The sequence below is a fragment of the Pseudomonas sp. P1.8 genome, from assembly GCF_001269805.1.
Lineage (GTDB): Bacteria > Pseudomonadota > Gammaproteobacteria > Pseudomonadales > Pseudomonadaceae > Aquipseudomonas.
On sequence record NZ_LHVM01000013.1, the window covers coordinates 806,319 to 863,989 of the forward strand.

General features: G+C 62.5%; 48 protein-coding genes (1 of these 48 only partly in view). 9 read left to right on the forward strand and 39 right to left on the reverse strand.

Going from position 1 to position 57,671, the window contains the following annotated elements:
- Positions 1-49: 49 nt before the first annotated feature.
- The 13 genes from AD668_RS14270 to AD668_RS14335 form a co-directional block, all read right to left on the reverse strand.
- Positions 50-1,258, reverse strand: a complete 1,209-nt coding sequence (locus AD668_RS14270; RefSeq protein ID WP_053159742.1) for an acetyl-CoA C-acyltransferase — start codon at positions 1,256-1,258, stop codon at positions 50-52.
- A gap of 7 nt (positions 1,259-1,265) precedes the next feature.
- Positions 1,266-1,736, reverse strand: a complete 471-nt coding sequence (locus AD668_RS14275; RefSeq protein ID WP_053159744.1) for a MaoC family dehydratase — start codon at positions 1,734-1,736, stop codon at positions 1,266-1,268.
- A gap of 10 nt (positions 1,737-1,746) precedes the next feature.
- The gene (locus AD668_RS14280) at positions 1,747-2,532 is read right to left on the reverse strand and encodes an SDR family oxidoreductase (protein WP_156322336.1); all 786 of its coding nucleotides are present in this window, start codon (positions 2,530-2,532) and stop codon (positions 1,747-1,749) included.
- 438 nt (positions 2,533-2,970) lie between these two features.
- Positions 2,971-3,849: an SDR family oxidoreductase gene (locus tag AD668_RS14290; protein ID WP_053159750.1), complete on the reverse strand. Its 879-nt coding sequence runs from the start codon at positions 3,847-3,849 to the stop codon at positions 2,971-2,973.
- Between the two features lie 60 nt (positions 3,850-3,909).
- Positions 3,910-5,061, reverse strand: a complete 1,152-nt coding sequence (locus AD668_RS14295; RefSeq protein WP_053159752.1) for an acetyl-CoA C-acetyltransferase — start codon at positions 5,059-5,061, stop codon at positions 3,910-3,912.
- Between the two features lie 3 nt (positions 5,062-5,064).
- Positions 5,065-6,123, reverse strand: coding sequence for an acyl-CoA dehydrogenase family protein (locus AD668_RS14300; RefSeq protein ID WP_053159754.1), 1,059 nt, complete (start codon positions 6,121-6,123; stop codon positions 5,065-5,067).
- Between the two features lie 10 nt (positions 6,124-6,133).
- Positions 6,134-7,297 (reverse strand): acyl-CoA dehydrogenase family protein, encoded by a 1,164-nt coding sequence (locus AD668_RS14305; protein ID WP_053159756.1) that lies wholly within the window; start codon positions 7,295-7,297, stop codon positions 6,134-6,136.
- A gap of 9 nt (positions 7,298-7,306) precedes the next feature.
- Complete coding sequence (locus AD668_RS14310; RefSeq protein ID WP_053159758.1) at positions 7,307-8,059, reverse strand: enoyl-CoA hydratase family protein; 753 nt, start codon at positions 8,057-8,059, stop codon at positions 7,307-7,309.
- A complete protein-coding gene (locus tag AD668_RS14315) occupies positions 8,056-9,168 on the reverse strand; it encodes a nitronate monooxygenase family protein (RefSeq protein WP_053159760.1) in 1,113 nt (370 codons plus the stop codon). The genes AD668_RS14310 and AD668_RS14315 overlap by 4 nt, the downstream gene beginning before the upstream one ends.
- Complete coding sequence (locus AD668_RS14320) at positions 9,165-10,073, reverse strand: enoyl-CoA hydratase (RefSeq protein WP_053159762.1); 909 nt, start codon at positions 10,071-10,073, stop codon at positions 9,165-9,167. Before AD668_RS14320 ends, AD668_RS14315 begins: the two co-directional genes overlap by 4 nt.
- 15 nt (positions 10,074-10,088) lie before the next feature.
- Positions 10,089-10,886 carry a CoA-transferase subunit beta gene (locus AD668_RS14325; RefSeq protein ID WP_053159764.1) on the reverse strand — a complete coding sequence of 266 codons (798 nt, stop codon included), beginning with the start codon at positions 10,884-10,886 and terminating at the stop codon, positions 10,089-10,091.
- A 12-nt stretch (positions 10,887-10,898) separates the two neighbouring features.
- Positions 10,899-11,774, reverse strand: a complete 876-nt coding sequence (locus tag AD668_RS14330; protein ID WP_053159766.1) for a CoA transferase subunit A — start codon at positions 11,772-11,774, stop codon at positions 10,899-10,901.
- 12 nt (positions 11,775-11,786) lie between these two features.
- The gene (locus tag AD668_RS14335) at positions 11,787-12,677 is read right to left on the reverse strand and encodes a VOC family protein (RefSeq protein WP_053159768.1); all 891 of its coding nucleotides are present in this window, start codon (positions 12,675-12,677) and stop codon (positions 11,787-11,789) included.
- A gap of 263 nt (positions 12,678-12,940) precedes the next feature.
- Between AD668_RS14335 and AD668_RS14340 the strand changes: the two genes are divergently transcribed.
- Both AD668_RS14340 and AD668_RS14345 read left to right on the forward strand, forming a co-directional pair.
- On the forward strand, positions 12,941-14,113 hold the full coding sequence (locus tag AD668_RS14340) for an acyl-CoA dehydrogenase family protein (protein WP_053159770.1): 1,173 nt from the start codon (positions 12,941-12,943) through the stop codon (positions 14,111-14,113).
- Entirely contained in the window at positions 14,110-15,303 is a 1,194-nt protein-coding gene (locus tag AD668_RS14345; RefSeq protein WP_053159771.1) for an acyl-CoA dehydrogenase family protein, read from the forward strand. Before AD668_RS14340 ends, AD668_RS14345 begins: the two co-directional genes overlap by 4 nt.
- Before the next feature lie 592 nt (positions 15,304-15,895).
- Here the strand turns inward: AD668_RS14345 and AD668_RS14350 are convergent.
- The 3 genes from AD668_RS14350 to AD668_RS14360 are packed head-to-tail and all read right to left on the reverse strand — an operon-like array spanning position 15,896 to position 18,053.
- A complete protein-coding gene (locus AD668_RS14350; protein WP_053159881.1) occupies positions 15,896-16,525 on the reverse strand; it encodes a nuclear transport factor 2 family protein in 630 nt (209 codons plus the stop codon).
- 5 nt (positions 16,526-16,530) lie between these two features.
- Positions 16,531-17,304: an SDR family NAD(P)-dependent oxidoreductase gene (locus tag AD668_RS14355; protein ID WP_053159773.1), complete on the reverse strand. Its 774-nt coding sequence runs from the start codon at positions 17,302-17,304 to the stop codon at positions 16,531-16,533.
- A 14-nt stretch (positions 17,305-17,318) separates the two neighbouring features.
- Complete coding sequence (locus tag AD668_RS14360; RefSeq protein ID WP_053159775.1) at positions 17,319-18,053, reverse strand: SDR family NAD(P)-dependent oxidoreductase; 735 nt, start codon at positions 18,051-18,053, stop codon at positions 17,319-17,321.
- 259 nt (positions 18,054-18,312) lie between these two features.
- Between AD668_RS14360 and AD668_RS14365 the strand changes: the two genes are divergently transcribed.
- Positions 18,313-19,146 (forward strand): alpha/beta fold hydrolase, encoded by an 834-nt coding sequence (locus AD668_RS14365; RefSeq protein WP_053159778.1) that lies wholly within the window; start codon positions 18,313-18,315, stop codon positions 19,144-19,146.
- Between the two features lie 121 nt (positions 19,147-19,267).
- Here the strand turns inward: AD668_RS14365 and AD668_RS14370 are convergent, their stop codons facing one another.
- The 5 genes from AD668_RS14370 to AD668_RS14390 form a co-directional block, all read right to left on the reverse strand.
- Entirely contained in the window at positions 19,268-20,500 is a 1,233-nt protein-coding gene (locus tag AD668_RS14370; RefSeq protein ID WP_053159780.1) for an NADH:flavin oxidoreductase, read from the reverse strand.
- A gap of 73 nt (positions 20,501-20,573) precedes the next feature.
- Positions 20,574-22,220, reverse strand: coding sequence for a DUF1302 domain-containing protein (locus AD668_RS14375; protein WP_156322338.1), 1,647 nt, complete (start codon positions 22,218-22,220; stop codon positions 20,574-20,576).
- A 93-nt stretch (positions 22,221-22,313) separates the two neighbouring features.
- Positions 22,314-23,930 (reverse strand): FadD3 family acyl-CoA ligase, encoded by a 1,617-nt coding sequence (locus AD668_RS14380; RefSeq protein ID WP_053159782.1) that lies wholly within the window; start codon positions 23,928-23,930, stop codon positions 22,314-22,316.
- 16 nt (positions 23,931-23,946) lie between these two features.
- Entirely contained in the window at positions 23,947-24,969 is a 1,023-nt protein-coding gene (locus AD668_RS14385) for a ferredoxin--NADP reductase (RefSeq protein WP_053159784.1), read from the reverse strand.
- Between the two features lie 79 nt (positions 24,970-25,048).
- Entirely contained in the window at positions 25,049-26,236 is a 1,188-nt protein-coding gene (locus AD668_RS14390) for an acyl-CoA dehydrogenase family protein (RefSeq protein WP_053159786.1), read from the reverse strand.
- Between the two features lie 318 nt (positions 26,237-26,554).
- On the opposite strand from AD668_RS14390, the gene AD668_RS14400 reads away from it, so the two are divergent.
- From AD668_RS14400 to dmpG, 4 genes are all read left to right on the forward strand, one after another.
- Entirely contained in the window at positions 26,555-27,328 is a 774-nt protein-coding gene (locus tag AD668_RS14400) for a glucose 1-dehydrogenase (protein ID WP_053159790.1), read from the forward strand.
- A 73-nt stretch (positions 27,329-27,401) separates the two neighbouring features.
- Complete coding sequence (locus tag AD668_RS14405; protein WP_053159791.1) at positions 27,402-28,193, forward strand: fumarylacetoacetate hydrolase family protein; 792 nt, start codon at positions 27,402-27,404, stop codon at positions 28,191-28,193.
- A 32-nt stretch (positions 28,194-28,225) separates the two neighbouring features.
- Positions 28,226-29,152 (forward strand): acetaldehyde dehydrogenase (acetylating), encoded by a 927-nt coding sequence (locus tag AD668_RS14410; protein WP_053159794.1) that lies wholly within the window; start codon positions 28,226-28,228, stop codon positions 29,150-29,152.
- 10 nt (positions 29,153-29,162) lie between these two features.
- Positions 29,163-30,191, forward strand: coding sequence for a 4-hydroxy-2-oxovalerate aldolase (gene dmpG, locus AD668_RS14415; protein ID WP_053159796.1), 1,029 nt, complete (start codon positions 29,163-29,165; stop codon positions 30,189-30,191).
- A gap of 304 nt (positions 30,192-30,495) precedes the next feature.
- Here the strand turns inward: dmpG and AD668_RS14420 are convergent, their stop codons facing one another.
- The 15 genes from AD668_RS14420 to AD668_RS14490 all read right to left on the reverse strand — a co-directional run bounded on the left by AD668_RS14420 (position 30,496) and on the right by AD668_RS14490 (position 51,746).
- Positions 30,496-32,685 (reverse strand): lipase family protein, encoded by a 2,190-nt coding sequence (locus tag AD668_RS14420; RefSeq protein WP_053159797.1) that lies wholly within the window; start codon positions 32,683-32,685, stop codon positions 30,496-30,498.
- 12 nt (positions 32,686-32,697) lie between these two features.
- The gene (locus tag AD668_RS14425) at positions 32,698-33,471 is read right to left on the reverse strand and encodes a hypothetical protein (RefSeq protein ID WP_053159799.1); all 774 of its coding nucleotides are present in this window, start codon (positions 33,469-33,471) and stop codon (positions 32,698-32,700) included.
- A complete protein-coding gene (locus AD668_RS14430; RefSeq protein ID WP_053159801.1) occupies positions 33,468-34,322 on the reverse strand; it encodes a DUF4123 domain-containing protein in 855 nt (284 codons plus the stop codon). Before AD668_RS14430 ends, AD668_RS14425 begins: the two co-directional genes overlap by 4 nt.
- On the reverse strand, positions 34,319-36,388 hold the full coding sequence (gene tssI, locus AD668_RS14435) for a type VI secretion system tip protein VgrG (protein ID WP_053159803.1): 2,070 nt from the start codon (positions 36,386-36,388) through the stop codon (positions 34,319-34,321). The genes AD668_RS14430 and tssI overlap by 4 nt, the downstream gene beginning before the upstream one ends.
- A 440-nt stretch (positions 36,389-36,828) precedes the next feature.
- On the reverse strand, positions 36,829-37,662 hold the full coding sequence (locus AD668_RS14440) for an SDR family NAD(P)-dependent oxidoreductase (protein ID WP_053159804.1): 834 nt from the start codon (positions 37,660-37,662) through the stop codon (positions 36,829-36,831).
- An 11-nt stretch (positions 37,663-37,673) separates the two neighbouring features.
- Positions 37,674-38,441, reverse strand: a complete 768-nt coding sequence (locus AD668_RS14445) for an SDR family oxidoreductase (protein ID WP_053159806.1) — start codon at positions 38,439-38,441, stop codon at positions 37,674-37,676.
- A gap of 135 nt (positions 38,442-38,576) precedes the next feature.
- On the reverse strand, positions 38,577-39,812 hold the full coding sequence (locus tag AD668_RS14450) for a helix-turn-helix transcriptional regulator (RefSeq protein WP_053159808.1): 1,236 nt from the start codon (positions 39,810-39,812) through the stop codon (positions 38,577-38,579).
- Between the two features lie 149 nt (positions 39,813-39,961).
- Positions 39,962-42,394: an RND family transporter gene (locus AD668_RS14455; protein WP_053159810.1), complete on the reverse strand. Its 2,433-nt coding sequence runs from the start codon at positions 42,392-42,394 to the stop codon at positions 39,962-39,964.
- 14 nt (positions 42,395-42,408) lie between these two features.
- On the reverse strand, positions 42,409-43,395 hold the full coding sequence (locus AD668_RS14460; RefSeq protein ID WP_053159811.1) for a YCF48-related protein: 987 nt from the start codon (positions 43,393-43,395) through the stop codon (positions 42,409-42,411).
- 345 nt (positions 43,396-43,740) lie between these two features.
- Positions 43,741-44,688, reverse strand: a complete 948-nt coding sequence (locus AD668_RS14465; RefSeq protein WP_053159813.1) for an OB-fold domain-containing protein — start codon at positions 44,686-44,688, stop codon at positions 43,741-43,743.
- Positions 44,689-44,692: 4 nt separating this feature from the next.
- On the reverse strand, positions 44,693-45,904 hold the full coding sequence (locus tag AD668_RS14470) for a thiolase family protein (RefSeq protein ID WP_053159816.1): 1,212 nt from the start codon (positions 45,902-45,904) through the stop codon (positions 44,693-44,695).
- 93 nt (positions 45,905-45,997) lie between these two features.
- Positions 45,998-47,665, reverse strand: coding sequence for a DUF1302 domain-containing protein (locus AD668_RS14475; protein ID WP_053159818.1), 1,668 nt, complete (start codon positions 47,663-47,665; stop codon positions 45,998-46,000).
- Between the two features lie 67 nt (positions 47,666-47,732).
- Positions 47,733-48,818: an MBL fold metallo-hydrolase gene (locus tag AD668_RS14480; protein ID WP_053159820.1), complete on the reverse strand. Its 1,086-nt coding sequence runs from the start codon at positions 48,816-48,818 to the stop codon at positions 47,733-47,735.
- Complete coding sequence (locus AD668_RS14485; RefSeq protein ID WP_053159822.1) at positions 48,811-50,664, reverse strand: long-chain-acyl-CoA synthetase; 1,854 nt, start codon at positions 50,662-50,664, stop codon at positions 48,811-48,813. The genes AD668_RS14480 and AD668_RS14485 overlap by 8 nt, the downstream gene beginning before the upstream one ends.
- Entirely contained in the window at positions 50,661-51,746 is a 1,086-nt protein-coding gene (locus tag AD668_RS14490; RefSeq protein ID WP_053159824.1) for an alkene reductase, read from the reverse strand. The genes AD668_RS14485 and AD668_RS14490 overlap by 4 nt, the downstream gene beginning before the upstream one ends.
- Before the next feature lie 254 nt (positions 51,747-52,000).
- Between AD668_RS14490 and AD668_RS14495 the strand changes: the two genes are divergently transcribed.
- Together AD668_RS14495 and AD668_RS14500 are read left to right on the forward strand one after the other, a co-directional pair.
- Positions 52,001-53,329 carry an MFS transporter gene (locus AD668_RS14495; RefSeq protein WP_053159825.1) on the forward strand — a complete coding sequence of 443 codons (1,329 nt, stop codon included), beginning with the start codon at positions 52,001-52,003 and terminating at the stop codon, positions 53,327-53,329.
- A 70-nt stretch (positions 53,330-53,399) separates the two neighbouring features.
- A complete protein-coding gene (locus AD668_RS14500) occupies positions 53,400-53,843 on the forward strand; it encodes a nuclear transport factor 2 family protein (RefSeq protein ID WP_053159827.1) in 444 nt (147 codons plus the stop codon).
- A 90-nt stretch (positions 53,844-53,933) separates the two neighbouring features.
- On the opposite strand, the gene AD668_RS14505 is transcribed toward AD668_RS14500, so the two are convergent.
- From AD668_RS14505 to AD668_RS14515, 3 genes are all read right to left on the reverse strand, one after another.
- A complete protein-coding gene (locus AD668_RS14505) occupies positions 53,934-55,796 on the reverse strand; it encodes a long-chain-acyl-CoA synthetase (protein ID WP_053159829.1) in 1,863 nt (620 codons plus the stop codon).
- A 188-nt stretch (positions 55,797-55,984) separates the two neighbouring features.
- The gene (locus AD668_RS14510; protein ID WP_256220655.1) at positions 55,985-57,070 is read right to left on the reverse strand and encodes a DUF6708 domain-containing protein; all 1,086 of its coding nucleotides are present in this window, start codon (positions 57,068-57,070) and stop codon (positions 55,985-55,987) included.
- 198 nt (positions 57,071-57,268) lie between these two features.
- Positions 57,269-57,671, reverse strand: the 3' end of a protein-coding gene (locus AD668_RS14515; RefSeq protein ID WP_256220656.1) for a DUF6708 domain-containing protein. Its footprint extends 668 nt past the window's final position; only the last 403 of its 1,071 coding nucleotides appear in the window; the start codon falls outside the window, past its right edge — the gene reads right to left on this strand; its stop codon occupies positions 57,269-57,271.

A 57,671-nucleotide genomic window follows, 5' to 3' on the forward strand; every position in this document is an offset into this window, starting at 1 on the left:
CAGCGGGCCCCCATGGATTGAATCGCGACGGCGCGGCGCTCCGCTCGCCTCACGGCAGTTCGAACAGTCCTGCGGCGCCCATGCCGCCACCGATGCACATGGCAATCACCACATAGCGCACACCGCGACGTCGACCTTCCAGCAAGGCGTGGCCGACCATCCGCGCACCGGACATGCCGAAGGGGTGCCCGATGGCAATCGCTCCGCCATTGACGTTCAGGCGATCCGCCGGGATCTGCAGTGCATCGCGGCAATGCAACACCTGGCTGGCGAAGGCCTCGTTGATCTCCCACAGACCGATGTCCGCTACCCCAAGGCCAAAGCGCTTGAGCAGCTTGGGAATCGCAATCACCGGGCCGATACCCATTTCCTCTGGCGCGCAGCCGCCCACGGCAATGCCGCGGTAGATGCCCAGCGGTGTCAATCCGCGGCGCTTGGCCTCGGCGCGGCTCATCAGAAGGCTGGCCGCGGCGCCGTCGGAGAATTGCGAGGCGTTGCCGGCGGTGACGAACTCGCCTTGCGCGACCCATTTGCCGTCCTTCCACACCGGTTTCAATCCGGCCAGGTCTTCCAGGCGCGTATTGGGCCGGTTGCACTCGTCACGCAGGACCTGCACGCGTTCATGGCCATTGGGCTGGCCATCGGCGGCAAACAGCAGCTTGTCGACGCTCAGGCCGACGATTTCGTCGTCGAACAGTCCGTCGCGCTGGGCGGCAGCGGTGCGCAGTTGGCTTTGCAGCGAATACTCATCCTGGGCGGCGCGGCTGATGCCATAGCGGCGCGAGACGATTTCGGCGGTTTCGATCATCGGGATATAGGCGCTGGGCATCACCTGCAGCACGGCTTCGGACTGCGCGCGGAAGCTGTTCTTGTGTTTGGTCTGGGTCAGCGACAGCGACTCCACGCCGCCGCCGATGGCGATGCTCATCTCGCCGGTCATGATGCCCTTGGCCGCCACGCCGATACTCATCAGGCCCGAGGCGCACATCCGGTCCAGGGCCATGCCCGCCACGCTGTCCGGCAAACCGCCGGTGTAGGCGCAGAGTCGACCGATGTTGTAGGCCTGGGTGCCCTGCTGCACCGCTGCGCCCATGATCACATCCTCGACGTCAGCCGGCTCGATGCCGGCGCGCTCGACCACCGCGCGCACCACATGGCCGCCCAGCACCGGGGCCTCGGTATCGTTGAACGATCCGCGAAACGACTTGGCCAGCGCGGTACGGGCGGTGGCGACGATGACAACTTCATTCAGGTCCATGGGGAACTCACTCGGAAATGGGGTTGAAGGTGTAGCGGCTGATGGTGTCGATCACGCAGCCCGGGCGCGCCTGGCCCTCGACTTCCATGGTCATGCGCACCACCAGTTGCACGGCGTCACCCAGTGTTTCGCAGCGGATGATCTGGCCGCTGCCGCGCACTCGCGAATCGACCTTGACCGGTGCCGGGAAGCGCACCCGGTCGCTGCCGTAGTTGACGCCCATGGCCATGTTTTCAATGGTCATCAGCTGCGGCATGAACAGATTGGCCAGGGACTGGGTCAGGTAACCGTGGGCAATGCAGGCGCCAAACGGACCGCTGGCGGCGCGCACCGGATCGACATGAATCCACTGGTGATCACTGGTGGCTTCGGCGAACAGATCGATGCGTTGCTGGTCGATGGTCACCCATTCGGTATGGCCCAGGTCCAGGCCCTCGGCCGCCAGCAAGGCCTGGGCACTGCTGAAAACGTGACTCATGAGCGAGCCCTCACGCTTGTTGGGAACTGACGGACAGCACTTCGCCGACCATGTAGGAGGCATAGTCACTGGCCAGGAACATCATCACGTTGGCCACTTCCCAGACTTCAGCGGCGCGACCGAACGCCTCGCGCCCGGCGAGGCTTTCGAGCAACTCTTCGCTGGAGGCTTTCTTGAGGAAATCGTGCAGCGCAATCGAGGGCGATACCGCGTTGATGCGCACGCCGAACTCGGCGGCTTCCAGTGCGCTGCAGCGGGTCAGCGCCATCACCCCGGCCTTGGCGGCGGCGTAATGGGCCTGTTCCTTCTGGGCCCGCCAACCGAGCACCGAGGCGTTGTTGACGATGGCCCCGGCGCCGCGACGCTGCATGTGCGGCAGCATCGCCCGGGTCATGCGGAAGGTGCCGGTCAAGGTCACATCCAGCACCCGCAGCCACTCTTCGTCGCTCATCTCAACCACGCGCTTTTGACCACCCAAGCCCGCGTTGTTGATCAGCACATCGACCCCGCCCAACGCCTCTTCGGCGGCAGCCACCAGGGCCTGGACTTCGTCTTCGACGGTGACATTACACAGCTGGCCATAAATCGCCTGCAAACCGGTCTCGGCCTTGAGGCGCTCCACCGCCTCTTCGAGGCGCCGCGCATGCACATCGGAAATCATCAGCGCCCGACAGCCTTCCTCGGCACTGCGGCGAGCCGCCGAATAACCGATACCGGCACCGGCAGCAGCGGTAATCAACACCGACTTGCCGGCCAGCAATTGATGGCCGGGAACATAAGGGGGGGCTTGTTTCACAGCGTCTACCTCCGAAGAAATCAATACGCTGTAGTTGTACGGAGAGAGCGATGCCGGCGCATCGTCAAAATGGGGTATGAAGGTGGAGAAGGATGACGTGGCGCAACAGCAAGATCTTTTGCTTTGGCTTTTGATCTTCCTGCCCCATCGAGAGGCTTCGATTCTGCGCAGTGGGTCTTGTAGGAGCGAGCTTGCTCGCGAAAAACCTGAGAGCACCGCGGGGTGTCAGGATTCCCGCGTTATCGTTGGCCTCCATCGCGAGCAAGCTCGCTCCTACAGGCTTTTCCAAGTGACCCGCTGTAAGAGCGGAACCGTAAGTGGCCGTTACCGCAGGAATGGATATTTACTCGGTCAAAATCCAGGTCGGCTGTCAGGCCGCCATCGCTGGCAAGCCAGCTCCTACAGTAGATCGAGTGAATCCGCGAGTGAGGCTGGGCGTCAACTCCCCCAGACTTTCTGCGCCTTGGGCGCCTCGGCGAGGATTGCGTCCACTGCCGCGCCGATTTCTTCAACCTGCCACATCGCGCCCTTGTCACGGGTGATGCCGGTGCGCCAGCCGTCGCCGAGGGAGATTCGCCCGCCCTGGCTTTCGAAGATCTGGCCGCTGACGTGGGCCGATGCCGGACTGCCCAACCACACCACCAACGGCGCAACGTTTTCGGCGGCCCAGGCGTCGAAGCTGCCGTCCTCGGGTTTTTTCACCATGTCGGGCATGGCGCTCTCGGTCATCGAGGTGCGTGCGGCCGGTGCCAGCGCGTTGGCGGTGACGCCGTAGCGGGCCAGTTCCGCCGCTTGCACCAGAGTCAGCGCAGCGATGCCGCCCTTGGCCGCCGAATAGTTCGACTGCCCCACCGAACCCTGCAGGCCGGCGCCGGAGCTGGTGTTGATGATCCGCGCGTCGACCGGCGTACCGGCCTTGGCCAGGTCGCGCCAGCGGCGGCCGAGGATGTTGGCCAGGCAGTAATGGCCCTTGAGGTGGACGCGCATGACCATGTCCCAGTCCTCTTCACTGAGGCTGATGAACATTCGGTCGCGCAAGACCCCGGCGTTGTTGATCAGCACATGCACTTCACCGAACGCCGCCAATGCCGCATCGACGATGTGCTGCGCGGTGGCCAGGGTGGTGATGTCGTCGCTGTTGGCAATCGCCTGGCCACCGTTGGCACGGATCTCCCCCGCCACGTCTTCTGCGGCCTCGGCGCGAATATCGTTGACCAGCACATTGGCCCCTTGCGCGGCGAACGCCAAGGCGTAGGCGCGCCCCAGGCCGCCGCCGGCCCCGGTGATGATCACGGTGCGGTCTGCACACATAGCCATGTTTGACTCCTTGAAAGATTGGCTGGCCGCACGCCCGAAGCGGCGGCCTCGCATAAAAAATTACAGACGTTCGATGATGGTCACGTTGGCCTGGCCGCCGCCTTCACACATGGTTTGCAGGCCGTAGCGACCACCGCTGCATTCGAGTTCGTTGAGCAGCGTGGTCATGAGCCGGGCGCCGGTTGCCCCCAACGGATGGCCGAGGGCAATCGCGCCGCCGTTGACGTTGGTGCGTGCCGGGTCGTAATCCAGTTCCTTGGCCCAGGCCATGACCACCGAGGCAAAAGCTTCGTTGATCTCCACGCGGTCGATGTCGGCCATGCTCAGGCCGCTCTTGGCCAAGGCTCGGCGGGTGGCGGCAATCGGAGCGGTGAGGTGCCAGATCGGATCGTCACCAAGCACCGTCAAGTGATGAATCCGCGCCCGTGGCGTCAGGTCGTAACGCTTGAGTGCCGCTTCGGACACCACCAGCAGCGCCGCCGAGGCGTCGCAGGTCTGGCTGGACACGGCAGCGGTGATCGACGGGAACTGCGGGTCCACCGGCTGCAATTCGGCCATCTTCGCCAGGCTGCTGTGACGCGGCGTTTCATCCACCGCCAGGCCCTGACAGCTGACGATTTCCCGGGCAAAGCGCCCACTGGCGATGGCCGCCAGGGCGCGTTCGTGGCTTTGCAAAGCAAAGGCTTCCATTTGCTCGCGGCTGATCTGCCAGTGATCGGCAATCCGTTGCGCGGCATAAAACTGGTTCACCGGCTGCTGGCCGAATCGTGCGCGCCAGCCAACGCTGCCCGAGAACGGATCGGCAAAGCCCAGAGGCTGGCCGGCGAGCATCGCCGAGGAGATGGGGATCTGGGTCATGGTCTGCACCCCGCCCACCGCCACCACATCCTGGGTGCCGCTCATCACCGCCTGCGCGGCAAAGTGCAGCGCCTGTTGCGACGAACCGCACTGGCGATCGACTGTGGTGCCAGGCACGGTCAGCGGCAAGCCGGCGGCCAGCCAACTGGTGCGGGCAATGTCGCCGGCCTGGGAGCCGATGGTGTCGACGCAACCGAATATCACGTCGTCGTAGTCTTCAGCCGGGATCACATTGCGCTCCACCAGCGCCTTGAGCACATGGGCGCCCAGGTCAATCGCGTGGATCTCGCTCAATGCGCCCTTGCGCTTGCCGGTGGGGCTGCGCAGTGCATCAACAATGTAGGCCTGTGCCATGACTCAATCCTCGAAAGTATGCCCCGGCGCAAGGCCGGTGGCGTCGGCGAACAGGTAGTCGCTGACACGGGTTTTGTGAAAGCCGCGGTCGCCCCAGGACGCATCGAGAGCCCAGGTGCGCTTCATGAACATCTGCAAATCGACTTCCCAGGTGTACCCCATCGCACCGTGCACCTGGATGCCTTTGCGCGCTGCGATCCAGCTCGCCTCATTGGCTGCCAGGCGCGCTTGCGAAACCCGCACGCCCGCGTTGACATCACCCCGGGCCAGCGCATGGGCGGCGCGGTACAGCACCGGTTTTGCCTGTTCGATGTAACGGGCCACATCGGCCAGGTGATGCTTGACCGCCTGGAAACTGCCGATCGGCTTGCCGAACTGTTTGCGCTGGGCCACGTAATCCACCGACAGGTCGAGCATGCGCTGCGCCAACCCCAGCAGTTGCCCGGCCACCGACAGCGCCCCCCGATCCAGCAGGCGTTCCTGCAAGGCGCGGCCCTGTTCGCCCTTGGCAATGCAGGTCGCCGACGACGGCGTCCAGGTCACTTGGCCCAGGCGCCGCGAGGCATCGATACTCAGGTGGTTGTCCACTTCGACTTCGGCGCGCGACACCACATGGATCTCATCGCCGTGAGTAAGGATCAACACTTCGGCCAGTTGTGCGTCGCTGACCAGGGCATTGACCGGATGACTGATCGCCATGCGCAAGCTGCCGTCGGCTATCAGTGGCAACAGATCGGCACGGGCCGGATGCTGCGCAGGCAGGTCGGCGAGCAAGCCGGTGGCGACATAGGCGGTGTCGGCGAGGGAGTCGGGAATCGCGTAGTAGCCCAGCTCCTGGGTCATCAGCGCCCAGGCCACATCGTCCATGCCCAGGCCGCCTTCGGCCTCGGGCACCGACAAGGCGGTCAAGCCCTGCTCGGCGATCTTGTTGCGCAGCTCCCGGGAGCGCCCGGCATCGGTTTCCCAGATTTCCCGGAGCATTTCCGGCGCGGCTTCGGTCATCAGGAAACGACCGATGGCTTCGCGGAACGCCAACTGGTCATCGTTAAAAGTGAAGTCCATGGGCGGTTCCTTATTTCGGCAAACCGAGCATGCGCTCGGCGATGATGTTGCGCTGGATTTCGTTGGTGCCGGCGTAGATCGGCCCGGACTGGGCAAACAGGAAGCCCTCCAGCCAGCCCGCCGCATCGCCCGCTTCCGCGCCCTTTGCCACCAGCTCGCCGCGTGTGCCGAGAATGCGCATGGCGGTCTCGTGCATCTTCAGGTCGAGCTCCGACCAAATGATCTTGTTGATGCTCGATTCGGCGCCGATCTGCTCGCCCCGGCTCAAACGTCCCACCGTGTAATAGGCCGACATCGCATAGGCCTCGGCGCACATCCAGGTGTCCAGCACGGCATCGCGCAGGCCAGGGTCACGGTCGGCACTGACGCGGTGGGCCTTGTACAATTCAACCAGTTTGCGTGCCGTGCACTGGAAGCGCGCTGGTGACCGCAGCAGCAGACCACGCTCGAAGCCGGCGGTCGCCATTGCTACGTGCCAGCCCTGCCCCTGGGCACCGATGAGGTTGTTCACGGGGACCCGGACGTCATCGAAAAACACCTCGGCGAAGGACTCTTTGCCGTTGAGTGCCTTGATCGGGCGAATGCTCACCCCTGGCGTATTGAGCGGCACCATGATGAACGACAGGCCGTGATGACGAGCCGAACCCGGCTCGCTGCGGAACAGGCCAAACAGCCAGTCGGCGAAGTTGGCCCGGCTTGACCAGGTCTTCTGCCCGTTGATCACGTAATGGTCGCCGTCGAGCACCGCCTTGCTGGTGATCGCCGCCATGTCGGAACCGGCGTTGGGCTCCGACCAGCCTTGCGCCCACATGTCCAGGCTTTCGGCCATGCGTGGCAAGAAGCGCTGCTTCTGCTCCTCGGTGCCAAACTCCATCAACGTCGGGCCCAGCAACAGTTGGCCGTTCTGGTTGATGCGCATCGGTGCACCGGCGCCGTAATACTCTTCCTCGAAGATCAGCCACTCGATCAAGTCGCTGCCGCGACCGCCCAGTTCGGCGGGCCACATCACCATCGACCAGCGGCTTTCGAACAGCTTGGCCTCCCAGGCGCGGTGCTGTTCAAAACCTTCGCGACTGTCGTAGCTGGCAAAGGGCTCACTTGGCAGATTGGCCGCCAGCCAGGCCCGGACTTCGGCGCGAAAGGCGTTTTGCTTGGGGGTATATGTCAGGTCCATGGCGTGATCTCAGAACTTGGCGTCGCGTTTTTCGACGAAGGCCCGGCGCGTTTCCGCGGAGTCCGGGCTGCTATAGGCCTGCATGGTGAAGCCCTGCTCCCAGCGGTATTTGTCTTCCAGGTTGCCGTCTTCGATGCCGTTCAAGGCTTCCTTGGCAATGCGGATCATGCCGGGGCTTTTTTCGGCGATCTTCGCCGCGATGCCCAGGGCGGTTTCACGCAGTTGGTCCTTGGGCACGATGCGCTCGATAAAGCCGTATTGCAGGGCATCCGGTGCACTGATGCTGTCGCCGGTAAAGAACAGGTAGCGGACCTTTTGCACCGGGAACAGGCGCTGCAGATGCGCACCGCCGCCCATGGCGCCACGGTCGACTTCCGGCAGGGCGAAGGTCGCGCAGTCGGAGGCAACGACGATGTCCGCCGCTCCGGTGATGCCGATGCCACCACCCAGGACAAACCCGTGCACCGCGACAATCACCGGCACCGGATTGCGGTGCACGGCCTTGAAGGTGGCGTAGTTGCCAGCGTTGACCTCGATGATCCGCTCCGGATGCTTGTCCAGTTCCTTGATATCGACACCGGCGCAAAAGCCCCGGCCTTCGGCACGGATCACAATCACCCGCACCTCGGGATTGGCACCGAGGGTTTCGATCTGTTGCGCCAGAGCGAGCCATTCCTGGCTATCGAGGGCATTGACCGGTGGTTTGGCGATCACCAGTTCAGCGATCCCCTGATTGAGTTGTGTGGTAAATGCCTGGTTCACAGGGGCTCTCCAATACTGACGGGTTGGTTCGAGGGATGGGTCTGGCTGCGTGTCAGGAGCGCGTCCAGGCATTGCTGGGCCTCACTGGCGATGCCTTCGATGACTTCACGACAACTGAGCAATTCACCGATGGCCGCCGCCACCTGGCCGCTGGACAGGATCCCCTCGTCCGGGGCGCCATCGACCATCGAGCGCTGCAACAACACCGGCTGGTTGGCGGCCATCACCACTTGCGACAGTTGCGAGGGGTCTTCACGCAATGCCCGGAAAAATACCGAGGCCATGTGCCCCAGGCTCATGCCGGTTTGCTGCTTCCACTGCCAGGCGCTGCCCAGGGCAATGCGCAGGCGACCGAAGGCGCCCGCCTGCTCCAGACGATTGATGAAGCGGTTTTCGATCATGCGGTGGCGCATGCCATCGACCGCGGTGGTCACGCGCACCTGCTGCGGATCGTTGACCTTCAAGTAATGTTCCAGTGTCGCGGCCGGCGTCGGCGATTCGCGGGTCATCAGAAATCGCGTGCCCATGGCGATGCCGACACCACCGGCAGCCAGCACCGAGGCCAGCCCTCGACCAGTGGAATATCCTCCGGCGGCGATCACCGGCACCTTGACCGCCGCCAGCACCTGGGGCAGCAGGATCGAGCTGGGCACACCGCCGGTATGGCCGCCGCCCTCGCCGCCCTGGATGGTGATCAGGTCGGCGCCCAACTCCACCGCCTTGAGCGCATGCTTCAAGGCGCCGACGGTGGGAATGCACAACACCTTGGCTGCCTTGAAGCGGGCGATCGTTTGTTTGTCGGGGCCGCGCCCGTAGCTCACGGCGCGCAAGCGGTACTTGATCGCCAGGTCGACGCACTGCGCGGCGTTGTCCTGGAACATATGGAAATTGAGCCCGAAATTGCTGCCGCCGGTGGCATCGATGACCTTGCGGATCTCACCTTCCAGCGCATCGGCCGTAATGGTCGCACCGGCCAGGAAACCGAAGCCCCCTGCCTGTGTCGTGGCGATCACCAGGTTGGCGTCGGCGACCCAGCCCATGGCGGTTTGCACAATCGGGTAACGGCAACCGAGGGCCTCGGTCAGCGGCGTCTCGAGCCAGCGGTTCATTGGTTTTTTTCCTCGGCCTGCTTGTTGGCCCGCGCCATGCCCTTGGCGTCGAAACCACCGAGTTTGTCGCCGGACAACAGCTCGTTATGGGCATGGGCAAAGTGGTGCCAGGCGAACACGGCATCCATTGCCGTGCGCTTGCCTTGCAGGTCCTCGACGTGGTTGATCGCCTGCTTGGTCAGGGCCAGGCCCATGCGTGGCTGGCGGGCGATACCGGCGGCCAGGGCATAGGTCGTCGACTCCAGTTCCTCACGTGATACCAGACGGTTGACCATGCCCACCTGCCAGGCCCGGTTGGCGCTCATGCGGTCACCGGTGAACAGGAATTCCTTGGCGATGCGCGGGTTCATTTCATAGGGATGGGCAAAATACTCCACCCCCGGAATGCCCATGCGCACCACCGGGTCCTGGAAGAAGGCGTCGTCGCTGGCGACGATCAGATCGCACACCCAGGCCAGCATCAGCCCTCCCGCGACACACGCGCCATGGACCATGGCGATGGTCGGCTTGGGCAATTCACGCCAGCGTCGGCACATGCCCAGGTACACCTCCTGCTCGCGGGCGTACAGCTGCTCGCCACCAGGTTTATTGGTGTGATCCCACCACAGGTGCGCGCGCTCGAACGGCTTGTCGATATCACGCCCCGGGGTGCCGATATCGTGGCCCGCCGAGAAATGCTTGCCGTTGCCGCGCAGGACGATGACCTTGACGCTGTCGTCATTCACCGCCTGGCGAAAGCAGGCATCCAGGGCATAGGTCATCTGCGAGTTTTGCGCGTTGTTGAAGGTCGGCCGGTTCAGCGTCAGCGTGGCGATGCCCTCGGCCACGCTGTACAGCACCGGGGTGTCCGTCTCGTAGACGGCGTTGTCCTGGCGGACGATGAATTCACTGTCGCTGCTGTGCATGCTCGCCTCCTCGTCTCAGACCGTACGGATGCCGGGCGGGTTGCCCTTGATCGCGGTGGCTCGGTAATCATGGGGGTCGAGTCGGCGGATCAGGGCCAACTGCTCAGGGGTGGGGTGCACGGTTTCGTGCAACTGTGCGGACTTGAGCAACGGGAAACCGGTGTTTTCCTGGACCCGCTCGAAACTCACGCCGGGGTGCAACGAACGCACCTGCACCGCACGCTCAGGGCCATTGAAATCCATGACGCACAGGTCGCTGACCACGCAATGGATGTCCATCAAGTCACGACGTGCGCCCTCGGGCCAGCGCTCGGCCTTGAAGCCGACACCGGACACCATGTCCACTTCGCCGCTGACGAACACGCGGGTGTTGTGGCTGGGCACAAAGAACGAGTTGAGGTGGTTGATGCTGTTGCCGGGCAAGCCGCGCACGCCAAGGATCGCGGTCCTGGGCTTTTGATAGTCGCCCACGCAGGACAAGTTGGTCTGGCCCCAGCGGTCGATCTGGGTCGGGCCGATCATCGCGTGACGGCGACCGCCCCAGACGCACTCGAAGACCCGCTCAAAGGACATGTAACCCGAGTAACGCGGCACATAGTCGCCACGCGGGCCCAGCGGGATCGGTTCTTCGACCAGGAACGCCTCGCTGTCGGTCATCAGCAGTTCCGGGCTGTGGGTCAGTTTGGCCAGGCTGGCGCCCAGGCGCGGGATCACGCCCAGGCCCGAGGCAATCACCTCGCCATTGCCACGCCAGGCCTCGGAGGCGGCGACGATCATCAGTTCAGCGAGGGTGAAATCACAGGTTGCAGACATAGTCGCTAATCCTCAGAACACGGGAAGGGGCAAGGCGCCCATGGAGTCGGCACCACCGTTCTGTGCCTGATAGGCCTGCTCGCCACCGGCGATGTAGGTCTGCACATAGTCCTGCCAGCCGTTGTCCGCCTGGCTGCTGGCGACATAGTTTTTCAGGTGTTTGAGGTCCCAGCCGTAGTCGGGGGCGCAGAGCGTCGGGTGCGCACCGAGGGGGGCGTGCACCACACCGGTCACCAGATAGCGTTCAAAGGTATTGAAGCGGGCCTGATCGGCAGTCAGTTCCAGGCGCTCTTCAAGACGTTCGCAGGAGACAAAGCACTGCTTGGCGGCGCGAGCGAACAGGTGATCGAAATAAGGGTCCGGCCCGGTCATCAGGCAATTGCCCAGGCGGTCGGCGACGTTGGCATGCAGGAACGCCACGTCGAGGTTGAGGGCCGGCATCGCCAGCAGCACCTCTCCATCGGCATAGGGCGACTGGATGGTCTTGATTTCAGGATTGAGCCGCGTCACATCAGTGGCCAGGCCACAACGGGTCGGCAGGAACGGCAAGCGCATGCCGGCGGCGCGCAGGCCCCACTGGAACATGCCTTCGTCGAGCTCCATCAGCTCCAGTTCGCCGGCTTCGCGGGCCTTGCGGTAGTAGGGTTCCAGCGGAATGGCATCAAGGGTGGCGAAACCGAACACCAGCTTCTTGACCTTGCCGGCGGCGCAAAGCATGCCGACTTCAGGGCCGCCGTAGGCGACCACGGTCAGGTCCTTGACCGGTGAGCGCAGGATCTCGCGCACGATGGCCATCGGCTTGCGCCGCGGACCCCAGCCGCCGAAACCGATGGTCATGCCATCGCGCAGTTGAGCGACCGCATCGGCCGCTGTCAGTTGTTTGTTCATGATGATTTTTCCTTACTGTTGGCCGACCGAAAAGTCGTGCCCCCAAATGCTCACGCGAGTGAATTCGAATGCCGAGTGCTCGGCCCAGTCGACCTGCAATCCGCCAAAGCCGTATTCCAGATCGAAACCGGACGGCGTCTTCATGTAGAAACTGGTCATGCGATCGTTCAGGTGCTGTCCGAGGGTGGCCGAGAGGGTCACGTCATGGGCGTGCAAACGGTCATGGGCACGACCGACTTCGGTCATCGAATCGACCTCCACCATCACGTGCACGCAACCTGACGGCACCGGGTACTCGGCCAGGGCCAGACTGTGGTGGCGGGCGTTCTGGCAATGCAGGAAGTGAATGCGGATAGGCGGCGCCGACGGGTCGGGGCGGAAGTTGAAAATGTCCGACAGCTTGAAGCCCAGCACATCCTTGGCGAAAGCCAGGGTGGCGTCGAAATTCGGTGCCGGCAGCACCGTGTGGCCCAGCCCCATGTCGCCAGTGATGAAACGCGGCACGCCTTGAGGCGAAACAAACGGCAGACAGTCGGAGCGGTGGCCCCAGCTCAGTTCATGGCAGTTGCCGGAGGGATCGGTGACCTTGACCAGCGCCTGTACGCCGCGCTGGTCGATCTCGGCGGCAGAGCCCGGCTGCCATTCGATGCCGGCCGCGCTCAGGTGCTCGAGTGCGGCCCGGAATGCCGGCTCGTTGGCCAGCTCCCAACCGGACGCCAGATAGCGCGCCTCGCTGCCTTCGACGATCAGCATGCGAAACGGACGCTCGTCCATTTTCACGTACAAGCCACCGCCCGGCGCTGACTGTACCTGCATGCCCAGCACGTCTTCGGCGTAACGCTGCCAATGGCTGAGGTTTTCGATCTGCGAGACGAAATAGCTCAAACCGCGAATGTCGATCATGCCTGGGTCCTCGTTGGCTGAATGGCTTACGTGGCAGGCATTGTGCTAAGCGCCACCTTGCACTTCATCGTCCGTTGAGACTAAGCACCCTGCTGGAGCCCGACTTGCCGGCGAAGGTGACTTCAAGAACGCCTTCGCCGGCAAGCCGGGCTCCTACAGCGCGAAGCCCCGATGACGTGGTGCCCTAGTCCGTTTTAATGATTCGAGCACCGTTGCCAACGCCTCAGACTGGCGCATCCATCCGCTTTGCAGAGACAACCCCCATGGAGTTCGCTTTTACCGAAGAACACCTGATGATTCGCGACAGTGCCGAGCGCTTTCTCGCCCAGGTCAGTGACACACATGCCGTGCGCGCTGCCATGAATCGCCCTGACGCGCATGACCCCGAGGTCTGGCGGCGAATCGGCCAGGAGTTGTACTGGCCGGCGCTGATGGTGCCCGAGCGTTTTGGTGGTATGGGCCTGGGGTTTGTCGAGCTGGCGATCCTGCTGGAACAAAGTGGCCGCTACCTGCTCGGTTCGCCGCTTTTCGCTACCGCGTGCCTGGCCACCCCAGCGCTGTTGCTGGGACACAACGAGGCCGTGCAGACGTATTGGCTGGGGGCGATTGCCGGCGGCGAAACCCGCGCCACCCTGGCCTTCGCCAGTGTTCCGGGACTGGAGGCTTGCAGCGTGCAAGCCGTGGCCGCGCCACGCCCGGGAGGCTGGACCCTTGACGGCCAGTACGCACAAGTCATCGATGGCGCCTCGGCCGACCTGCTGATCGTCGCCGCCCGCGCCCCCGGTACTCAGGGCCAACAGGGCATCAGCCTGTTCGTCTTGCCGGGCGATACGCCGGGCGTGATCCGCACCCCCCTGGCCACCCTCGACCAGACCCGCCGCCTGGCACGCATCGAACTGCATCAGGTGCAGGTCAGCGAGGCGCATCTGCTTTGCGGCCCCGAACAAGGCTGGACAGTGCTGCGCGACACCTTGTTGATCGCCGCCATCGGCCTTGCCGCCGAGCAGACCGGCGGCGCACAACAGGCCCTGGACCTGACCCTGGCGTACATCGCCGAACGCCGGCAATTCAAACGCACCATTGCCAGCTTCCAGGCGATCAAGCACCGCTGCGCCGACATGATGCTGCAAGTCGAATGCGCCCGGTCGGCGGCCTACTATGCCGCTTGCGTGGCCCAGGAACGCCTCGACCCGAATGGCGATGTGGCGGTGACCGAGGAGCTTGAGCAGGCCGCCGCCACCGCGAAGATCCATGCCAGCGAGGCGTTTTTCCACTGCGCCGCCGAGTCGATCCAGCTGCACGGCGGCGTCGGCTTCACCTGGGAATACGACCCACACCTGTACTTCAAACGTGCCCGCGCCGGCGAGCAGCTGTTGGGCAACCCGGCATTGCACCGCGAGCGTCTGGCCGCGCATCTTTTGGGAGAACAAGCATGAAAATCGGTTTCAGTCGTGCCGACGAAGCGTTCCGCGAAGAGGTCGCCCGGTGGATGGCCGAGCACCTGAGCGGCGCGTTCGCGCCCTTGCGCTTTCGCGGGGGACCGGGGGATGAACACAGCTTTCCCGAAGAACGCAAAGCCTGGGAACGCGAGTTGGCGGCCGGTGGCTGGATCGGTGTCGGCTGGTCGAAAGAACACGGCGGACGCGGACTGTCGATCAGCCAGCAGGTCATCTTCCACGAGGAATATGCCCGTGCCGGTGGCCCCGGACGCATGGGCCATATCGGCGAAGGCCTGGTCGGCCCGACCCTCGCCGCCTTCGGTACCCCGTCCCAGCAGCAGCGCCTGTTGCCCGGCATTCTCGATGGCAGCCAGTTCTGGTGCCAGGGCTACTCGGAACCGGGCGCGGGTTCCGACCTTGCCAATGTACAGACTCGGGCGAAACTCGATGCCACGGGCGAGCACTGGCTGATCAGCGGGCAAAAGGTCTGGACCTCCCTGGCCCACGAGGCCGACTGGTGTTTCGTACTGGCGCGCACCGAACCTGGCAGCCAAGGGCATCACGGTTTGTCGTTCCTGCTGGTGCCGATGGCCCAGGACAGCATCCGCGTGCAACCGATCCAGCAACTGACCGGCACCAGTGAATTCAACGAAGTGTTCTTCGACCAGACCGTCACCCATGCTGACAACCTGATCGGCCAACCGGGTGATGGCTGGAAGATCGCCATGGCGCTGCTGGGTTTTGAGCGTGGCGTATCGACGCTGGGCCAGCAGATGCAGTTCCACAACGAACTCGACGAAATCATCCGCATCGCTCGCGCCAACGGTGCTGCCCGCGATCCATTGCTGCGCCAGCGCATCGCCCAGGCCTGGGCCGGTCTCAAGGTATTGCGCTACAACTCGCTGCGTATGCTTTCAGGTCCGCAAGACGGCAACCTGGGGCGTGAAGCGATGATCTACAAACTGGCCTGGTCCACCTGGCACAGCGACCTGGGAAAACTGGCCATGGACGTGCTGGGCGATGCCGGGGAAATCCTCGACGCCGCGCCCTACCAGCTCAGCCGCCTGCAGTCGCTGTTTCTGTTCACCCGCTCGGATACCATTTACGGTGGCAGTAACGAGATTCAGCGCAATGTGATTGCCGAGCGGGCCCTGGGTATGCCCCGAGAGCCGCGGGTGAGCGCATGATCTGAACACCATCAAAAACCTGTAGGAGCGAGCTTGCTCGCGATGGAGGTCAACGATGACGCGGGAATCCTGACACCTCGCGGTGCTCTCAGGTTTATCGCGAGCAAGCTCGCTCCTACAGAGCCCGCCGCCATCGCGCCATCCATGGCCGGGGCCGGCCGGCCTGGTCGGCAGCTCGTGCACATTTCCCGTAGGAGCTGCCGAAGGCTGCGATCTTTTGATCTTGCTTGGCTTTGGCTTTTGATCTTGATCCACCCGCCCCGTTTCCAGAGGCCGAACGCAGGCGTTGCGCAGTGGGCATCCCGGCATGGATGCCGGGATAGCCGCGCACGGCCATGGATGGCCGATCGCGGCGGGCCCACGGAGCAATGCCGGAGTGAGGGCACCCCGAGCCTCAGCGAGGGGCCGAATGGTGGGGCAAGACTTTTTGGTTACTTTTGAGGCGTTCGGTACGTGTCAAGGTACCTGTCGTCTTGCTCCCACAGGTAACGCGTACAGCCGCAAAACCCAGGCTAGCTGGAAGGTGCGCGCCAAAAGGGGTATACCGTCGCGCAAGCAAAAGGGCGGCACCTGCACGGGCCGCCCTGATTATTCAACGCACGCGAATCTTCGGATCATCCGCCCCACGGCGCAGATTTTTGAGGAAGCCTTCCAACGGCGCCGGTTCGGCAATCTGCGGCAAGGCGTCCTTGTCCGGACGCTGCGCCCAGAACGCATCCCACGACGGAAACAGCTCATGGAAGCTGCCAGCGTACGGCTCGCGCCCCGGCCAGCGCATTTTCAGGCCGCCGATCGGAGGTTTGTTCAGGTCAGTCGCGTACCAGTAGCACGGCAAGCGGCGACGGAAACACCAGCGCCCGTCGATCCGCTCGTAGTCGTCCCAGTACAGCATCTGCATGATCACCCACTCCGGCCCGGTCTCATGTTCGTTCTTGGAATAGACCACGCCGGTGGCGTGATCGGCATCGCTGAACTCGATGATGTGCTGGCCCAGGTGATGAGACGTGCCATGGAACTGCTTGCGCATGGTTTCGTCCAGCCACGCCTTGAGGTGCGCGCGACCGCTCTTGTCGCGGCCCACGCGCACGTCCGGGGCGAAGCAGTTGGCCATGGCATCCATGTCACGCATGTCCAGCGCCAGGGCGTACTTGCCCGCCAGTTGGCGGATCGCGTCCAGCGACTCCAGGCGGTCGATACGCTCAAGCAGCGCGGCGGATTCCAGGCCCATCAGTCGAGCACCGTATACAGGTCCGAACCGCGTCCGCCGTCCACCGCCAGGCTGGCGCCGGTGACATACGAAGCCTCATCGCTGGCCAGGAACAGGATGGCGTTGGCCAACTCAACCGGCAGGCCGACCCGTTTCATCGGGATGACTTTTTCAGTGTTGCTGCGAGTCTTGGCGTCGCCGAGCATGCCGGCAGTGGCCGGGGTGTCGACCACGCCTGGGATGATCACGTTGCAACGAATATTGTTCGGTGCACCTTCGCTGGCCGCCGCCCGGCTGAAGTTGATCACAGCCGCCTTGGCCGCCGAGTAGCCGGCCATCCACGCCGTGCCGAACAGGCCGCAGATCGACGCGATGTTGACGATCGAACCACCGCCCTGCGCTTTCATCAACTGCATCGCGGTGCGGGTGCCCCAGAAAGTGCCGTCGACGGTGGTGGCGAAGTTGGCGTGCCAGTCGGCGGTGGTCATCGTGTCGATGCCGCCCCAGGTGTAGGCCATCGCGTTGTTGACCAGAATGTCCAGGCGACCGTGGCGTTGCGCGGTGGCTTGCAGCGCACCGACGTAGGCCTGTTCGTCGCTGACATCGGCCACGGCGATCTCGGCCCGCCCGCCCTGGGCACGGATTTTTTCCTGCACGCCTTGCAACGGTTCGATGCGACGCCCGCACAACACCACCGTTGCACCTTCTTCGGCGAAGCGCAGTGCAGTGGCTTCGCCGATGCCGGAACCGGCGCCGGTGACGAAGGCGATTTTTCCTTGTAAACGCTTGCTCATGGGTGACTCCCTGATCAGATAAAGGCCATGCCGCCGTTGACGGCAACGTTCTGCCCGGTCATGAAACTGGCGTCTTCGCTGGCCAGGAACACCGCGACCCGGGCGATTTCGTCGGTCTCGCACATGCGCCCCAGCGGCACATTCTTGAGCAGCGCTTCCATGTATTCGTCAGGGATGCCGGCCATCATCGGCGTGTTGGTCGGCCCCGGCACCAGGGTGTTGACGCGGATGCCGCTGGCCGCCAGCTCACGGGCGATCGAACGGGTCAGGCCCATCACCCCGGCTTTCGAAGCGCAATAGTGGCTTGGACCTTCACCGGTCAGCGCAGCGGTGCTGGAGAGGTTGATGATCGCGCCCTTGCGGCCCCCCTTGACCATCAGTTTTGCGCCCTCACGACAGCACAGAAAGGTGCCACCCAGATTCACGCCGATCACCCGCGCCCAGCTCTCGTCCGGGGTTTCGAGGAAGCTGTCCAGTCCGCCCACGCCGGCGTTGTTGACCAGGATGTCGAGGCCGCCGAAGTGCTGCTCGGTCTGCCCCATCGCATCGGCTACGGAGGCGCTGTCACCGACGTTGCAGGACAGGGCCAGGACCTTGTCGCCCAAGTCTGCCAGGCTCTCGGCCAGTGCCGCCTGGTTGAGGTCGACAGCTACCACTTTGGCGCCTTCGGCGACAAAACCACGCACGATGGCCTGGCCCATGCCCTGTGCCGCACCGGTCACAAAGGCCACTTTGTTGAGTAACTTCATAGCAATCTCCGAATGTGCAAATACGCTGCGTCCCCTGCCCTTGCAGTGGCGCCGTCCCCTGCATGATTAGCGGCAGGCACCCGGGCACACATCGTCCGATGGGACTACCGCCGCGTGGTCTGAACGGACGATGTGAACACGCCGATCAAAGCCCAGCATTCGCAAGGCGCGCACCACGCCAGGCGCTGTGCTCCCCTTCAACCTGCTGCAGCGCCTGGCGCGGCTGCGCTTCATGAATCCGCCATCAATGGAGAACCCCATGAACCAACCCGTAGATTTGCCCCTGCCCGTCGGCCATTACGCGAGCCTGCCAAACAGCCTGCGCCTGCACTATCTGGATGAGGGCGCCGGCCCCGTGGTGCTGTGGCTGCACGGCAGCGGGCCGGGCGCCAGTGGCTTCAGCAACTTCAAGGGCAACTATCCGCAAATGGTCGCCGCGGGCTATCGCAACATCGTGCTCGACCTTCCGGGTTTCGGCCGCTCGGACAAACCCGAAGATGTGCAGTACAACCTGGATTTCTTCGTCGATTGCGTGGCGGCGTTCCTCGAGGCCATCGGTGTGCAACGTTGCACGATCCTGGGGAACTCGCTGGGCGGCGCCATCGCCCTGGGGCTGGCCCTGCGCTTGCCACAATTGCCGCAGAGCCTGATCCTGCTGGCGCCGGGCGGTGTCGAGGAGCGGGAAACCTACTTCAAGATGGAAGGCATCGTGCGCATGGTCACCCTGTTCGCCGCGGGGCCTATCGGGATGGAGGAGATGCGCAGCATGATGAGCCTGCAGTTGTTCGATGCGTCGATCCTGCCGGAGAGCCTGCTGCAAGAGCGCGTGGCGGTGGCGGTCACCCAGCCGAAGAATCTGTTCAGCACGATGATGGTGCAGAACATGGAAGCACGTCTGGGTGAGATCCAGTGCCCGATCCTGGGTTTCTGGGGCAACAACGATCACTTCAACCCGATCAGCGGCGCCCAGCGCATCATCGACGGCGCGCCGAATGCCCGCTTCATCGTCCTCAACCGCTGCGGCCATTGGGTCCAGGTGGAACACCGCGAACTGTTCAACCGCAGCTGCATCGAGTTCCTTCAACACGGCTAACCGCAAATTGTAGGAGCGAGCATGCTCGCGAAGGATGTTAACGAAAACGCGTGATGGCTGGATAAACGCGTTGCCCTTGAGTCCTTCGCGAGCAGGCTCGCTCCTGCAGGGGGATGTGGGGTTAGCGATCCGCCGCCTTCTGGCTGTTCAATACGGCATCACCCGGCTGGCCCAATACGCAGGAAGTGCCACCGGGGGTATACATCATCGCCACACAGCGGTTGCACGCGGTGCAGATCGAATCGCGACTGGCGCCGCTGGCGAGTTTGTCGACGTAGTCATTTTCAGCCAGCAACACCCGGCCCATGGCGACCAGGTCAAAGCCCTCGGCCATGATCTTTTCGATACTCGCCAGGCTCTTGGCGCCGCCCAGGTAAGCCAGCGGCATCTTTACCGCCGCCCGCACCTTGCGTGCATGCTCCAGCAGATACAGCTCACGGAACTCCACGGTCGGCTCTTTGCGGCGCTGGATAGCCATCGCCAGGGCGATGATCTTGTTCTTCTGCTGCACGCGGTTTTCCTTGGGGAAGGACGAGCCGAACATGGTGGTGATCGATTCGGCGTTCATCCCGGCGCTGAGCACCAGCAGGTGCGCGCCCTCTTCTTCCAGCATGCGGGCGATCTGTGCGCCGTCTTCGGCGCTGTTACCGGCGCGCACGCCTTCGGTGATGCTGTATTTGCAGATCACGGCCATTTCCGTGCCGACCGCATCGAGCACCGCGCGCAGCACCCGGCGCGGAAAGCGCAGGCGGTTTTCCAGACTGCCGCCGTACTGGTCGCGGCGCTTGTTGTACATCGGCGAAATGAACTGGCTGAGCAAGTAGCCGTGGCCCATGTGGATTTCCACGGCATCGAAACCTGCCTGGCGCGCCAGACGCGCGCCCTGGGCGAAGTCGCGCACCACTTGCTGCATGTCGGCTTCGTTCATCGCCTGCTTGAGGAACATGCCGCTCATCAAGCCGATCTTGTTGAAGCCGCCGCTGGCCGACAGCGGACGTTTGGTCGAACGCTCGCGGATAAAGGTAAAGCAACCACCGTGGGTGATCTGTGCGCTGGCCAGGCCACCGCACTGGTGCACGGCGTCGGTCAGCGCCTTGAAGTGCGGCACGCTGGACGGGGCGAGGATCAACTGATTGGGCAAGGTGCGTCCATCGCTGCTGACCGCGCAATAGGCCACGGTAGTCAGGGCAGTGCCGCCCGCGACCAGCGCCGAGTGCAGTTTGACCAGTTGCTTGGAAGGCACCCCCCCAGCACTCATGCCTTCGTTGGTGGCAGCCTTGATAAAGCGGTTTTTCAGGGTCAGCGGGCCGATCGCAATCGGGCTGAACGCTGACGGGGTCGGACGAGGATTCATGACAGGCCTCTCTTTATTGTTATCAGGCTACAAATGAACGCTGCGTCGCCATGCCGCGACGCAGCAGGGATCATCAGAAGGTGTACTTGGCGTTGAGCGACAGGTAATCGCGGTCGGCCAGCAAGCGGCCCTGGGCGACGTCCGGCGAACTCAGGTAGGCGATATAGGTCATGCCGACCTGGAAGTTGCCCAGGTACTTGAAGTCGCCGCCCACGGTCAGGCGCTTCTCGTCGCGGCCCAGGCCCTGATAGGCGCTGCCGTCGACGTTCTGCGTCCACACCACTTTGGTGCTCAGGTCCAGGCCGTTGGCGATGGACGGGTAATCCATGTAGACGCCGACGCCGAGCAGGCTTGAGCCACGGGTCTGGGTCTTCGACTCGAACGTGTCGAACGTGCCGTCCACGCCAGCGCCACCGCCGGTGATCGTCAGGCTGTCGACGCCGTCGATGTGTTGATGCACCACTTCGCCCATGAAGGTGGTCTGCTGGGCGAGGAAGCTCGGGCCGAGGATGTAGGAGGCATTGAGGTTGCCTTGCCAGATTTGCCCGGTGGTCGGTGCGCCATTGTTCAGATACACCGAGGCGCCATCGCGGTAGCTCAGGTCACCGGCATACTGCACCGAGTCACCGACCTTGGAGCTGAAGCTGACCCCGGTGAGTTTCACGTCTTCGAAGTAGCCCAGGCGATAGGATGGCGCGGTTCCATCATGGCCAATGCCCTTGAGCGACGAGTACTGGGTGGTGCCGGTGAAGTCGAAAAACAACGAGCCGACGCGCTCGTTATAACGGTAATGGAACAGCCCGACCTCGGTGTTCTCGGTGATCCGGTAGCGCACGCCCAGGCCCCATTGGCCGCTGTCGCTGGCGTCTTTTTCACCGGCATAACCGACCGCCAGGCCGTTGGGCAGACGGTCGATCTGGCCGGCGCCCAGACGAAAGAACTCGGCACCGGGGCCAAAGGTATCGCTGCCGAAATAATCGCCCACCGGGTTGAGCTGGGTTTTTTCCCACTCGTATTGGTAGTAGCCCACCAACGCCAGGTCTTCATTGAGCGACCACGATCCGGACACCTGGCCCACCGGCAGGTACGAGTCCTTGGCCTCGGTACCCGGCACATTGAACTTGGTGGCATCCACCGGCGCCTGGCCCTGGCTGATGTTGGCCCAGAACAGGCTTTCGCCCCAGGCCACCAGATGTCGTCCGGCCTTGAGCGACAGGTATTGGGTTTCGCCCAGTTCGAAGTTGCCATACACATACGCATCGAGCAGCCGCGCCGCGCTGCCGCTGAGGCGCCGGGTCTCGTCGCTGAAACCGTCGTTGTGCCCGGTCTTGTTCACCGTCTGCGGCGAGTCGTTGGCGTTTTTCTGGTTGTAGACATCGTCATAGAACTGACTGCCGCGCAGCACCGCACCGAGGTTGTCGTGCTTGAGCTGCAACTCGCCGAACAGGCTCAGACGATTGTTGATCAACGAGCCGCGCTTGAAGTTGCGCGTGCCATCGTCATTGTTCGGATCGTCGAGATACTGATTGGCCTGTTTGGCGGTGCGCATGGATGCGGTGTAGTTGACCGTCAGCGACGAATCCAGGGTGGTGTCTTCCCCCAGTTCGATGGTCGGCGCAGCGCTGGCTGCAGCACTGACGAAGGTGATGGCCGTTGCCAACAGACAGCGCCCATCGATCAGGCTTCCCGGACGCCGTGCAACTCTGATTCGGGTAAACATGCTCCTCTCCTTTTTGTTGTTTTTGCTTGTGCCGCCACAGCATGAAAAAAACCGCTGTGGCGCACATCGTCCGTTTGGTGAGACGAGCGCTGCTCATGCCTGAGGGTTGTCAGCCACCATCGCGCGCAGTTCGTTTTTTGCCACCTTGCTCGACGGGTTGAGCGGCAACGCACTGAAAAAACGCACCTGACGCGGCACCTTGTAGTTGGCCATCTGTTCGCGGCTCCAGGCGATCAGTTGCACCTCGTCCAGCGCTCTGCCTTCACGCAACACCACGCAGGCGCAGCCGACTTCGCCCATGCGTTCATCGGCGATACCAATCACCGCCACCTGGGCAATCGCCGGATGCCGGATCAGTGCCGCTTCGATTTCCGCCGGGTAACAGTTGAAACCGCCGACGATGAACATGTCCTTCAGGCGGTCGGTAATGATCAGGTTGCCCGCCTCGTCCAGCCGCCCGACATCGCCGGTGTGCAGCCAGCCTTCGACGTCGATGGCTTCGCGGGTCGCTTCGGGGTTCTGGAAATAGCCCTGCATGATGTGAAAACCGCGCAGGCAGATCTCGCCGGTATGCCCGGCGCCCAGTGCCTGGTTCTGCGGATCGCGAATGCTCACTTCGGTACCGGCAATCGGGCGTCCGCTGGTGCCGGCGATCACCTGTGCCGAGTCCTGCGGATCGCAGATCGTCGCCAGTCCGCCGCACTCGGTCAGGCCGTAGGCAGTGGTGACCACGGCAAATCCCAACTCGTTGCGCATGCGCTCGATCAGGCTCGGCGGAATGCTCGCCGAACCGGTAACGGCGATGCGCAGGCTCGACAGGTCGGTCTGCTTGAGCAGCGGATGGGCCAGCAGCGAGAGGTACAGGGTCGGCGCACCGGGTAGAACGCTGATGCGCTCGCGGGCGATGCGCTGGAACACCTGTTCGGCGTCGAACACCGCATGGGGCAGGATGGTCGCCCCGGCGATCAGGCAGGTCAGCCAGCCGGCCTTGTAGCCGAAGGCATGAAAGAACGGGTTGACGATCAGGTAACGGTCTCCCGGCACCAGGCCGATGACCTTGACGTATTCGGTGAAGGCCCGCAGGTTCTGGCCATGGCCGCTCATCACGCCCTTGGGTTTGCCGGTGGTGCCGGAGGTGAACAGCAGGTCGCACATGGCCTCGGGGCGCACTGCCAATGCACGGTGTCTGGCGCTGTCGGCATCGATGGTCGCCGCGCCGCGCAGGAATTGCGCAAGGCTCAGGTCAGAAGACAGCCCAGGCGTGTCGCCATCGATGATCACCAGGTGTTCGAGGTTCGATGGCCGATGGGGCGCAAGCAAGGCCGGGTAGTCAACATCGAGAAATCGCTGCTGGACAAACAACACCCGACAACCGCTGCGTTCCAGCACATCGGCGGCTTCAAGCCCCTTCATGCGCGTATTGATCGGCACCAGCACCGCACCGGCGCACTGAGTGCCCAGCGCCGCGAGGATCCAGTCGGCACCGTTCGGTGCCCAGATCCCGATCCGGTCACCGGCCTGGATTCCCAAAGCCATCATGCCCCGGGCAAACCCCATGACCCGTTCGGGCAACTGCGCGTAGTCGATGCATTCGCCGTTGTCCTCGATGGCCGTGCGCCCGGCAAAACGTTCGGCACTGCTGAAGACCAACTGGGCCAGGGTGGCGGGGGCAGCGCTCAGGGGCGCGGCAAGATTCAGGCTCTGATTCATCGTGGGCTCGGGCTCATTATTCGGGAAAGCGGATGCGCAGTTGCGCGCTGGTCGGCACCGCCTGACAGGCGAGAATCCAGCCTTCGGCCAGTTCGCCGGCATCCAGTGCATCGTTGTGCAACAGTTCAACGTCGCCGCTTTCCAGGGTGCACATGCACGAGGCGCAGCCGCCGACACGACAGGCGCTGGGCGGGTTGAGGCCGGCACGCTCCATGGCGGCCAGTACGGTCTCGCCGCTGTCGCAGGACAATTGAAAGTCTTCGCCATCCAGACGCACTGCCAACTGCGCGGCCACTGCTGCTTCGCTGCTGGTCACCAACGGCTGTTCGCCTTCGCCGGGCAGGGAGACGAAACGCTCGACATGCACCCGACGGTCCGGCATGCCCAGGCTCTTGAGCGCGCTGACGCTCGCGTCCATGAACGGGCCCGGACCACAAATGAATGCCTGGGCATCGATGAACGGCCGTGCCAGCTCGGCCAGTTGTCCGACGCTTGGAATGCCCTGCACCGAATCCAGCCAATGGACGATTTGCAGGCGTTGCGGATGCGCACTGGCCAAGGCCTTGAGTTCATCCTTGAAAATCACCGACTGCTCATCGCGGTTGGCGTAGATCAGCAGGACCCGACCCGTGCCCGCGAGCAATGCCGAACGCAGGATCGACAGCACCGGCGTCACGCCACTGCCGCCGCCGAACAGCAGCAGGTCGCCGTCGAGGCTGCGTGGCACGAACACCCCGGCCGGCGGCAGCACCTCCAGGGTCTGGCCGGCCTGCAACTCGCCGCACAGCCAGTTCGAGGCGCGCCCCTCGTGCACGCGCTTGACCGTGACCCGCAATGGTTCATCCAGCAACGGCGTGCTGGACAACGAATAACAACGGGGCAGCCAGCCGTCCTCGAAAGGTACGCGCAAGGTCAGGAACTGACCGGGTTGATAGCGGAAACGTTCGCCCAGATGCTCCGGCACGTCGAACACGAGGGAGCGCGCATCGGCGGTTTCCTCGATCACTCGCGCCACGCGCAGGGCCAGATAATTGCTCATAGGTCAGGTACTCATGACCACCTGCCCGTGCGTCACGGACAGGTGTAAACCCAGGGGTCTTGAAACAGGTGCCACGGCCTCAGACGTACGGGTCCGGGTTGGGCAGGCCGAGCATCACCGCGCCGTAGCTGCGGCCGTAGGCCATGTAGTTGTTGGCGATGTGTCCGCGTGCCTGGTGCAAGTCGCGGAACAGCCGCGCCACCGGATTAGTGTTGTACAAGCCGGAAGCGGCCATGCTGCGCAGCAGGTCATTGGCCCGTTCGGCGCAGATATTGGTCACATAGGCCGACTGGTAGCGATACAGCAGACGGGTCTCGGTGTCCGGGTATTCGCCGGCACGGGCCAGGCTCATCAGGTGCTCGTAGTTGCGCTCCAGAACCAGGCGCAGGCTGTCGACGGTGACCATCGCTTCGGCGATCGCGGTTTGCGCCACCGGATCCTCAGCGGTACGGGCGCCGTGCTTGCCGATGTGTTTGGCGGCGTTGTCGCAAAATTCGTTGATCGCACCCTGCAGGGCGCCGATGGCCGAGGTCGAGACAGCGCGGGAGAACACTTGAGCGAAGGGGATCGCGTAGATCGGGTTGGTGTTGACCAGACGCCCCGGCGTCGCTTCGAGGGTCCAGTTATTGGTGCGCTGCACGCGGTGGGCGGGGACGAATACATCCTCGACCACGATGTCGTGACTGCCAGTGCCGCGCAGCCCCATCACGTCCCAGTTGCGTTCGATCTGATAGTCGCTGCGCGGCAGCAGGAAGGTGCCGTGCTCGGCGGCGTGTTCGCCATCGGCTGGCAGGATGCCGCCCAGGAACACCCACTGGCAGTGCTCGCTGCCGCTGGAAAAACCCCAGCGTCCGCTGATGCGATAGCCACCTTCGACCACCGTGACTTTGGCGGCCGGCATATAGGTCGAGCAGATCAGTGCGTCATGATCTTCGGCCCAGACTTCGCGCTGCGCTTCGATCGGGTAGCGCGCCAGTTGCCAGGGGTGAACTCCCATCACGCCGTAGATCCAGGCCGTGGACATGCAACCCTCGGCGAGGATGGTCTGGATTTCGAAGAAGGTCCGCGGGTCGACTTCGTAGCCACCGAAAGCCCGAGGCTGCAGGGCCCGCAGCAAGCCGGCGGACTGCAATTCGATGACGCTCTCCACCGGCACTTTCAAGTCCTTGTCGGCCTGCGCCGTGCGCGCCTTGAGTGCCGGCACCAGGCTGCGTGCACGTTCAAGCAGATCACGTTCTTCCTGGGTCTTTTCTCGCATGCTGTGCATCACTCAATTCTCCCGATCTCACTGCGCCACTGCGCGAGTCGAGACAGATCATCGGATCGAGCGAACAATCATTCATCGTCAAAGCGGACTAGGGGGGGATGGGTCTCCCAGGATTCGCACTGTCCTGCAGGAGCCGGCTTGCTGGCGAAGGCGCCCTCAAACACCGCGCCAATCTCGAGGGTCCCTTCGCTGGCAAGCCGGTGCACCTCATCGCAGCTCCCTGTGTGCGCTGTTTGATAGTCCATTGAGACGATGCTGGCGCCAGCCGTTGCGGCGATATTCAATCCATAAACAATCGACCCCACGGAGCAAGGGCCCATGAGTATTTTGCAGCGTTTCCAAATGCACGGCAGCGTCGCCATCGTCACCGGCAGCGGCCGGGGTATCGGTCGGGCGATTGCCCTGGCGTATGCCGAAGCCGGCGCCGATGTGGTGTGCTCGGCGCGCTCGATGGACGAGGTAGAGGCCGTGGCCGAAGAGGTTCGCGGCCTGGGCCGGCGCGCCCTGGCCATCGCCTGTGACGTCAACGACGCCGGGCAACGCCAGGCACTGGTGCGTCAAAGCGTTGAGCAAATGGGCCGGATCACTCATCTGGTGAACAACGTCGGCGGTGGCGGTCCCAACGATCCGCTGCAGATGACGCCCGAGCAATTCTCCGAGATGCTGACCTTCAACGTCACCACCAGCTACGCGTTCTGCCAGTTGTGCGTGCCGCTGATGCGCGAAGCCGGTGGTGGCAACATCATCAATATCAGCTCGGTAGCGGCACGCTATGCCCAGCGCCATTTCAGCGCCTACGGCACGGCCAAGGCCGCCCTCAGCCAACTGACCCGCCTGCTGGCCCAGGATTTCGCACCGCAGATCCGGGTCAACGCCGTCGCCCCCGGCCCCACCCTGACCGAAGCGTTGAACAGCGTGATGCCCGCCGCCATGCGCGAAGCCATGGAGGCCAACACTCCGCTCAAGTGCCTGGGCAGCCCTGAAGACATCGCCGCTGCCGCGTTGTACCTGGCCAGCCCCGCTTCGGCCTGGGTAACCGGCAAGATCATCGATGTCGATGGCGGCGCCGACACATCCGTCTGGCCCGGCTGACCGACTCCTTTGGGCTCGCCCCCGACCACGTTGGGGCGGGCCTTTTTTCTTCCCCCCATCTGGAGCCCTCGCCATGGACGCCCATTTGATCAACACCCTCGGTGACGAGCTGTTCAACGCCTTGCGCGGCCGCCAGACGCTGGCGCCCCTGACCCGGCGTTATCCACAGATCACCCTGGAGCAGGCCTATCAGATTTCCCTGCGCTTCCTGCAACGCCGCGAAGCCCTCGGCGAGCACGTGGTTGGCAAGAAAATCGGCGTGACCAGCCGCGCCGTGCAGGAAATGCTCGATGTCCACCAACCGGACTTCGGCTTCCTCACCAACGCCATGCAGGTCGAGGATGGCAGCGATGTCAGCCTGGCCCGCTACAACCTGATCCAGCCACGGGCCGAAGGTGAAATCGCCTTTATCCTCGGCGAAGACTTGCAAGGCCCGGGCATCAGCGCCGACGACGTAATGGCCGCCAGTCAGTGGGTCATGCCGTGCTTCGAAATCGTCGATTCGCGGATCGACGACTGGCAGATCCGCATCCAGGACACCGTGGCCGACAACGCCTCCTGTGGCGTGTTCGCCCTCGGCAGCCAGCGCATCGACCCGCGCTCGCTGGACCTGGCTGCGGTGCAAATGCAAATGCTCAAAAACGGCCAGCCGGCAGGCTCGGGCCTGGGCTCGGCGGTGCAAGGCCATCCCTGCGCGGCAGTGGCCTGGCTGGCCAACACCCTGGGTGAATTGGGTATCCCGTTCCGCCGTGGCGAAATCATTCTTTCCGGTGCCCTGGCGCCACTGGTGCCAGTGGTCGCCGGCGACCGCATCAGCCTGTCCATGAGCGGGCTGGGCGAAACCAGCCTGCGCTTCGTCCCGTAAATCGCCCTTCCCTCTTCAGGAGCCAGAACACCATGAGCAAAAAGATCAAATGCGCGCTGATCGGGCCGGGCAACATCGGCACCGACCTGCTGTACAAACTGATGCGCAGCGAGGTACTGGAGCCGGTCTGGATGGTCGGTATCGACGCCACCTCCGAAGGCCTGTCGCGCGCTCGCGAGCTCGGCCTGAAAACCACCGCCGATGGCGTTGACGGTCTGCTGCCGCATGTCCTCGAAGACCAGATCCAGATCGCCTTCGACGCCACCTCGGCCTACGTGCACGCGCAGAACTCGCAAAAGCTCAATGCCCTGGGCGTGTTGATGATCGACCTGACCCCGGCAGCCATCGGCCCGTACTGCGTACCGCCGGTGAACCTCAAGGCGCAACTGGGCCTGGGGGTGATGAACGTCAACATGGTCACCTGCGGCGGCCAGGCCACCATTCCGCTGGTGGCGGCGGTGTCCAGCGTGCAGCCGGTGGAGTACGCCGAAATCATCGCCACCGCCGCCTCGAAATCCGTCGGCCCCGGCACCCGGAAAAACATCGACGAGTTCACCCGCACCACCTCCAGCGCAGTGGAAAAGGTCGGCGGTGCAAAGAAAGGCAAGGCGATCATCATCATCAACCCGGCCGAGCCGCCGCTGATCATGCGCGACACCGTGCATTGCCTGACCGCCAGCGAACCCGACCAGCCAGCGATCACCGCCGCCATCGAAGCGATGATCAAACAAGTGCAGCGCTACGTGCCCGGCTACAAGCTGGTCAATGGCCCGGTGTTCGACGGCAATCGTGTGTCGATCTTCATGGAAGTCGAAGGCCTGGGTGACTACCTGCCCAAGTACGCCGGCAATCTCGACATCATGACCGCCGCCGCGGCGCGCACCGCCGAGATGTTCGCCGAGGAAATCCTCAAGGGCGAGCTTGTGCTCAAAGCCACCGCCCAACCCGCCCACGCATAAGGAGCCGACCATGGATCTTCGCGGCAAAAGCATCACCGTTCACGACATGTGCCTGCGCGATGGCATGCACCCCAAGCGTCATCAGATCAGCCTGCAACAGATGAAAGACATCGCCTGCGGCCTCGATGCGGCGGGCGTGCCGCTGATCGAAGTCACCCACGGCGACGGCTTGGGCGGCAGCTCGGTGAATTATGGTTTTCCGGCCCACACCGATGAGGAGTATCTGTCGGCGGTAATCCCGCTGATGAAAAAGGCCAAGGTTTCGGCCCTGCTGCTGCCGGGTATCGGCACCGTCGACCACCTGAAAATGGCCCACGAACTGGGGGTCAACACCATTCGCGTGGCCACCCACTGCACCGAGGCAGATGTCAGCGAACAGCACATCTCCCATGCCCGCGGCCTGGGCATGGACACCGTCGGCTTCCTGATGATGGCCCACATGAACAGCCCCGAAGGCCTGGTCAAGCAAGGCCTGCTGATGGAAAGCTACGGCGCCAACTGCATCTACCTGACCGACTCGGCAGGCTACCTGCTGCCCCACGATGTCAGCGCCCGCGTGGCGGCGATGCGTGCGGCCCTCAAGCCGGAAACCGAGATCGGCTTCCATGGCCACCACAACCTGTCGATGGGCGTGTCCAACTCCATCGCCGCGATTACCGCCGGGGCCAACCGGATCGACGCTGCCTGCGCGGGCCTCGGGGCCGGAGCCGGTAACACGCCGATGGAAGTGCTGGTGGCGGTGTGCGACCGCATGGGCATCGACACCGGTGTCAGCGTGTTTGGCATCCAGGACGTGGCAGAAGATCTGGTGGTGCCGATCATGGACTTCCCGATCCGCAGCGACCGCGATGCCCTGACCATGGGTTACGCCGGGGTCTACGGTTCGTTCCTGCTGTTCGCCAAGCGAGCCGAGAAAAAGTACGGCGTGTCGGCACGGGAGATTCTGGTCGAGATGGGCCGTCGCGGCATGGTCGGTGGCCAGGAAGACATGATCGAAGACACCGCCATGACCCTGGCCCGTCAGCGCTTGCAGGCGTAAACACTGCCGCCAGGGACGCTTTGGCGGGCACTTCGGATTACCGCCCGCCGCTCCCCCAGATTCAGTGATGAACGCAGATTTTTGTAATCAACACGCAAACTGTGGGAGCAACGGCCTTCAACCCGCCGTTCGCTCACCCCAACCATCAACTGAGCGCAACGATCGACCACGCTGCCTTCGGCACTCCAGGTACGGAAGGCCTGTATTGGCTTGTGAGTCCGGGTTCCGTTCCGGCGAAGCAAGCGATCAGGTTCAATCGCAGCCCCCGCGAAAACTCGCGTCCGGTGATAGAGCCGCAGGGTTTTCAAATAATCGAATCGATGTCCAGCGTGTAGGGAGCACCGATGACATGGCCATAGATCGAAGCCAGCAGCTCGTTGTATTTGCCCTCGTCTGGCGCCATGGCCCACTGTTCAATCACCTGATTTTCCGCATGGGCAAGCCAGCGCTGCAGGTTTTGCGCCAACTGCTCGGGCTGAGTCGAAAGCGACCCGTAGACCTTGGCTTGGCTGACGCGCTCGAACCGCAAGGTATTCAGGCGAGCAAGCGTCACATGCACTTTGTCGATCTCAATACCGAAGGCGTTGATTTCTGCCTCGTGAGTTTCCTGATACTTCAAGGTTTGGTGCGCGAAGTGTCTTCGCCTTGAACGCAACTGATCGGTAATGTTCCTGAGCGCCGCCTCTATCCATCCAAACTCCTGGTCGGTGACCAGGGATCGGTTTTTCCCTTGAGCCTCCTGTGAACGCTTGAATGCCGCCCAGCAAGCCGGAATGTAGCTGCCGACCATCGAGTGGCTGCCGGCACTGAACAGTTGAGCCAGCAAAAATGGTCGATGCGGCAGCCCGTTTTCCTGTTCGATGGCCACCGAGCAGGCGGCATGCTGGGTGATGGTGTCGCAGCCCGGCTCCCACAGGATCATGGACACTTCCTTGCGACTGAACTGCACCGGCATTGCATGACGCAGGGTGCCGTGATGTTCGTAAGGCTCACCCCTCCAGTTGGTGATGCCTGCTACAAAGACCGAGAGGCCAACCGGCACGTTGACAAAGGTCAGCACTGCCCCGGCCCAGTAGACCCCTGCCCTGGTGTTCATCCACGTGCCGGGCACGCTCGGCACCGGGTCGTTATGGGCGACCATGCGGTAGTGCACGAGCGGCTTCGCACCTTCTGCGAATTTGGCGTCGCCGGCGCGGGGGGCGCCGTAGGTGTAGAGCTGGATGTTGTAGTCGAAATCATCTCGTCGACGCAGCATTTCCGAGAGCAACAATGCCACGGCTCCGCCGAGGCTATGGCCGCAGATCAGCAGTTTTTGACCCGCATAAAACCTGTCGAGGTACTCCAAGACAAAGTCGTAAGCTTTCTGCGCAGCCTGATAAAAACCACGGTGCACCTTGCTGTCGGTATCTTCAAACGGCACCTGAAGGGCATCGGCGTCGCGCAGGCCATCGGCGATGATTTCAAAGGTGCCGCGCACTGCGATCAGGATCAGTTCATCGTGGTGGGTGATGAAGGCTTGGGTATCGGTGGTATCCGCCCCAAGGTCCCGGTCGTCGAAGAAGTGAATTTTGGCAGGGGTTTCCTGATCGTCTTTCAGTTCAGGATTGTTTGCGGGATACAGGCCAGGGTCGAACGGCACGATTTCCAGGCGCCTGGAGTACGGTACATCTTCATACAACGGGTAGTAGGCCGTTGTTTGCGCCGAATCGACTTTCCCCAGCTCATCAAACTTGGCCAGTGCGTCCCCGAACCAGTTGCCCACGCTGGGTTGCAGGGGAAAGCTGACAGTCGCGGTTTCGACGGGATGTGTATCGGGTTTTTGACCAAAGGGGCAATAGCTCAAGGTGGCCATCAGCGCCAGTTGATAGAGGTTGAGCGAACAGTACTCGGCGTCGGTGGACAGCATGGGGCGCAAGGCCCGCAGCGGGCGCACTTCCAGCACGGTGTGCTTCAGTGGCAGAAGAGCAACGCCGTACAAACCGTGCTTGCCCATGATCTTCGACGGCCCCGACTCCATCGGGTAGTGGCTGTAAACCTGAGGCGGCAAATGGGCGGCGTGCTTGACCAGATGGCGCACTTCCACCTGAAAAAATGCATCCGCACAGGCTTGCGCGGGGTTTTCCCGGGTACGGGTGGCGTCGTGGTTCAGGTAACCGGTTTGCTCGGCGCGTACCTGGAGTTCCGTGATTTTTAGGGGGTAATGGGGTCTTGTTTGTAAATCCTTATATAGCTGTTCTGACCCTTCGTACGTTTGATCAAGTAATAGCTCAACAGGACCTGCGAAGTGATCAGTGATCTTACCGGTGCCCGTGGCATCCAGATGGCCCTCATAGGTTTTCCCTTCCGAATCGGTTACGCCGTAGACCAACCCGGCATAGGGTTCGCCAGAGCCGAACTCGTCGACCAGCTGAAAGCTGCTCCATCGCCCCTGGGCGGGACATGCCAATACGCGGCTACTCAGCGGTGAGTCCAGCTCTTTTTCCAATGATTTCATTTCAAAACCTCCTTATTCGGTACAGCCGGGGTAGATGGTGCATTGCCGCCCGTCAGGCATCTGGAAACCGCTGAAGTCTTTGTAATTGCCAAAGCAAAACGCATATTGGTCTTCAAAGTTGTCGCCCATGCAGCGCTTCCAGCCATTGGGTACCTTGACCCACGTATTCCCGATGGCGGGTCTTTCTTCGTTCGCCAACTTGATGTGCATCTTCACGGTCTTACCCGGTAGTTGGTCGAGGCTGTACATGGCAAAGGGCTGATAACCTCCTCGCTCACCCTGCGCATCGAGGGTTTTGCAGTTGAGGAGTTTTACGATGCGGCGTTTTGGGCCCACGGTGCGGAACAGCCTTTGGCATTCACCGTAGAAAGAACTCTCGCCCGTTTCGTCAAAGTCACTTTTGTACTGATCCTCCACATTGTCGCGAACGAACACGCTGGCGATGTCCGAGCCAAAATCTCCTCGGGCTTTACCGTAAGTCCCATAGATTTTCAGCTCGATGCGTCTGAGCACCAGCGGGCAGCCACTGACCGTTCTGCGCAAGGCGATTTCAGCGGTTGGCTGGTAGTTTTCACGCCAGTTCATGTTGTAGCCGACTGCGGTATTGCGCCCGCCGGGCACGGTGCAGGTTTCGCCTTGGGCGGGCACATACTTGGCAATGGCCTGATAGGCAAAGTCGGGCGGCAAGTCGGCAGTGAAGGTAAAGGTGTTCGGCGGACTGCTGGCGCAGCCTGCGGTCAACGCCAGACAGCTGCTCAGAACGGCTGTGCGGATCAGGCGTTTCAAAGGGCGCCTTCCCCTTGCCAGAAGGCTGTTGTTTGATACACCCGTTCAAAGTGTTCGCTCGGACTCTCGCCGGGGCGAACCTGCCAATGCGACGCCAGCGTGTAAGCGGATGCTTGCAGGCTCTGGATCAGCAGAAATTCCAATTGATCCGGTGCGTACCATCCCCACGCCTGCGCCTGAGCAAGCCTGCTACGCAGCCAGTTGTCAGGATCATGTTGTTCGGCAAGTTTGGCGTAAGCCTCGACATGCTCCGCCAGCAGGTAGCGATGAGCATTGCTCAGGCGAATGTCATCAGCCTGTTGGCTGGGAGCAGGCACTTGATGCCACAGCGGCTGCTCTGGCACTGGGTAGGTGCCGGGGGCGGGATTGTCCGTACTTTCCCAACGTTTGCCCTGCCAGTAACACACGCTGATCGCGGGCCCGAGGTAGGCCGGGCAGGCTTCAACAGACAGATGCGCAAGGGCACGGCCCAGCACCCGATTATCGTGGAAACGGTACAGCGCCAGATTCGGCCGTACGCCAACGATCAGCCGCTCCTGCCAGTGTTTGACCAGAGTGGGCAGATCGCCCCTTTGCAGGCTGGCGAACCAGCCCCAGTTCCGCTGCGGGTGATTGAGCAATTCGTCGATACGGCTATCGCCGACGTGATCGAAGGCGAAGACAAACGGCCCGGCGTCCGCCAGGTCAGCCAACCGGGTTGCGCCATATACGCTCGAGTACTGGTCGAACCGGCAGGTCTTCAACAGGGATTGGCGCATGTCGCGCTCGTTCTCCGAGTCCAGAACGATGCACAGGATATGGCCTTGACGTTGTTGGCGGATCATCCATTGACGGGGTAACGAGTCGGTCATGTTGCGTCTTCCTGTGTCATGCAAATGCCTTCTCGGCAGGCTTCGCAGATGGGACAGAAGTCAGCTCCCATGACTTTGCTGGCTGACATGAGGGCGTCCTGGCCAGGCGAAATCATGGGAGGCAGTTGCGATGGCTCCGTCAAGGCGTCCTGGATTCCGGGTATCGCGAGCGAGGCCGCCGTGCCGGCCACCGGGGCGCCACCGACCTGGATTTCGCTGCTACTGAAAATGCCCCCATGGCTGATCACAATGTGCTGTCCGCCCGCCTTGAGGCTGATGCTCGCTCCAGCGTCCAGGGTCAGGTGCGCACCGGCTTTGATGTGCAAATGCTGACCGGACTCCACCACCAGTGTTTGATCGACGCGGGTGTGGCTGTTACTGGCGACATGCAGATAGTCGCTTGCCTTGAGCTGTACTTTGCGGTCAGCCGTGACGGTTCGGTGTTCTTCGGCTTCCAGTACGGTGATGCTGTCGCCCTTGATGGTTTCCCGGCGCTCGTTCCCGACCTCCAGGCGGCTGTCGTTTTCGACCCTCTGCTCCATGTCGCGTTGGGCACGCAGGTAGATCAATTCCCGGCCGGCACGATCTTCCAGGTGCAATTCGTTGAACCCGCCGCTGTCCGGTGAACTGCGGGAACGAAACACGCTTCGGGTTTTGTGGGCGGGCAATTCGTATGGCACCGGGGTGACACTGTTGGCAAGACACCCGCTGATCACCGGTTGATCAGGGTCACCCTCAAGAAAACTGACCAACACCTCCATGCCCACTCTCGGAATGGTGACGCTGCCATGGGCATTGCCCGCCCAATTGGAGGACACCCGCAACCAGCAACCGTTTTTGCCGTCGTGGCGACCTTCGCGATCCCAGAAAAACTGAGCCTTGACCCGACCGTACTTGTCGCAGTGGATCTCCTCACCTTTGGGGCCGGTGACCACGGCGGTCTGACTGCCAAGCACTCGCGGCTTGTTGTAACGATGTGGCGCACGGTAGAAAACGTCCCAAGGTATGGCGACAAACGTGTTTCGATAGCCTTGGACCAGCTCATCCTCATGACTGGAGGCAACGCTGCTATGGTTTTCTTCAAGCACTTGCGGTTGCTTGCCTTCGTGACGCACCTCTGTCAGCAACCAAAGGTCATTCCACTCTGCGCGTGGATGCCGGGACATTTGCAGAAAGCGACCGGCCGCCAACGCCTGTTGATCGCTTTTGCCTTCTGCTTGCAGGTAGTCGGCACGATGGCGCTCCAGCGCTCGTTTGCTTAACAATTGGCCACGCTCTCCCGAGGTAAAGCGTGCGGGGTAGTCGTAATCTTCCAGATCAGGCTGGGCCTGACGGATGTATGGCTGGTGAGCGGACTCCAGCAGAATGCGAGACTTTTCAAAATCGTAGTCACGGCGGGTGGTGCGGCTGGTACGCGCTTCTACGCGCAGACCAAACTGTTTGATCACCGCCTCTTCGGCAGCCATGCCACTGTCCTGTTGATAGGGCGTTGGCCGTTCAAGTCTGGGGAACACGGTCTGGTCATCACCAAAGACCATCAGGTGTTTCTCTGGACTGTGCCGAAAGTGGTAATGAATACCTTCCTCCTGGCAAAGCCGTTGAATGAAATGCAAGTCTGACTCGTCGTACTGCACGCAGTAGTCACGAGCTGGATAGGTTGAGCCCAGCTGAAACAGGTGAAAGTCACGATGAATGCCGTGCGCGTCCAGCACCTGCGTAATGATCTGCGGGACGCTCAGCTGTTGAAAAATGCGCTGATTGATGCTGTGGCCCAGATAAGCCACCCGAGGCACCAGTGTCACGTTGTAACGCGTCAGACGTTTACCGGCGTCGCCCAGGGCAACACGATGGATTTGCCCGTGGATACCGGCGTCGCCATAGGCCAGAAAGGCTTGTTTATGCAGCAGGCTTTCAAGATCGATATTCGGTCTCTCGCTGACCAGAACCACGTCAAAGGCATAGGGCGTGCTTATCGCTTCCTGCCCCGTGAACGCCAGGATTTGAAGGTCGTGATTGAGGCCCTGAATCGTCAAATTGAAGCGTGCGAGAGGGTTAGAGCTGAACATCCTTTGTTCCTTCGGCGGTCGCTGAGGGCGTTTGTATCTGAATTTGTGGGGGAGTGAGGCAAGGCGCCGAAAGGTAGCAAAGGCGAAGGAGGATAAATGTAGGACTGTTCTCTTATGGCTGAGGGAAAAGACTGCGATTGACGGGGCTGCCGGTGCCGGACGGCTCATCTACCACAGGTGGGGCTTTCGATTGCGACATGTCGCCGTGTACCTGGGCTGGAACAGGCGGTGGTGCAGGTGGGGGGACGGGTTGCTGGTGGATGCCGCTCTGATCAACTGATTTCAGAGGCTGTGTTGATTGTGCAGGGACTCTTCGCCGAAGCGCCGCCCGGAGCGATCCTGCTCCCACAGGCACAGGGTGTTCAGGCTATTGATGCCTCACCGTGAAATCTGTGGGAGCAATGGCTTCAAGCCGCCATTCGATACCGTCGTTCAAAACTTCAACGCCAGTCGGCGACTATTCCGTGCTCCAGCGCAAACGGCTGCGCCGCGATGGTCCGGCGTTGAAAGCCCGGTGCCTGTTCGGCCGTAGCCAGCCACAGCATCACCGCCGCCGGAACATGCGGTGGAGCACTGCCGGCGCGCAGGGCGATCAGGCCTTTGTCGCCGATGGTGGCCTTAAGGGCTTCGGTGGTAACTACGCCCGGATTGAGGGTATAGGCGCGCACGCCGGCCTCGCCCAGCTCCGTGCTCAGCACTCCGGACAATCGCGACACCGCCGCCTTGCCCGCACCATAGGCATATCCCCAACCGCCCTTGCCCGCCGCCACCGGTGGGTCGCTTTCGCCAGCGCCGGAGGTGACGTTGATCACCACCCCGCCGCCGCGCGTCACCATGTGTTCGGCCACTGCACGGGTCAACAGGAAGGGGGTAAGGATGTAGCCCTGGAACATACGCTCCAGGGTCTGCGCCTGCAGGTCCATGAACCCGGCGTTGAGATCACTGCCCTGGTAGATCGCGTTGTTGATCAGCACGTCGATGCGCCCGTACTCGGCCAGCACCGCCTCGCAAGCGTGCAGGGCCGAGGCGCTGTCGAGCAGGTCCATCGGCACCACGAGTACCCGACAACCCAGTTCGCGCAACGCCTGCGCAGTGCCGTTGAGGCTGCCGGCCAGTGGCGCTCCGGTGGCATCGCGCAAGGCATGCTCATGTTGCTCACCCTCGTTGAGGGTTCGGGCGCTGATCGCCAGGTCGAAACCGGCGCGGGCGAATGCCAGCGCCGCCTCGCGGCCAATACCACGGCTGGCGCCGGTGATGAATGCCACCTTGTTCATACAGATTCCTTTTAGAAACGCGAGGCGCGGACCATGGCGTCCATACCGCCATCAACGAACACCACGGTGCCATGGACAAATGACGCTTGTGGCGATTGCAAGAAAGCTACCATTGCGGCGATCTCATCAGGGCGCCCGGAGCGGCCCAAGGGCGCGACGAAATCACGGGTTGCCTGGCCAAAACGCGCATCGTCCAGCGAAGCCTGGTGCAGCGGGGTTTCTACTGCACCCGGCGCCACCACGTTCACCCGCATACCCTGCTTGCCCCAACTCACAGCCAGGCTGCGGACATGCTGGCTGATGGCAAATTTGGAGGCGGCATAGGCGACGTGCGGCTGGCCGAGGCTGTTGGCCAGTTGCAAGGCCTGGGCTTCATCGCCGGCGATCATCGCTTCGATCTGCGGCTGGCCCTCGGGCCCCGAATGTGTCGCCGCCACCGAGCCGATCACCAGCGCCGCCGGTTGTTGGCCCTTGGCCAATGCCCCCTGCAGGCCGTCAAGCAATTGACTGACGCCGAAGTAATTGACCGCGAGGATCAGCCCGCAGTTTGGCGCGGTGACACCGACCCCGGCGCAGCAGATCAGTCCGTCGAGGACCCCGCCGCTGAGTTCAAGCACTTGCGTGATGGCCGCGTCACGCCCTTGAGGGGTGGACAGGTCGGCGAGCACTTCGGCGTTGTTGCGATCAATACCGATGACCTGATGTCCGGCAGCGCGCATGGCGGCGGATACGGCGGCCCCGATTCCCGAGGCACTGCCGGTGATGGCTGTAATAGGCATTGTGGTTCTCCGTGATAGGTCCGCCCAGTATCGACAGGGCGATCACGGGGCGGCATCGTCCGTGCGGACTAAAAAATGCGCGGGGTCAATGACTGCGACGCCGGGCACGAATGGCCCGGCGGTGGGTCTGCAGAATCAGGCCTGACGGTAGATCGGCACGGCCAATTGCAGCGGCGGCACCTTGATTTTCTCGGCCAGTTTCAGCGCCAGTTGCGGCTTGCCCAAGGCCACCACGCTGTTGAGCATGATGCGCACCAGTTCGGTCTGGCGCCGCACACCGGTCTTGGAGAAGATCGAACGCAAGTGCGCCCGCGCCGTGTTACGGCGGATATTGAGGACCTCGGCAGCTTCCTCCAGGGACAAGCCGTTGGCCAGTTCCATGGCCAGGGCCGTTTCGGCCTTGGTCAGGTTGAACAGCTGCTTGGTCACCACTTCGCTGGCCAGGGATTTGCTAGACGCATCGCGGATGTACACCAGCGCCGCCGGCTGGCCCTTTTCTTCGGCCCAGTCCAGGGACGGAATCGATTCGACCACCACCCCCAGGTTGACCAGCCCCGAAGGACGCGTCACCGACATGGCCTCGGCACTTTTCGGCGCATCCGGGCAGAACGCGCCGCGAATCAGGCGTTGCAGCTCGCGGTTGTCGCTGGGGTACGTCGCCTCCAGGCGCCCTCCCACCAGTTTCAGGCCATCGGAACGGGCGAGAATTTCCTGCGCCACCGGATTGATCTGCAGCACGCTGCCGCTCTCGTCGAGCACCAGGGTCGCCACCGACAACCGGCTGATGGCCTGGGAATACAACTCGCTCAGCGATTCGCTGCGGTCCAGCAGGTTATGCAGTTGCGAGGCCCGTCGCAGGTGAGGCAGGAAACTGGCGCACACCGCCCGGTCGTTGGCAGAGAAGTTGGGAGCCCGTTTGGGGCGGGTCATGCGAAAGCGCAGCTTGCCGCCGTCGGGGGTGGAAATGTCCGCGCACATCACGTGGTACACGTCATTGGGAGCGCAGAACGCCTTGAAGTAGGCGCAGTGTTCCCACTCAGTGGCGCTCATGATGTCATCGACGGTGAACACACTGTCGATCGGCTGGTTGGCGAAAGGCGAATTGGTTTGCGGGTAGGTCATGTAGCAGACATCACCGGCACCTTCGATGTCGCCGACGATAATCATCACGCCCGTGTCGGGTTGATCCGGCACCCGCAGGATCAGGGTGACGAAATTGGCATTGAAGAGTTTGAGAAAACTTCTGAGGGCGTGGGCCATCATTTTCGGATCGAGGGCGCCTTCATAGATTTCGCCCACCAGCTGGTTGTAGCGCGTGAGGTCGAGGCCAAGGCTGGCCAGGGCTTCATGGGTCAAGACAGCATTTTGCATAGTCTTCTCTCGCTCGGGTAAGAGCCAGGCTCTTCCCTTGTTATTTTTATAATTTCGGCCGGGGGAACCCAGAGTTCCCCCCTCTTTTCGACTCTACTTGCCTGCCAGTTTCCTTAGCCCCTGTGGACTCCACAAGAGGCCCGGCAGGTTTATTTTTCGCTTGCGGTATCACGCGCCGCCGGGCTGCTTTTCAAGCGGAATTGCCCTTGTGCCGGTGCAGGCGTACGAGCCCGATATTCAACCAAGGGGCGACCGCGATTGAACCAGGCCGCCAGCGCCGGCAGGAGGAAAATCGCCCCCAGCACATTGACCAGGAACATGAACGACAGCAGCACCCCCATGTCAGCCTGGAACTTCAGCGGTGCGAACGCCCAGGTGCACACGCCAATCGCCATGGTCACGGCCGTGAACACCGCAGCGGTGCCGCGTTGGCACATGGCCTCGTAGAAGGCTTCGCGCAGGCTGGCTCCGCGCAGCATTTCGTGCTGGATACGTTCGTACAGATAAATGCCGTAGTCGACGCCCACACCCACCCCCAGCGCCATCACCGGCAGCGTCGCGACCTTCAGGCCGATCCCGAGCAGGGTCATCAGTGCGTTGCACAGGATCGCAACAATCGCCAGCGGCACCAGAATGCACAGCACCGCCCGGATCGACAAGAAGGTCAGCCAGCAAAACAGTGCCACCGATCCGAATAGTGCCCCGAGCATGATCACTTCGGCGCGCTTGACCGCCTCGTTGGAGGCCGCCATCACCCCGACGTTGCCGCCGGCCAGGAGAAATTCGACTTGCGGCGTACTGACTTCGGCAATGATCCGCTTGGCTTCGGCGATCGCATGGCTGACCGTGCTGCCCTCGTGATTGGCGAGAAACACCAGGATCTGCATCTGCTGGCAACCGTCGGTGACCATTCCGTCATCCGGCATATAGGCCCGAGCGCCCTGGCTCAAGCCACGGGGCGAGCCTGGAATCGCCGCCCAGCGCGGATTACCTTCGTTGTTGCCGGCGATCACCCGCTTGCCCATGTCCGCCACGCTCTGGATCGACTGCACGCTCGAGACCGTGCGCATGCGGAAATCGAAGGCTTCCACCGCACGCATCACCGCAGGCGACAGGCAACCTTCCTCAACGCCCTTGACCTGGACGAACACCGACATCACATCAAGACCGATGGAGTAGCTGTTGATGATCTTTTCGTTGTCCTGGTTGTAGCGCGAATCGGCCCGCAGCTCCGGCGCGCCCGCGCCGATATCGCCCACCGCCAGGTCGCGAGCCTTGTAGGCCCCGGCCGCCAGCAGCAACAGACTGACAACGAACACGCCCACGGCAGGCCCGGGTTCGGCCAGCGCCGACAGACGCCACCACAGGCGGTGCTTGCCCGTCGGTCGCGATTGCGCACGACGCAATAGCGCAGGCTCCAGGCGCAGGTAGGAAATGATGATCGGCAGCATCAGTTTGTTGGTGATGATCATCAGCATGACGCCGATGCAGGCCGTCACCCCCAGTTCGTGAACGATCGGAATGTCGATCATCATGATCACCGCGAAGCCCAGGGCATTCATCAGCAAGGCCAGGGAACCGGGGATGAAAATCTTGCAGAACGCCGAACGCGCCGCTTCCTTCGAACTGCTGCCGGCCAACACGTCCTGCTTCCAGGCGTTGGTCATCTGCACCGCATGGGACACGCCGATGGAAAAAATCAAAAACGGCACCAGGATCGACATCGGATCGATGCCCAGGCCCAGCAGCGGCAACAGGCCCAGCAACCAGACCACCGGCAGCAACGCGACCACCAGCGCCACCACCGTGAGGCGCAGGGAGCGTGAATACAGCCACAGCAGCAAACCGGTGATGACGAAGGCCACGACAAAGAAGCCGATCACCGTGTTCAACCCTTCAACCACATCCCCCACCAGCTTGGCGAAGCCGACGATGTTGATTTCGATGTTGGGGCTGTTGTACTTGCCACGAATCTCTTCCAGACGCTTGGCGATCTCGACGTAGGACACCGGTTGGCCGGTCTTGGGGTCGGTGTCCTGCAGGTCGGCGCGGACCATGGCCGACTTCAGGTCATTGGCCACCAGGCGACCGACCTGCCCGGAGGCCGCCGTGTTGCTGCGAACCTGCGCCAGGTCCTCGAGAGTGCCGCTGAAACGCGGTGGCACTACTACGTCGCCAAAGAAACCTTCCTCGGTGATTTCGATGTAGCGCACATTGGCGGTAAACAGCGACGTCACGCTGGGCCGGCTGACACCGGAGATGAAGAACACGTCGTCGGTGACTTTGCGCAGGGTCTCGAGGTACTCGGCGTTATAGATGTCACCCTCGCCTTTCCAGCGCACGCTGACCAGGAACCGGTTGGCGCCGGTAAAGTAGCGGCTGAACTTGAGAAAATTGATCATGTATTCATGGCGCACCGGGATCTGTTTGTTGAAGCCCGGATCCAGTTGCGTGTGGGTGGCGCTGTAGCCCAGGCCCAGCGTCACCAGGACGAACAGCGCCAGCAGGCCCTTGCGCCGGGCCATCAGATGGTCCGCGCAGGTTTCGACGCAACGCGTCACCCAGTGTTTACCTTGATTCATTACCTGCCTCTCATTCACTGGGTGGCCTGCGTGGCCATTAAGGCAGCGACGCTGCCACCTGATCCCTGTAATACCCCGCGTTCGCCGCCCACCAATAGACGCGAGCCAACGACAGTCGCCGAGGTCAATGTGCCAAGGCCGGCCAGACGTCCGACACCGACCAGCTCACCTTTCACATCCAGGCGCACCACCGAACTGCCCGCACCGACGATCACCAGGCCCGAGTGATCGGGCAGCAGCACATGGCCGTACAGCGGCAGTTGGTTGCCGACTTTGATCTGGGTCCAGCTGTCGCCGAAGTCGTGGCTGACGAAAACGTTCCCGCGCATACCGTAGGTCACCCAGTTGTCTGCGCTCAGGCGCACGATGCCGAACAGCGAACCGCTGTAGAACGCCGGCAAGGTTTGCCAGTGCTGGCCGCTGTCGCTGGTACGCAACACCAGACCCTGTTCGCCCACCAGCATGCGTCGGCCATCGTTGCCGCCGGCCATGCTGTTCAGGTGTGCGTTGTCGATCTCCAGTGGCTGCGGTACCCAGGTCTTTCCGCCATCAATCGATTGATAGAACTTGCCGAAGCTGCCGAACGCCAGGACGCTGTCGCCACCGCCGGTCCAGATGCCCAGCAGCGGTTCGCCCAGATCGCTGTCGTAGCGTATTTCCTGCCAGCTGCTGCCAGCGTCCTCGGAACGCAGGATCCAGCCGTCATGCCCGACGGCCAGCAAACGTTTGTCGTCCAGCGCGACCACGGCGGTCAGGGTGGCGTTGCGTTGCGTGGCGACGTTGGCGGGCTGCCAGCTGACGCCCTGGTCATCACTGAGCAGGATGCTGCCGCGCTCGCCAACGGCGACCACGCGTGCGCCAAAATTGAGCAGGCCGTTGATCTGCACCCGGTCCGGGCGCGTGGCCAACAGCTCTGCCTGCGCAGGGGCTTTGGGGGAAAAGGTGTAGCCGATGGTCAAGGCAACCACCAGGCAAACCGCGTAGCCGATCAACGAGCGCATGAGCAACGCTCCAGTTCGGGGAAGGCTTGGATAGGGCAATTCATAGGGCCGATCCTCTTGTTTTTGTCACGCACCAGGCATGCGAGGCAATCGAGATGGGCGTTGCCTCTGGGGCAATAGTCGGCGCAAGGGAGAGGTGAAACATCGTCCAAATGGCTTATGCAATGGCGCAAATGGCGTGGGGCGGGAATGGCGGGTATTTATGTGCAAGCCGAACTGATTGACATCGCCCCCCCCTGTAGGAGCCGGCTTGCCGGCGATGGCCTCAGTTCAGACAACCCATTCGTCGGCCTGACGGACGCTATCGCCGGCAAGCCGACGCCTACAGGGGATCTTCGGCGGGGATCAGGCCATGTACAGGATCACCAGATCGTTGATCACCGACGGCCGGTCCTGGCCCACCACATGGGTGTTGAGCTCCAGGGTCAGCTGGGTGCCACGGGCCTGGATGTCGACTTTTTTCACCCGGGCCCGCGCATGGATGCGCGAGCCGGCCGGTACCGGTGCCGGGAAGCGCAGGCGATCGGAGCCGTAGTTGATCTGGGTGGTGAAGCCGCTGATTTCGAAGCCCAGCGCCAGTTTCATCCGTGATTGCAACACCTGCACCAGCGCACCGTGGGCGATGGTGCCGCCGAACGGACTTTGCAGGCGCGCCCGCTCCGGATCGGTATGGATCCAGTAATCGTCGCCCGACAACCGGGCAAAGTCGTCGATCAGCGCCTGGTCGACCACCACCACATTGCTCCAGTCGCTGAACTGTTCGCTGACCAGCGCCTGCAAGGCCGGACCATCGTTGAGGTCGACCTGCCGGGCGGCCGGTTGCTCTGCAACAGGCGCCGGTTCGCTGTCCTGCGCGGGCAGCGGCTCAAGGCCCGGCGCATCCTTGTCGACCCCGGTGAAGCGCAGCAGGCGGTTGCCCTTGGCATCGACTTCGGCGAACACCGGCTGCAAGGGCATACCGATGCGGATTTCGTGTTCCTCAAGGCCAACCAGGTTGGTGTTGATGCGCACGCCTTCAGCCAACTCGACCACCGCGAGTTTCTGCGGCATCTCATCAATGAAGTCGGGCAAGGTCGCAATGCGCGTCACGGTATAGCTGTACAGCGTCGCGGCGCCGTTGACTTCGCGCCACGCCAGGTCATGTTCCAGGCACACCGTGCAGTGCCGGCGCGGGTAGAAGTTCCAGTGCGCACAGGCATTGCATTGCTGGATCAACAGGCGGCGAGCCTTCAGGCCCTCCCAGAACGGCGCGGAGATCTGCGTCGCGACCGGCATCGGTTTGTTGTTGGACATGTGCTTATGCTCCCTGAAGTATCAATGCGCCCTGCTCACTCATCACGCCGCCGGTGCCGGAGACGTAGACACTGTCGCAGCGACCCAGTTGGCGTTCACCGGCGGTGCCGGCGATCTGCGTCACCGCCTCGATCACCTGGCTCATGCCACCGGCCGAGGCCGACTGACCGAAACTCAGTTGCCCGCCATGGGTGTTCATCGGGAAATCCCCGCGCCAGGTCAGGTCGTGTTCGCGCACGAACGCCATGCCCTCGCCCTTGGCGCAGAAACCGGCATCTTCCAGGGTCAGCAAGGTGGTGATGGTGTAGCAGTCGTAGATCTGCGCGGCATCGACGTCCTTGGGCTTGAGCCCGGCCATGGCAAAGGCGCGCTGGGAAGCCGGGCCAATCGGCGTGTGCAGCATGTCCTCGGCATAGGACGGCGACTTGAAGGCCAGGTGCTCGCCAAACCCGGTAATGAAGGCCGGACGTTTGCGTGCCCGCGCCGCCACTTCCTTGTTGGTGATGATCAGGGCAGCGCCACCGGCCACCGGCATGACGATTTCCAGGACATGCAAGGGATCGGCGACCATCTTGCTGGCCAGCACTTGCTCGATGGTCAACGGCTGGCCGTAGAACATCGCTTGCGGGTTGGCCAGGGCGTTGGTGCGCTGATCAACGGCGATCTTGGCCATGGCCCGCTGGTCGTAGTCGTACTGGGCGGCATAACGCTGGGCAATCATCGCGTAGCCGGTGTTCTGGCCCATGTGCCCGTAAGGCAGGTCGAACTCGGCTTCAGGTGCGCCGAATGCCGTGCTGTGGCCGCCAAATCGCATGGACCGGGCCATCCAGCCAGGATCCTCATCAGGCCCCAACGGCGCCATGCGAGCGGGAATAACGCACAGCACGGCCTGGCACAGTCCCAGTTCGATGGCGGCGGCGGCGCGCCAAACCATGCCCACCGACGTACAGCCACCCAGGTCCACCACTTCAGCGAAGTTCAGGCGCAGGCCCAGGTATTCGGCGGCCATCGCCGGTACGAACACCGAGGCTTCATGAAAATGCGGGCCGTTGATCACCAGCCCGTCGAGGTCCGAGGCCTTGAGCCCGGCATCGCGCAGGGCCTGGGCCGCCAGATCGGCGACTTGCTCAAGGTGAAACATCTTGGGTGCGGTCGAATATTTCTCCGGTTTGTATTGTGCGCTGCCAACAATGGCCGCGTGCCCTTTGAGCCCCATAGTGCCTCCATGCCGAAGCGTTACGCTGCGGCGTTTTCCAGGTTGTTTTGAAGGTCCTGGCGCAGCAGAGCTGCCCGGACCTCGAGTCGTCGATCAGAAGGTGTATTTCATCGAGAACGTGGCGTAGTCGCGGTCGGCGAACGGACGATCGATCGGGTCGGCTTCACCCAGGTAGCTGATGTATTTCAAACCGAGCTCCAGGTTGCCCAGGTATTTGAAGGTCGTGCCCATGCTCAGGCGTCGGTCACCGGCGACGCCGGAGATGCTTCCGGCCATGGGCGTGGAGCCACTGAAGACGTTGGAGAAGCTGAAGGGGACTTCCAGATCCCAGCCTTGGAAAACTCCCGGATAACTGAACGATGCGCCCACGGTGTAGGCGCTGGAAGACTTGGTGCGGTAGCCCGCGGCGGTGCTGTAGGTGTAGTCATCGGAAGGGGCCACTAGAGGTGCCAGGGTAGGCAGAAGGTTCACGCCTTGCAGGTTGGGCGCCGCCGAAGTGGACTCGACGCTGTCGACCTGCACGCGGATGATTTCGGCAGTCAGGCTGGTCTGGCTGGCCCAGGGGCGGTCCCCTAGGATACGGATCGCAGACAACTGCATTTGCTGGCCTTTGCCCTTGGCCGGTACAGCGCCAAGGCCGGTATTGACCATCACCGGCGCACCATCGCGGTACGACCATTCGGCGCCGACCTGGGTGTCGCCAAGCTTGGTCGAGGCGCTGATGCCGGTCAGCTTGATGTCTTCGAAATACTTGATCTCGTAGCCATTGCTGACGAAGGCGTTGCGGCCACCGCCCACCGGCAAGGCGTTGTAGCCGACCAGTGCGGTGGCCGGGTTCTTGTCGTGGTAGTTGACGTGAAACAGCGAGAGCTCGAGGGCCGGGACCGGGCGGTAGCGCATCTGCACGCCCCACTGGCCACCATCACTCGGATCATCAGTGCCGCGGTAGGCGATCTTCTGGCCGTTGGCGTAGATAAACTCGCGACCTGGCCCGACCACGTCGCTGCCCGACAGGTAGCTGCCCACCGGCGGCAGTTCGGTGCCCTTCCATTCGTACTGCACGTACGCACCGAAGGTCAGCTGGGGGTTCAATCGGAACGAACCGGAGAACTGGCCCACCGGCAAGAGGATTTCCTTGACCTCGACTCCCGGCTGCGAGGCTTTTACCGCGTCGGAAGGGTTTTGTACGCCGTTAACGCCCGGATAGAACAGACTCTCGCCCCAGGACTCGATGTGCCGCCCGGCCTTGACGTCGAGCATGGTGTCGTTGTCAAAGCGCCAGCCGCTGAACACATACACATCCAGCAGTTTGCTGCGACCGCCGCTGTAGTAGCGGGTGTCACTGGTGAACTCGTCATTGCTGCCGTTTTTGTTCACGGTGGCGGGCGAGTCGTTATCGTTCTCCCGATGATAGACGTCGTCGTAGAAGGTACTGCCGCGCACCACGGCGCCGTAGTTGTCCTTGCGCAGGATCATTTCGGCCAGCGCGCCCACGCGGTTGGTGGTCAGGCTGCCACTGTCGAAGTTGCGGTTGGCATCGTCGGCGTTGACCGTCAGCAAGCGATCGCTCTGACTGCCCGTGCGCACGCCGATGCCGTAGCTGGTGGTCACCGACCAGTCGATTGTCGCGCCGTTGTCGAACTCGAACGTATCACCGGCCCACACCGGTGTGGACACCAGTGCAATGGCTGCCGCCAGGCTACTGACCTGGAATGCGCTCGAACCGATGACCGTAGAGTTATTGTTGTTTTTGTTGATCACACTGATTCTCCTCAATGACAACCGGCTGGCTGCCTGGAATGTTCAACACTGCTGCCCTGCCGTGCGCTCAAAACACTCTGAGCGGGTTAACAGCGCACGCTCCCCTTACAGCACGCCGGTAGCGATATCGCCCCCGGTCCTCCTCCCGCTCCAGCGACCCTTCGGCCACCAGGTAGTTGGCATGGGCCAACGTTTCGCCAAGCGCCATCAGTTCGTCGAAACGACCCGACAGCCTGGGAAACAACACAGCCATCAGTTCGAGCACGGTGCGCGGCTCGTCACAGTTGGCCAGCATCAGCGCCAGATGCCCGTGGTGATGGGCTTCCAGCTGATCCAGGCGCTGATGCAAATTGAAGAACGGCCGCTCGTGCGCCGGCAGCACCAGCACGCTGTCGGGCAGGCTGCGCAAGTGCTCGATGGAGTCGAGCCAGTCGCGCAACGGATTGGCCAGCGGTTCTATGGCATGCACGCCGACGGTGGAGGTGATGCGCGGCAACACCTGGTCGCCGGAGATCAGCAAGCCGTCATCGGCGGCGTACAGGCAGGCATGCTCCGGCGAGTGACCGCGACCGATGACCACCTGCCAGGTACGGCCGCCAATATTCAGCAGGCTGCCCTCGTGCAAACGGCGGTAATGGTTCAGCGGCGCAGGCAGAAAATGCGCATTGCTCATGACCGCGAACATCTCGCGGCTTTGATCGTCAGCCACGCCGGCCTTGCGATAGAAATCGAGAAAGTCCCAGCCCGGGGGTTGATCGGCGGGAAACCTGAGGTGCAACGAATGGAACTCGCTGGTGGTCATGTACACCGGGCAGTGAAAACGCTCGGAAAGCCACGCGGCGACCCCGGCATGGTCGGAGTGAAAATGGGTGCAGACCACCGCCAGCAGCGGCAGCCCGCCACACACTTCACCCAGCACCCGATCCCAGACCTCGCGGGTCTGATCGGTGTTCATGCCGGTGTCCACCACCACCCAGCCGTCGGTATGGCGCAGCAGATAGAGGTTGATGTGGTCCAGGCGAAACGGCAGCGGCATGCGCAACCACCACACGCCCGGCGCCACTTCGCGCACCTGCCCGGAATCGGGCGCCTGCGGCCAGGGATAACGCAGGCCGTCGCGCAGTTCGTGACCGTTAGTGTCGAGATCAGCCATGGTCGGCCACCACGAAAGGTCTCAGGCCGGCGCGCGCCAGCGCTTCTTGCGAATAGGGCACATAAGTGCGGGCCTGTTCGTCGCGGATCAACAGCGGATCGCTGCAACGGGTCGGGCAGTAGCCCTGTCGCTGCAGATCGACCTTGCGCAGCTTGAAGCTGGCGGTCAGGTCAGCCGACTGGGTGACACGCACGAACACCGGGGCCGCGTAGCGCGGCAGGCGAGCTTCGGTGAGGGCGTACAGGGCGGCCGGATCGAACACTTGATCCGCTTGCATCAACACCGCGGCCATACCGGCGCGACCTTCATTGCCCGGCACCTGGACGCCATAGATATTGATCAGTTCCAGGCCCGCCAGATCGCCCAGGGCGTCCGCCACTTCGAGGGTCGACACGTTCTCGCTCTTCCAGCGATAGGTATCGCCGATGCGATCGACGAAGTAGCAGTAACCGTCGGCGTCCTCGCGCAGCAAGTCGCCGGAACTCCAGTAGGCATCACCCTGGCGGAACACATTGCGGCGGATTTTGCCCTCGGTTGCCTCAGCCGAGGTGTAGCCCTCGAAACGCCCGCCACCGATCTCAGGGTGATCGACGATAAAGCCCATGGCCTCGCCGACCTCGCCCACGTTGCAGACTTGATAGAAACCGTTTTCGTCCCGGGGATGACAGTCGTTTTCGATGTCGTAACGCACCAGCCGCAGGTTGGTTTTATTCCAGTCCGGCACCCGTCCACAGGAACCGAAATAGTTGTCGACGTTGATCACCGCAGCATTGGCTTCGGTAGCGCCCCAGCCCTCGAACACCTGGATCGGGCCGAAGCGCTCCAGCCAGCGTTGCCAGGAGTCCGGCGACAGTCCGGCACCGAGCATGCAGCGCAGGCTGTGCTCGCGCTCGCCCGCTCGCACCGGCTGGTTGAGCAGGTAGCGGCAGATCTCGCCGATGTACTGGAAGATGCTGATCTGATGCCGTGCCACGTCGTTCCAGAACTCGCGCACGCTGAACTTGCGGCGTACCACGATGGCCGCACCGGCACACAGCGCGGTAGAAGTCACCGACGTGGCCGCGGCACCGTGGTAGAGCGGCAGGCAGCAATAGAACACATCATCGCAGGTGACTTGCAGGGTGGTGTGCATCACATCGCCCGACGACATCCAGCGCATGTGGCTGTAGCGCGCGGCCTTGGGCAAGCCGGTGGTGCCCGAGGTGAAGATCAACAGCGTCGGCGTCTGCGCATCGATGTGCGCACGGATATCCCGGGGGAACGGTGTGCGCGGGGCTTTCTCCAGGCGTGCATCGAAATGCCCGTCGACACCCTTGGGCAGCGCTCCCGTCCAGGGGTTTTCTGCATCGCGCAGCAGCCAGCACGGCAGGTCTGGAAAACCTTCGGTGGCCTGCACATTGGCCAGGCACTCTTCGCCGATCACCAACGCCTTGGCCTCGGTGACCTGCAACGCATGCAGCAGGGGGCGGCCGCTGACCTGAGTGTTGATGAAGGCCACCACCACCCCGAGCTTGACCAGGCCAAACCAGGTGCAGAAAAACGCCGGACGGTTTTCCATGGCCAGGGCGCAGACATCACCAGCGCGCAGTCCATTGGCATAAAAGGTGTGGGCCATCTGATTGGCTCGCGCATCCACCTCGGAGTAACTCAGGGTCTGCTCGCCATAGATCAGGAACGTGCGCTCACCCTGCTCGCTCGCCTGTTGTTCCAGGCGATCGGCCAGGGTGTAGTGGTCGCCCGGCTTGATCAGCCCGGCGGCGGCCGAGCGCTGGTCGAGCAACGCCTGGGTCTGCTCCCGAGATACGGGAGCGGTCGGCAGCACGTGCTTCAAATCGTTGAGGTTCATTGCGCCACCTCCCGGGCAATCCCTTGATGGGCGGTGTAATCCGAATAGCCCACCGGCCCCGGCGTATAGAGGGTCTTGCGGTCGAAGCCACTGAGCGGCAGGCCACGCTGCAAGCGCGCCACCAGATCGGGGTTGGCTATAAAGTGACGGCCGAACGACACAGCAGCCCCCTCGCCCGACGCGAGAGCGGCACTGGCCGAAGGACCGTCGAAACCATCGTTGAGAATCAATGCATGAGGGCTGTGCCGACGTGCCAGGGCGAACGCATCAAGCTCTGCCAGTGGCGAGCGCATAATGTGCAGGTAGGCCAGATCCAACGGCGCCACGGCTTCGCACAACGCCGCCGCCGTGGCCGCCGGATCGCAGTCGTCGATGTCGTTGTAGGGGTTGCCGGGGCACTGGCGAAAGCCGACGCGCCCGGCGCCGATCGCAGCAGCCATGGCCTCGATCACTTCCTTGGCAAAACGCACCCGCCCGGTCACATCGCCACCGTAGGCATCGTTGCGCCGGTTACTGCCGGATGCCAGAAACTGCATCGGCAGATAGCCGCTGGTGCAGTGCAACTCGACGCCGTCGAAGCCGGCCAGGCGCGCATTCAACGCGGCCTGGCGATAGTCTTCGATAACCTCGTCAATACCTTGCAAGGTCAGCGCCTGTGGCTCATCGGTGTCCACCAGGCCGGCAGTGTCGCTGAACACCTGGGTGCGAGCGCGCAATGCCGAAGGTGCCACCGTGGCAGCCCCGGCAGGTTTGTTGTGGCGGCTGGCGGCGCGGCCGACGTGCATCAGCTGCAGGACGATGCGCCCGCCCTCGGCGTGCACCGCCTCGGTGACCCGCTGCCAGCCGACGATCTGCTCGTCGCTGTAGATCGCCGGGGTGCGACAATAGCCAAGGCCGCTGGCAGAAGGCGCGGTCCCCTCGGCCACGATCAACCCGGCGCTGGCACGCTGGCGATAATATTCGACCATATCGCCGCCAGGTACCGCATCGGCAAGGGCACGGCTGCGGGTCATGGGGGCCATGACGATGCGGTTGGCCAGTTGCAGTTCGCCCAGGGCGATCGGCTCGAACAAGACGCTCATTTCAATTCCTCAGCTTCTTATTGTTTTCTGGCTGTCGCAGGGCTTGCCACAACGTGGGCAAGCACTGACATGCCAGCGAATACGGGCTGAATGATTGACGTTGAGCGCAAGCGAAACATCGTCCGACAAGACTAGGTCGGCGAACGTGCAGGACGGCTTGTCTGCAAACTCAAAAATGGTCTGAACGGACGATGAGAAAATACCGTGACGAGCTGAGCATCGCGTCAACCAGAACAAAACCGGGAGCACCCGCAGTGAACCAATCCACCCCCGTGACATGGCGAACGCACTACGCGCTGTTCGTGCTCGCCATGATTTATGTCTTCAACTACATCGACCGTCAGTTGATGGCGATTCTGATTGAGCCGGTGAAGCTCGAATTCGGCATTTCCGATACAGGCATCGGCCTGCTGTCAGGGGTGACTTTCGCGGTGTTCTATACGGTGTTCGGCTTCCCGCTGGGGCGCCTTTCAGACCGCATCGGGCGCAAGCCGGTGATCGCCTTCAGTTGCATCGCCTGGAGCCTGATGACCATGCTCTGCGGCGTGGCCGGAAGCTTTCTGACCCTGGTGCTCGCACGCATTGGCGTGGCTGTCGGTGAAGCCGGCGGCACGGCGCCGTCGGTGGCCATGGTCTCGGATCTGTATCCGGCCAACCGCCGATCCACGGCCCTGGCCTTCCTGATGCTCGGTTCCAGCCTGGGAGCAGTAGTCGGCCTCGGTCTGGGTGGCTGGATCGCCCAGGAGCACGGTTGGCGCTACGCCTTCATGCTGATCGGCGCACCGGGCATTTTCCTCGGCCTGCTACTGCTGTTGACGGTGCGTGCGCCCAAGCGCGTCGTACCGCTGAGCAGCGCCGCCGTGCTGCAAGACGGCTGGGCCAAAACCCTCGCCGAGGTGTTTCGCACGCCCTCTTTTCTGTGGCTGGTGCTCACCGGTGGCGCGGCGGCGATTGCCGGCTACGCCATCGGCACCTGGAGCCCGAGCTTCCTGATCCGCTCCCACGGCCTGAACATGCAACAGGCCGGATTTCTTGTTGGCGTGGTCGGTGGCGGCGGAGCGGCCATCGGCACGCTGATCTGCGGCCTGCTCACCGACCGCATGGTGCGGCGCAATGCTGGCTGGCAAATCGGCGTGCCATTGCTGGGCACACTGATCAGCATTCCTTTCGCCCTGACCTATTTTCTCTGGCCTCAAGGCACGGCGTTCCATATCGGTAGTATCGCCGTGCCGCAAGCCTTTCTGTTCTACAGCGTATTTGCGTTCTTTGGCGTGTGGTGGGCAACGCCGTGCCTGAGCGCCATTACCCACCTGTTCCCGGCGACACGCCTGGCCCAGGCCACGGCCATTTTCGTGATGTTCATGACCCTGCTGGGTGTCGGTGTCGGGCCGCTGTTGGTGGGCATGCTGAGTGATTTTTTCTTGCCGTCCCTGGGCACCGAATCACTGCGCTATGCCCTCGCCTCATCGGTGTCGATGCTGGTGCTGGCCAGCGTGTTCCTGACCCTGGCATTGCCACGTTACCGGCAACAGATCAAGAACCCCGCCCCACTCGTCACGCCGGTCCAGACCGCGACAGCCTGATCTCCTTGCCCCACCTCTCGCCGCTGCAAACCGCCAAGGGTTGCAGCGGCTTTTTGTTATGAGGATCAACATGAGCACCAGTGCCGTACACATCAGCAACCTGCTCTATCGCTATGCCCAGTACCTGGATGGCGGCCAACTGATCAAGGCTGCCGAGCTGTTTCGTCATGCCCGAATCAAGGTTCAAAGCCAGAGCGGTTTCCTGGATCACACAGCCCTGCTGGGCATCTGGCAGCAACGAATCAGGATTTATCCCTGCGGCACACCCCGAACCCAACACATCATCAGCAATCCCGTCATCGACATCGACGAAGACGCTGGAACCGCCACGATTCGTTCCTGCTATACGGTGCTGCAAGCCACCGACATCCTGCCCCTGCAACCCATCGCCGCCGGGCATTATCTCGATGAGTTCGAGCGTGTCGACGGGGTTTGGCGATTCAGCTTTCGTGACTACTCGCACCTGGAAATGATCGGGGACTTGAGTGAGCATTTGCTGATGCAGGGTCACTGAATACACAGAAGCCCAACGATCCCGACATTGAGGTGTCAGGTGTTGGGCTTTATGGCGAAGGTTGGCCAGCGGCCGCGGGCCGCCAGCTCATCAGACTTGAGGGGCCACCGCGAATGGCTGCAGACCGGCTCTGTCGAGCAATTCGTCGGAGTACGGCCGATAGCTGCGGCTGCTTTCATCGCGGATGTACAACGGATCGTTGAACGCGCTCGGCGCGTAACCCTGGCGTTGCAGATCGACCTTGCGCAGCTTGAAGGTACTGGTCAGATCCGCCGCGGCGGACACCCGCACGAACACCGGCGCGGCATAGCGTGGCAAGCGCGCTTCAGTGAGCGCGTAGAACGCTTGGGGGTCGAAGTCCTGGCCCTCTTGCATCAGCACCGCCGCCATACCGGCGCGCCCTTCATGCCCGGGTACCTGTACGCCGTAGATGTTGATCAGTTCCAGCCCCGGAAAATCGCCCAGGGCATCGGCGACTTCCTGGGTTGAAACGTTCTCGCTCTTCCAGCGGTAGGTATCACCGATGCGATCGACGAAATAGAAGTAACCGTTCTCGTCGTACCGCAGCAGGTCACCCGAACTCCAATACGCATCGCCCTGACTGAAGACATTGCGGCGAATCTTGCTTTCGGTGGCCTGCGCCGAGGTGTAACCCTCGAAGCGTCCGGCGCCGATTTGCGGATGATCGACAATGAAGGCCATGCCCTCACCGACTTCGCCAACCTTGCAGACTTGATAGAAACCATTTTCGTCCCGTGGATGACTGTCGCTTTCGACGTCATATCGAACCAGGCGGATATTGGTTTTATCCCAGAACGGCACGCGCCCGCAGGAACCTGGCTGGTTGTCCAGATTGATCAGGCTGGTGTTGGCCTCGGTGGCACCCCAGCCCTCGAGAATCTGCACCGGGCCGAAACGCTCCAGCCAGCGCTGCCAGGTCTCCGGCGTCAGGCCCGCGCCCAGCAGGCAACGCAAGCTGTGCTCACGCTCGCCATCGACCACGGGCTGATTGAGCAGGTAGCGGCAGATTTCCCCGATGTACTGAAAAATGCTGATGTGGTGGCCACGGATGTCCTTCCAGAACTCCCGGACGCTGAACCTGCGGCGGACCACGATACTGGCTCCGACACGCAGGGCCGTGGCCGTCACTGACGTCGCCGCGGCACCGTGATAGAGCGGCAGGCAACAGTAGAATACGTCCTCGGTCGTGCCGTCGAGGGTCACCTCCATCACGTCGCCGATGGACAACCAGCGCATATGGCTATAGATCGCAGCCTTGGGCAAACCGGTGGTGCCCGAGGTGAAAATCAGCATCGCCGGCGACTCGGCCGGCACCTCGGCCCGCAGCTCGCGTGCGAATGCAGTGCGTGGTGCCGCCGCCACCTGTTCGGCGAACCCTGCATCTACACGGGCGCGGGATGCTTCACTGGCGGGGTTTTCGGCGTCCGGCACGAGCAACCAGGGTACGTCCGGCAGGCCTTCGGTGGACAACAGATTGTTCAGGCACTCCTCACCCACCACCATGGCCTTGGCGGCAGTCGACACCACGGCATGCGCCAAGGCCCGACCACTGACCTGGGTATTGATAAAGGCCGCCACCACACCGAGTTTGGCCAGGCCAAACCAACTGAAAAAAAACTCCGGGCGGTTCTCCAGGGCCATGGCGCAGACGTCGCCCGGGCGCAAACCGCGGGCATGGAAAACATGTGCCATCTGGTTGGCACGTGCATCGACCTCGGCATAACTCAAGCGCTGTTCGCCGTAAATGAGGAACGGGCGCTGGGCGAAACGCGTGGCCTGCTCTTCCAGCCGATCGGCGATGGTGTAGCGGTCCGCCGGTTTGATTTGCCCCGCAGCCACTGCCCGTCGATCAAGCAGACGCTGAGTGTGTTCGCGGGACACGGGGCTGTTGTCGAGCATCGTCGGTTGATGCGGTGTATTGAAACCGTTCATTCCTGACTCCGTAGAAAACCTGCCAATAAGTAAGGGCAGATAGTTCACGCTGCACGCCAGAGGGGCATCGTCCGATAAGACTAAAAAATGTCCGGGAGTGAGGTCATTTGTTTGCGCCTGAATACCTGAATCTGGCCACCTCCATTTTCGTCATGGCGATGACCCTGCTCGGCGCCGAGAAGGTGTCTTCAGGAAGAAACACAATGCAACCCCGCCGCCTTGCAGGCGGCGACGAAGGTCGCGCCTTTTTTGTCCATGGCGTGCTTGACCAGGGCGTTGGCTTTTTGCAGGGTGGGGCTGGGCCTGGCCCATTGCTCCGGGGGTAGCGGTTGCGACCAGGCCTGGACGCTTTCAGGCAGGGTCGGACGGCCTTTGCGGTGAGCCCATTCGGCGATCAGGTAGGGCATTTTCCAGAACACGATCACGCGTCTGACGTACCACCACCGCAGAGGCCAGCGGGAGCGTTTGCCATAACCGTAACGGTGTCGCTGCTCCGCGCTCAGATGCTCGGCGCCATCGTCTAGCGAGCCCATGAAGCGTGCACCTTTGCGTTCGATCTCAAAGGTATGCAGGCCTTCATAAGGTTTGAGTTCATCTTCGGTGGGTGTAAGCCCCAGAACAACGAGCATGGGATTCGGTGTGTCCACCAGCTCCCCTTCCTCCATGTAGTTGCGGATCGACGTCCACACGCCCAGCGCATGTGCGTCACTGGGTTGGGCCGACAACACGAACTGCACCCTGTCGCGCTCTTCGTCCTCCAGCCCCATGCCGAACGTGTAATCGCGCATCGCGCCGTAGCTGGTCACGCCCTGGCTGCGGGCGACCCAGGCCACCACATTTTCCCAAGGCACGATCAGCACCTGGTGGGTGGTGTCGTCGATGTAGCAGACTTCGCGACGCTGGCGGTTGAAGCGGACGGGATAGCTTTTGGCCAGGATTCGGACATTGGAGAGCATGCCGTAGATAAAGGCGCCGACGGGAAAAATGAATAGAAGCGAGCCTGTAGCGAATACCTGCACGGCCCCCCCAACAATGTCGAAGAATTTTCGGTCGATTTCAGGGGGGCTAAAAGCAACGAGCCATAGACAAATAAGCACAGGTGCAAAAAAAGCAGTACACAAAACCATCCATATCTGAAGTGCCAATCTCTTTCCCAACTCAACCATCCCGTAGTTGCTACCACCCAACTCCAGATAGGTCTCGTTCATCGCCGAAAAATTACGCCGCGACACCTGTGCCTGTCCGGTGTACACCGGCAACGGCGCCAGGAACAAAGTTTCATTCAGGCCCCTGACCCGCAGCTCCCCGGCACGGGGCCGTTGGCTTTGAATATCAATGCCCGACTCCGGGACAGTGGCTGTGCTTTTGCGTTTGAACAGTTGGCTAATCATCGATCGCCGCCATTTCCTCTCGGGTGAACGACCAGTAAGGGGCCTTGCTCAGGCCGCTGGGCCAGGTATGCAGCGGTGTGTTCAATGCAGCCCCGCCGCCTTGCAGGCGTCGACGAAGGTCGCGCCTTTTTTGTCCATGGCGTGCTTGACCAGGGCGTTGGCTTTTTGCAGGGCGGGGCTGGGCCTGGCCCATTGCTCCGGGGGTAGCGGTTGCGACCAGGCCTGGACGCTTTCAGGCAGGGTCGGACGGCCTTTGCGGTGAGCCCATTCAGCGATCAGGTAGGGCATTTTCCAGAACACGATCACGCGTCTGACGTACCACCACCGCAGAGGCCAGCGGGAGCGTTTGCCATAACCGTAACGGTGTCGCTGCTCCGCGCTCAGATGCTCGGCGCCATCGTCTAGCGAGCCCATGAAGCGTGCACCTTTGCGTTCGATCTCAAAGGTGTGCAGGCCTTCATAARGTTTGAGTTCATCTTCGGTG

What these genes read in the sequence shown, in the direction of transcription:
- AD668_RS14330 (WP_053159766.1), bottom strand. Translation starts at nt 11,774, where the DNA reads ATGAACAAACAACTGACAGCGGCCGATGCGGTCGCTCAACTGCGCGAT.
- AD668_RS14290 (WP_053159750.1), bottom strand. Translation starts at nt 3,849, where the DNA reads ATGGCTATGTGTGCAGACCGCACCGTGATCATCACCGGGGCCGGCGGC.
- AD668_RS14440 (WP_053159804.1), bottom strand. Translation starts at nt 37,662, where the DNA reads ATGAACAAGGTGGCATTCATCACCGGCGCCAGCCGTGGTATTGGCCGC.
- AD668_RS14490 (WP_053159824.1), bottom strand. Translation starts at nt 51,746, where the DNA reads ATGAGCGTCTTGTTCGAGCCGATCGCCCTGGGCGAACTGCAACTGGCC.
- AD668_RS14375 (WP_156322338.1), bottom strand. Translation starts at nt 22,220, where the DNA reads ATGTTTACCCGAATCAGAGTTGCACGGCGTCCGGGAAGCCTGATCGAT.
- AD668_RS14355 (WP_053159773.1), bottom strand. Translation starts at nt 17,304, where the DNA reads ATGAGCAAGCGTTTACAAGGAAAAATCGCCTTCGTCACCGGCGCCGGT.
- AD668_RS14365 (WP_053159778.1), top strand. Translation starts at nt 18,313, where the DNA reads ATGAACCAACCCGTAGATTTGCCCCTGCCCGTCGGCCATTACGCGAGC.
- AD668_RS14390 (WP_053159786.1), bottom strand. Translation starts at nt 26,236, where the DNA reads ATGCACAGCATGCGAGAAAAGACCCAGGAAGAACGTGATCTGCTTGAA.
- AD668_RS14405 (WP_053159791.1), top strand. Translation starts at nt 27,402, where the DNA reads ATGGACGCCCATTTGATCAACACCCTCGGTGACGAGCTGTTCAACGCC.
- AD668_RS14325 (WP_053159764.1), bottom strand. Translation starts at nt 10,886, where the DNA reads ATGTCTGCAACCTGTGATTTCACCCTCGCTGAACTGATGATCGTCGCC.
- AD668_RS14450 (WP_053159808.1), bottom strand. Translation starts at nt 39,812, where the DNA reads ATGCAAAATGCTGTCTTGACCCATGAAGCCCTGGCCAGCCTTGGCCTC.
- AD668_RS14445 (WP_053159806.1), bottom strand. Translation starts at nt 38,441, where the DNA reads ATGCCTATTACAGCCATCACCGGCAGTGCCTCGGGAATCGGGGCCGCC.
- AD668_RS14340 (WP_053159770.1), top strand. Translation starts at nt 12,941, where the DNA reads ATGGAGTTCGCTTTTACCGAAGAACACCTGATGATTCGCGACAGTGCC.
- AD668_RS14455 (WP_053159810.1), bottom strand. Translation starts at nt 42,394, where the DNA reads ATGAATCAAGGTAAACACTGGGTGACGCGTTGCGTCGAAACCTGCGCG.
- AD668_RS14370 (WP_053159780.1), bottom strand. Translation starts at nt 20,500, where the DNA reads ATGAATCCTCGTCCGACCCCGTCAGCGTTCAGCCCGATTGCGATCGGC.
- AD668_RS14500 (WP_053159827.1), top strand. Translation starts at nt 53,400, where the DNA reads ATGAGCACCAGTGCCGTACACATCAGCAACCTGCTCTATCGCTATGCC.
- AD668_RS14380 (WP_053159782.1), bottom strand. Translation starts at nt 23,930, where the DNA reads ATGAATCAGAGCCTGAATCTTGCCGCGCCCCTGAGCGCTGCCCCCGCC.
- AD668_RS14480 (WP_053159820.1), bottom strand. Translation starts at nt 48,818, where the DNA reads ATGGCTGATCTCGACACTAACGGTCACGAACTGCGCGACGGCCTGCGT.
- AD668_RS14420 (WP_053159797.1), bottom strand. Translation starts at nt 32,685, where the DNA reads ATGAAATCATTGGAAAAAGAGCTGGACTCACCGCTGAGTAGCCGCGTA.
- AD668_RS14485 (WP_053159822.1), bottom strand. Translation starts at nt 50,664, where the DNA reads ATGAACCTCAACGATTTGAAGCACGTGCTGCCGACCGCTCCCGTATCT.
- AD668_RS14410 (WP_053159794.1), top strand. Translation starts at nt 28,226, where the DNA reads ATGAGCAAAAAGATCAAATGCGCGCTGATCGGGCCGGGCAACATCGGC.
- AD668_RS14360 (WP_053159775.1), bottom strand. Translation starts at nt 18,053, where the DNA reads ATGAAGTTACTCAACAAAGTGGCCTTTGTGACCGGTGCGGCACAGGGC.
- AD668_RS14385 (WP_053159784.1), bottom strand. Translation starts at nt 24,969, where the DNA reads ATGAGCAATTATCTGGCCCTGCGCGTGGCGCGAGTGATCGAGGAAACC.
- AD668_RS14470 (WP_053159816.1), bottom strand. Translation starts at nt 45,904, where the DNA reads ATGGGGCTCAAAGGGCACGCGGCCATTGTTGGCAGCGCACAATACAAA.
- AD668_RS14465 (WP_053159813.1), bottom strand. Translation starts at nt 44,688, where the DNA reads ATGTCCAACAACAAACCGATGCCGGTCGCGACGCAGATCTCCGCGCCG.
- AD668_RS14275 (WP_053159744.1), bottom strand. Translation starts at nt 1,736, where the DNA reads ATGAGTCACGTTTTCAGCAGTGCCCAGGCCTTGCTGGCGGCCGAGGGC.
- AD668_RS14345 (WP_053159771.1), top strand. Translation starts at nt 14,110, where the DNA reads ATGAAAATCGGTTTCAGTCGTGCCGACGAAGCGTTCCGCGAAGAGGTC.
- dmpG (WP_053159796.1), top strand. Translation starts at nt 29,163, where the DNA reads ATGGATCTTCGCGGCAAAAGCATCACCGTTCACGACATGTGCCTGCGC.
- AD668_RS14295 (WP_053159752.1), bottom strand. Translation starts at nt 5,061, where the DNA reads ATGGCACAGGCCTACATTGTTGATGCACTGCGCAGCCCCACCGGCAAG.
- AD668_RS14300 (WP_053159754.1), bottom strand. Translation starts at nt 6,123, where the DNA reads ATGGACTTCACTTTTAACGATGACCAGTTGGCGTTCCGCGAAGCCATC.
- AD668_RS14315 (WP_053159760.1), bottom strand. Translation starts at nt 9,168, where the DNA reads ATGAACCGCTGGCTCGAGACGCCGCTGACCGAGGCCCTCGGTTGCCGT.
- AD668_RS14320 (WP_053159762.1), bottom strand. Translation starts at nt 10,073, where the DNA reads ATGCACAGCAGCGACAGTGAATTCATCGTCCGCCAGGACAACGCCGTC.
- AD668_RS14305 (WP_053159756.1), bottom strand. Translation starts at nt 7,297, where the DNA reads ATGGACCTGACATATACCCCCAAGCAAAACGCCTTTCGCGCCGAAGTC.
- tssI (WP_053159803.1), bottom strand. Translation starts at nt 36,388, where the DNA reads ATGTTCAGCTCTAACCCTCTCGCACGCTTCAATTTGACGATTCAGGGC.
- AD668_RS14400 (WP_053159790.1), top strand. Translation starts at nt 26,555, where the DNA reads ATGAGTATTTTGCAGCGTTTCCAAATGCACGGCAGCGTCGCCATCGTC.
- AD668_RS14270 (WP_053159742.1), bottom strand. Translation starts at nt 1,258, where the DNA reads ATGGACCTGAATGAAGTTGTCATCGTCGCCACCGCCCGTACCGCGCTG.
- AD668_RS14460 (WP_053159811.1), bottom strand. Translation starts at nt 43,395, where the DNA reads ATGCGCTCGTTGATCGGCTACGCGGTTTGCCTGGTGGTTGCCTTGACC.
- AD668_RS14505 (WP_053159829.1), bottom strand. Translation starts at nt 55,796, where the DNA reads ATGAACGGTTTCAATACACCGCATCAACCGACGATGCTCGACAACAGC.
- AD668_RS14430 (WP_053159801.1), bottom strand. Translation starts at nt 34,322, where the DNA reads ATGACCGACTCGTTACCCCGTCAATGGATGATCCGCCAACAACGTCAA.
- AD668_RS14335 (WP_053159768.1), bottom strand. Translation starts at nt 12,677, where the DNA reads ATGATCGACATTCGCGGTTTGAGCTATTTCGTCTCGCAGATCGAAAAC.